This is a genomic window from Isoptericola sp. NPDC057559 (assembly GCF_042801555.1).
Taxonomy (GTDB): domain Bacteria; phylum Actinomycetota; class Actinomycetes; order Actinomycetales; family Cellulomonadaceae; genus Isoptericola.
This window is the reverse complement of sequence record NZ_JBHVFQ010000025.1, coordinates 1-56,217: the sequence shown is the minus strand read 5'-3', so window position 1 is coordinate 56,217 and position 56,217 is coordinate 1. Positions and strand designations below refer to the sequence as shown.

Here is a 56,217-nt window from a genome sequence, read left to right as displayed (position 1 = left end):
CGCGGTGACGAAGCGGTCGTGCGCGTCCGCCCACTCGACGAACTCGACGTTCAGCCTCGCCCCGCCGGTCTCCTCGGTGAAGGCCTTCCCGACCTCGTCGAAGAACGTGTCGGCGCTGGGGTTGGTGCCCTGCATGATCCACACGTCGAGGGTCTTGCCCTCGCCGTCGACGGCGCCGTCCCCGCCGTCGTCGGAGCCGCTGCCGCAGGCGGCGGCGCCGAGCGCCACCAGTGCCGCGGTCGCGACCCCCACGGTTGTCCGGGTCCACTTCTCTCGCCGCATCGCTGTCCTCCCCTGACGGCCCCCTGGGCCGTTCCCTCGTGCGCGGCCCCCGTGGGCGCCGTTCGCGCGGTCATGTCGTCGCGACGTCCTCGTCGTCCGGCGCGACGTCCTCGTCTCGCTGTCTGCTGATCGCTGTCGTGCAGCACGCGGTCGTCGCGTGCGACGACCCCCGGGTTGAAAGGAAGTTCCCGGCGGCCGGTCTGGGAGGAAGATTACTGACCAACCGAGGGCGTGCAAAGTCGCCGCACCATTCCGTGACAGGACGGTGACCTCCGCGGGGGGCCCGACCCCGTACGGGCCGACGGGCGGCCCGGGAGGGCGCGCGGGTCAGGGCACGCGGGTCAGGGCACGCGGTTGATCCAGGTCGGGTTGCCGAACTTGGTGCGCACCAGTTCCTCCGCCCGCGCGAGCTCGTCCTCGCGCAGCGTGGAGTCCTTGGTGCGGTAGTGCGCCCTGAAGTGCGCCTCGAAGGCGTCGACGATCTCGTCGCGCGCCATGCCGGTCTGCGACCGCAGCGGGTCCACCCGCTTGTTCGCGCTGGTCGTGCCCTTGTCGGACAGCTTCTCGCGGCCGATGCGCAGCACCTCGAGCATCTTCGCGTTGTCGATGTCGTAGGCCATCGTCATGTGGTGCAGCACGGCGCCGCCCGCCAGGCGCTTCTGCGCCGACCCGGCGAGCTTGCCGGCCGGCGACGAGACGTCGTTCATGCCCGAGAAGTACGCCTCGACCCCGACGTCCTCCAGCGCGCCCAGCACCCAGGAGTCCAGGAAGGCGTACGACTGCTCGAAGGACAGCCCGTCCACGAGCGAGGCGGGCACCACGAGGGAGAACGTCACGCAGTTCCCCGCCTCCATGAACATGGCGCCGCCGCCGGAGATGCGCCGCACCACGGTGACGTCGTGCTTGCGCACCCCCTCGGGGTCCACCTCGTTGCGCAGCGACTGGAAGGACCCGATGAACACCGCGCGCTCGGTCCAGTCCCAGAACCGCAGCGTGGGCCCGCGCCGGCCCTCGGCCAGCTCCTCGGTGAGCACCTGGTCCAGGGCGGCGAGGGTGGCCGGGGCCAGCGGGCCCGGGCGCAGCACCTCGAAGGTGTGGTCGTCCCACGTGGTGGCCAGGCCCAGGGCGCGGCGCACCGCGACGGCGACCGACCAGGCGTCGAAGCCGACCATGGCCACCTCGCCCGCCACGCGCCCGTCCTGCTCGGCGCGGCGCAGGCCGTCGTCGACGGCCCGGGCGATCTCGCTCGTGGACGTCTCGCGCGGCAGCCCGGCCAGGGTGTCGTCGATGACCTCGAGCGCGTCGTCCGGCTCGAGGAAGAAGTCGCCGCTGAGCCTGACGTCGGCGAGCAGCCCGTCGCGCACGTCGAGGTCGACCGTCACGAGCTTGCCACCGGGAACCTTGTACTCACCATGCACGTCACCACGGTAGCCGTGCTGCGCCCGGACGGGACGCGGCGTCGGTCACACCCGGCCCCGAGCGGGCGAGATTCGTTTCGTTAGCCCCCCTTCGCGAGAAAATGACTGCCACACTGTTCCCCGTGACCGGCACGGACGCCCCGCCCCCCGCCCTCGAGCGCGTCGTCGCCGTCGATGTCGGCGGCAGCGGCGCGCGCCTGCTCGCCGTGCCCGCGCTCCCGGCCCCCGGCTCGCCGACCGGCGCCGACGACGGCCCGATCACCCTCACCGGCCGGCCCGTGCGCATCACGGCCGCCGGCAGCGACGCCGCCGACGTCGTGGCCGAGCTCGTCGCGGCCCTCGGGCGCCGCCTCCCCGGCGTGCGGATCGCGTCCGCCGCGCTGTCGGTCACCGGCCTCCCGTCCCTGGTGCCCGACCCGGGCGCCCTGCACGACGTGCTGCACGACGCCGGCGCCACCGCCACGGCGGTCGCCGCGGACGCGCTCGCCGCGCACCTCGGCGCGCTGGGCGGGCGCCCCGGCGCCGTGGCCGCCGTCGGCACGGGGGCGATCGTGCTGGCCACCGACCTGCGCCGCCGCTGGCACCGGGCCGACGGCTGGGGCCACCTGCTCGGCGACCTCGGCTCCGGGTCGTGGATCGGCGCGCACGGCCTGCGGGCCGCGGTCGCCACGCACGACGCCAGCCCCGGCCCGGCCTCCCCCACGCTGCTCGCCGCGGCGATGGAACGCTTCGGCCCCGTCGAGGGCTGGCCCGCCGCGCTCTACGGGCGCGCCGACCGCGCCCACGTGCTCGCGTCGTTCACCCCCGCGGTCGCCGGCGCCGCCCGGGCCGGCGACCTCGTGGCCCAGCGGATCCTGCACGACGCCGGCACCCATCTCGCGGAGACCCTCGTCGCCGCGCTGCGGCCGGGCATCCCGCCGCTGGCCGCGCTGACGGGCGGCGTCCTGCAGATCGGCGACGCCGTCACCACCCCGCTGCGGGCGCGCCTGTCCGCCCTGCGCCCCGACGTGCGGCTCGTGCCCGCGGACGGCAGCCCGCTCGACGGCGCCCTGCGCCTCGCCCGCTCGCTGGCCGACGACCGCGGCGGCTCGCTCGTCGAGCCCACCGACCCCTGGCTCACCGTGCGGGGCACCCTGTCGCCCGCACCACCCGCCACCCACCCGACGCCGGCGCCCGCCGGGAAGGAGAACCCCGCGCATGAACGGTGACGTCCTCGTCCGGCTCCGCCAGACCCTGCCCACGCTGCGGCCCGCCGAGGCGCGCATCGCCTCGGTCGTGCTCGACGACCCGCCCGGCGTCGTCGGCGCCACCATCACCGAGCTCGCGTCGCGCGCCGGCACGTCCCAGGCGACGGTCGTGCGGTTCTGCCGTGCCGTGGGCTACGCCGGCTACCCGGAGTTCCGGATCGACCTCGCGCAGGCCACGAGCCGCCGCGCCGTGGAGCTCGAACGGTCCGGCATCGCGGAGGGCGAGATCAACCGGACCGACACCGCCACCGACGTCGTGTCCAAGATCGCGTTCCACGAGGCCCGGACCATCGAGGAGACGGCGCGCATGCTCGACCTGGACGCGCTCGAGCGCGCCGTCGACGCCATGGCCGCCGCGCCGCGCGTCGACGTCTACGGCGCCGGCTCCAGCGGCCTCACCGCGCAGGACCTGTCCCAGAAGCTCTCGCGCATCGGCATCGTCTGCTTCGCCCCCGTGGACCTGCACGGCCAGCTCCAGTCCGCCGCGCTGCTCGGCCAGGGCTGCGTCGCCGTCGCCGTGTCGCACACGGGCACCACGGTCGAGACGATCCAGGCCCTCACCCTCGCCAAGGACGCCGGCGCCACGACCGTCGCCGTCACCAACTTCCCGTCGTCCCCGCTCGCCGAGCTCGCCGACGTCGTGCTCTCCACGACCGCGCGCGAGACGCAGTTCCGCTCCGGGGCGATGTCGAGCCGCATCGCGCAGCTCGCCATCGTCGACTTCCTGTTCGTGCGCGTCGCGCAGCGTCGCTACGACCAGACCACCGCCGCGCTCAAGGCCACCTACGAGGCCGTCCAGCCCCACCGCCTGCAGGCCCGCGCGCCGAAGTAGCGCCCGGGCCCGGCGGTCAGTGCGCCTCGACGCCGGCGTGCAGCAGCCCGTAGACGTACGCGTCGATGAGCGACTCCCACGCCGCCTCGATGACGTTGGGCCCGACGCCCACCGTGGACCACGAGTGCTGCCCGTCGGTCGTCTCGACGAGCACGCGGGTGGTGGCGTCGGTGCCCTGCTGGGCGTCGAGGATGCGCACCTTGAAGTCGATGAGCTCGAACTTCCCGATCTGCGGGTAGACGCGCGTGAGCGCGCTGCGCAGCGCCTGGTCGAGGGCGTTCACGGGGCCGTTGCCCTCGCCCGTGGCGACGACGCGCTCGCCGCCCGCGTGCAGCTTCACGGTCGCCTCGGCGACCGCGTCCGCGTCCCGGCTCGCGGCGTCGTGACCCGCGTTGCCGACGACCGTCTCGACGATCGTGCGCCAGCTCTCGACCCGGAAGTACGACTGCCGGGTGCCCGTGAGCTCCTCGCGCAGCAGCAGCTCGAACGACGCGTCGGCGGCGTCGAACGTGTAGCCCTGCGCCTCGGCGTCCTTGACCCGGGTCGTGACCCGGGTGAGCAGCTCGCCCTGGCCGCTGAGGTCGTACCCCAGCTCGCGCCCCTTGAGCTCGATCGAGGCCCGCCCGGCCATGTCGGACACGAGCATGCGCATGTCGTTGCCGACGGCGGTGGGGTCGATGTGCTGGTAGAGGTCCGGGTCCACCTTGATGGCGCTGGCGTGCAGGCCCGCCTTGTGGGCGAACGCGCTGGCGCCGACGTACGGCTGGCGCGCGTACGGGGAGATGTTGGTGATCTCCGCGACGGCGTGGGCGATGCGGGTCGCCTCCTCCAGCCCCCCGCCGGCGAGCGTGCGCAGGCCGTGCTTGAGCTCGAGGTTCGCGACGACGGTCACGAGGTCCACGTTCCCCGTGCGCTCGCCGTACCCGTTGACGGTGCCCTGGACGTGCCAGGCGCCCGCGGCCACGGCGGCCAGCGTGTTCGCGACGGCGCACCCGGAGTCGTTGTGCGCGTGCATCCCCAGCAAGGGGTCGCCCGGCGCGGCGTCGCGCCCGTGCGGCACGCCGAGCGACTCGCGCACCCCGGTCACGACGTCCGTCACCCAGTGGGGCAGCATGCCGCCGTTGGTGTCGCACAGCGTGACGACCTCGGCGCCCGCCGCGAACGCCGCCTCGGCCGCGGCCCGCGCGTACGCGGCGTCGAAGCGGTAGCCGTCGAAGAAGTGCTCGGCGTCGACCACCACCCGGCGCCCCTCGCCCACGAGGAACGCCACCGTGTCGGTGATCATCGCCAGGCCCTCGTCGGGGGTGGTGCGCAGCGCGCGCTCCACGTGCCGCACGTCGAACTTCGACACGAGGGTGACCACGGGCGCCTCGGAGTCGAGCAGGGCGCGCACCTGGGGGTCGTCCCAGGCCCGGGTGCCCGCCTTGCGGGTGGATCCGAACGCGGCCAGCAGGGCGTTCTCCAGGCGCAGCTCCTTGGCCGCGCGGCGGAAGAACTCCGTGTCCTTGGGGATCGCCCCGGGCCAGCCGCCCTCGATGAAGCCGACGCCCAGCTCGTCCAGCAGCGGCGCGATGGCCAGCTTGTCCGCCACGGAGAGGTTCATGCCCTCCTGCTGCGCGCCGTCGCGCAGGGTGGTGTCGTACACGTGGAACGGGGTGGCGGTCATGCGGGACTCCCCAACGTCGTGGAGCTCTGGGCGATCAGGTCAACAAAAAAGACCCTCCGGGGTACGGAAGGTCTGCGCGTCCGGCGGGTGTGCCGGACGCGCTACGCAATGATGAGCGAGCGACGCTGGTACGCGAGGCGTGTCATGGGCCACATGGTGCCACACCCGCGCGGCGCCCCGACAGCACGTCCACGCCGCGGGCGCTCGGCTCAGGCGGGCAGCGACCATGCGACGGACCTCTCCGCGGCGTCGGGCTCGAGGTAGGCGAGCAGCGCCGCCGCCTCCGCCTCGGCCTCCTCGCGCGCCGCCGGGGCGACCTGCTCCAGCTCGACCACGCGCAACGTGGCCCGCTCGCCGTCGCGCTCGGTGGACCACGTGCCGGCCACCCGCCCGTCGACGAGCAGCGTGGGCAGCACGTCCGCGTTGCGCCGGTAGACCTGCGGGACGGCCGCCGGGGTGACGAGGCGGTCGCGCACGTCGTGCGCCACGAGCAGCTGGTCCCACCGGGCCAGGAACCGCGGCGGGGCGGCGGCGTCCCCCGGGGCGAGGTCCGCGCCGTCGAGGTCGAGCAGCTCCCGCCCGTCCGGCGCCTCGTAGGCGCGCAGCTCCAGCAGCGCGAGGGCCCGCTTCAGCGCCCCGACGCCCCGGATCCCCACCCCGCGCGCGACGTCGCGGGCCGACGCCGGCCCGAAGGCGGCCAGGTAGCGCCCGACGACGCGGGCCCGGGCCTCGTCGGGCGGGACCTCGGGCAGCGGGTGCGGCAGCCGGTCGGCCAGCCAGCGGGTGCCGTCCTGGTACCGCACCGCCACGTGGGAGCCCCACAGCCCGCTCGGGGGCACGTGCACGAGGCCGCCGCCCGCGCTCGCGAGGCGCCACCACGCGCGGCTGACGCCGCCGGGGATCGCCGCGACGGCGTCGACGCCGGGGTACTGCTCGGCGGCGAAGGACTCCACCTCGTCGAGGGTGCGCGGCTCGGCGCAGTACGCGCGCACGGCGGCGTTGAGGCCGGCGAGGTCGACGCCCGCCCGCCGGGCGCTCGCGCGCCAGGCCGCGAGCCGCTGCTCCGCCGAGACGGCGTCGAGCAGGGGCCACACGTCGGCGGGCACGAGGTGCAGGGTGGACCGCATCACGGTCGCCTTGACCACCACGCCGTCGGTCAGGGCCTCCTCGAGCGCCGCGATCGTCTGCCCCGAGCGCCGCGACCAGAGCGCGACGTACGGCATGTCGGCGTGCTGCGCCTGCAGGCCGCCCACCCGCCCGACGACGGCGGGGACGTCGTCGTCGGACCGGGTGAGCAGCTGCTGGCGCGCGAGGGTGGTGCGGTTGAGCGCGTCCGCCGTGATCGGGGTTGCCATGCGGTGTCGGGCCTCCGTCCGTGGTCGTGACCGACCCCGCCCGACCGTCCCGCGGCAGACCCGCGCGGCGCCGCGTCAGGCGAGCCGGCGCATCCAGCCGTGCCGGTCCGCGGCCCGACCGTACTGGATGTCGGTGAGCTCGGCACGGATCGCCATGGTGAGCTCGCCGGGCTCGCCGCCCGAGACCTGGTGGTCGAACGAGTCGCCGGCGAGCCGGCCGACCGGGGTGATGACCGCCGCGGTGCCGCACGCGAAGATCTCGCGCACGCTGCCGTCGGCGAGCCCCGCCGCGACCTCGGCGAGCGGGATCCGGCGCTCCACGACGTCGCGGCCGTGGTCGGCGGCGAGACGCAGGATCGACGAGCGCGTCACGCCCTCGAGGATCGAGCCGGTGAGCTCGGGCGTGTGCACGGCCCCGTCCGCCATGACGACGAACACGTTCATGCCCCCGAGCTCCTCGAGGTACGTGTCCGACGTGGCGTCGAGGAAGCACACCTGGTCGAAGCCCTGCTCCTGCGCGATCATCTGCGGCAGGAGGCTGGCGGCGTAGTTGCCGCCGCACTTGGCGTCGCCGGTGCCGCCCGGCCCGGACCGGTGGTAGTCCTCGGCCACCCAGATCGACACGGGCTTCACGCCGCCCGCGAAGTACGGGCCCACCGGCGACGCGATGACCAGGTACTCCACCTCGGCCGCGGGCCGCACCCCGAGGAACGACTCGGACGCGAACATGAAGGGCCGCAGGTACAGGCTGGAGTCCTCGCCGGACGGCACCCAGGCGAGGTCCGTGCGCACGAGCGCCGCGATGGACCCGATGAAGTCGTCCACCGACAGCCCCGGCAGCGCCAGCCGGTGCGCCGAGCGGGCGAACCGCGCCGCGTTGGCGTCGGGGCGGAAGGTCCAGACCGTGCCGTCGTCGTGACGGTAGGCCTTCATGCCCTCGAAGATCTCCTGCGCGTAGTGCAGGACGGCGGTCGCGGGGTCGAGCTGCAGGGGCCCGTACTTCTCGATGCGGCGGTCGAGCCAGCCGTCGCCCTGGCGCCAGCTGATGCGGGCCATGTGGTCGGAGAAGACGGTGCCGAACTTCGGCGCCTGCAGCGCGGCCTCGCGCTCGGCGTCGGGCGTCGGGCTGTCCGTCTCGCGCACGTCGAAGAGGGCGACGAGGTCCTCGAGCTCGGCCGGGAGGATGCCCGGTCGGTCGGTGCTCGCGGCGGAGGCGGTGGTGCTGGATGTGGTCATGATGCGGGGCCCTTTCACCGGGTGACCCCTGTAGTTTTCCACGACCGCGCATCCCGTGGGCACCGGCGTCGCTCCGACCACAGCGGCCACCCGGACACGAAGAAGACGGCTCGGAGGAGACGCCGGGTGATCGATGGGGATGACGGCCGGGGCGGGCGGTGGCTCGGACGACTCGTCCGACGGCGCGGCGCGGGTGGCGCCGCGCCGTCCGGTGACGACGGTGGGGCTGTCGTCAGCCGTTGACGCGAGCGGCGAGGTCGCGCCCGACCTCGGCCGTCGTGCGTACTCGGTCGCCGCGCTCCACGAGGTCGGCGGCGACGGCCGCCTCCACGCGGGCGGCCTCCTCGGCGAGGCCGAGGTGGTCGAGCAGGAGGGACACCGACAGCACGGTGGCGGTCGGGTCGGCCTTGCCCTGCCCGGCGATGTCCGGGGCGGAGCCGTGCACCGGCTCGAACATCGACGGCGCGGTGCGGTCCGGGTTGATGTTCGCCGACGCGGCGAGGCCGATGCCGCCGGTGATCGCGGCGGCCTGGTCCGTGAGGATGTCGCCGAACAGGTTGTCGGTGACGATCACGTCGAACCGCGACGGGTTGGTCGTGAGGAAGATCGTGGCGGCGTCGACGTGCAGGTAGTCCGTCGTGACGTCGGGGAACTCGGCGTTGACGGCCTCGACCGTGCGGCGCCACAGGTGCCCGGCGTGCACCAGCACGTTGTGCTTGTGCACCAGCGTGAGGTGCTTGCGGGGGCGGGCCTGCGCACGGGCGAAGGCGTCGCGCACGACGCGCTCGACGCCGAACGCGGTGTTGACGGAGACCTCGGTCGCGATCTCGTGCGGGGTGCCGACGCGCAGCGCGCCGCCGTTGCCCACGTAGGGGCCCTCGGTGCCCTCGCGCACGACGACGAAGTCCACCTCGCCGGGGTTCGCCAGCGGGCTCGTCACGCCGGGGTACAGCTTGCCCGGGCGGAGGTTGACGTAGTGGTCCAGGGAGAAGCGGAGCTTGAGCAGCAGGCCGCGCTCGAGGACGCCGGACGGCACGCTGGGGTCGCCGATGGCGCCCAGCAGGATCGCGTCGTGGCCCTTGATGGCCTCGAGGTCGGTGTCGGTCAGCGTCTCGCCGGTCGCGTGCCACCGGCGCGCGCCCAGGTCGAACTCGGTGGTGGAGACCTTGACGTCGGCCCCGGAGACCGCCGCCTCGAGGACCGCGAGGCCCTGCTCCACGACTTCGGTCCCGATGCCGTCGCCGGCCACCACTGCCAGGTCGATGCTCCGCGTCATGAGGGCGAGCCTAAGCCCGCGGGGTCATGATGCGGACAGAAATCTCATTCCTCGGACAGGCGGCGTCGTGACCTCGCAGGTCACGGGCGGCCACCCGACAATTCCCTTGGCCCGCGCGCCCCGCTCGCCCACGATCGCCCCATGACCTCGGACGACGACCTCCGGCCCTACTTCGACGCGGCCGCCGCGAACCTGACCTTCAACTCCCCGCTCGGCGCCGCGCGGGTGGCGGACCTCCTCGAGCGCCTCGCTCCCCCGGCCCCCGACGCCCGCGTCCTCGACCTGGGCTGCGGCTCGGGCGAGCTCCTGCTGCGGCTGTGCGCGCGGCACGGCCTCGCCGGCGACGGCGTCGACAAGCACCCGGGCGACCTCGAGCGCGCGCGGCGTGGCGCGGCGGAGCGCGGCCTCGGCGACCGGGTGGCCTTCCACGAGGCGGACGCGTCGGCATGGGACGGGACGGCGCCCGTGGTGCTGAACGTGGGTGCCGGGTACATCTGGGGCGACGCCCCGGACGCGTTCGCGGCCCTGCACCGGCACACCGCGCCCGGCGGCCTGCTGCTGTTCGGCGACGGGGTGTACGAGGCCGAGCCGGACGCGGACGTGCGCCGGGACTTCGGCGACCTGCCCGACCTCGCGGGCCTGGCCCGTGCCGCCACGGACGCCGGCTTGCGCGTGCTGCACGCCGCCACCTCCACGCAGGCCGAGTGGGACGACTTCGAGTCCGACTGGCGCGCCGGCATCGAGCGCGTCGGGACGCCCGGGGCGCGCGCCTTCGCCGACCGGCGACGCGACGAGTACCTGGGCGGCTACCGCGGCGTGGTCGGCTTCGCCTGGCTGGTCCTCACCCCGGCGTGACGCCGTCCTCGACGGACCGCCGCGACTCAGGCGCGGAACAGCACCTTGAACCGCTCGCAGACGACGGGCATCGTCGGGTCGAACTCGCGCCCGATCTGCTCGAGCGTGCGCCGCCAGTAGCGCTCGTGCCCCGCGCGCCAGTCGGCGAGGGAGCGGTCGCCCTCGCCCTCGGCGGCGGCGTGCTCCGCGGTCACGTCGTCGAACGGCACGGTGTCGACCCGGGTGGTCTTGATGAGGAGGCGCGGCGCGCCGGTGCCGTCGAGCACGATCGACAGGTCGCCCTTGCGCGGCAGGGGCTCCTCCGCCGCCTCGTACTCCCACACGGCGGCCGCGGTGCCGGTCTTCACGCCGTCGAGCACCAGCTGGAGCAGCTCGTCGGCCAGCTCGGGCGAGTCGCCGAACGACCACGCCGGCGGCGGCACGACGTTCTCGGACCGCTCGCCCACCGCGCCGCCGTGGCTGGTGCGGCCGGCGCTCGGCCGGGCGACGTCCCAGAACTGCGTGATGCGGTCGGCCTGCTCGGCGTCGGTCAGCCCAGCGTTCGCGTCGTCGGTCATGCCGACCATCCTGCCAGGCCACGGCGCCGCAGGCCGGTGCGGCATGGCACGATGCCGGGATGTTCACGCGCGTCGCCGCCTACGCCCTCGTCGTCGAGGACGACCGCATCCTGCTCCCCCACTGGTCCGGCGGCACCGGGTCGGGCTGGACGATGCCCGGGGGCGGCATCGACCCCGGCGAGCACCCCGAGGACGCGGTCGTGCGCGAGCTCCGCGAGGAGACCGGCTACGACGTCGTCGTCGACGGCCTGCTCGGCGTGGACAGCATCGTCGTCCCCACGGAGCAGCGGTTCGACATCGGCCTCGGCGCCCCGACCGAGCCGATGCACGGCATCCGCATCGTCTACCGCGCCCACGTCGTGGGCGGGGAGCTCTCGGTCGAGGCCGACGGCACCACCGACGGCGTCGCCTGGCACCACCTGTCCGACGTCGACGCCCTCGACCGCGTGGGCCTGGTCGACGTCGTCCGCGGCTGGGCGGGCCTGCTGAGCTGACGGGAGAACGCGCCCGGCCGCCGTCAGGCCGGGAAGAGCACCGTGAACCGCTCGCACACCACGAGCATCGACGGGTCGAGCTCGCGCCCGAGGGACGCGAGCGCGTCGCGCCAGGCCCGCTCGTGCTCCGTGCGCCACGACTCCAGCGTGCGGTCGCCCTCGCCCTCGAGGTGGGCGTGCTCGGCCGTGACCTCCGCGAACGGCACGATCTCGACCCGCACGGTCCGGATCAGTGCGCGCGGCTCGCCCCGGCCGTCCAGCACGATCGACAGGTCCCCCGGGGCGGGCACCGGGTCGCCGACGTCCTCGAACTCGACGACGAGCGACGCCGCGGCCGTCTTGCGCCCCTGGAGCACCAGGGCGAGGAGCTCGTCGGCGAGCCCGGGCGAGTCGCCGAACGACCATGCGGGCGGCGGGACGGCGTCCGCCGACCGCTCCCCCGACGCCCCGGCGGGGCCGGCGCGCCCGGCGCTCGGGCGGGCGTCGTCCCAGAACTCCGCGATGCGTGCTGCCGGCGGGTCGCCCGTCGGAGGACGGCTCGTGTGGTCGCTCATCCCGGATATCCTTCCTGGCCGACCTGTGTCCGCCCCCCGGAGGGCCCCGGCACCTCCGGACGCACGTGCGGCCGCCGGCCGGGGGTCTCCCGGGCGGCGGCCGCGCGCGTCGCTGCTGACGGTGTGGGTCAGCGAGCGGCGCTGCCCTCCGTGTAGTCGGAGTCAGCGGGCTTGATCCACGAGAACATCTTCCGGAGCTCGCGCCCGGTGGTCTCGATCGGGTGCGCCTCGCCCTTCTGGCGCAGCGCGGTGAACTCGGGGGCGCCGGCGTCCTGGTCGGCGATGAAGCGCTCGGCGAAGGCGCCGTTCTGGATGTCCGCGAGGACGGCCTTCATGTTCTCCTTGACGTGCGGGTCGATGACGCGCGGGCCGGAGACGTAGTCGCCGTACTCGGCCGTGTCGGAGACGGACCACCGCTGCTTGGCGATGCCGCCCTCGACCATGAGGTCGACGATGAGCTTCAGCTCGTGCAGCACCTCGAAGTACGCGACCTCGGGCTGGTAGCCCGCCTCGGTCAGCGTCTCGAAGCCGTACTGGACCAGCTGCGAGGCGCCGCCGCACAGCACGGCCTGCTCGCCGAAGAGGTCGGTCTCGGTCTCCTCGGTGAACGTGGTCTTGATGCCGCCGGCGCGCAGGCCGCCGATGCCCTTCGCGTAGGACAGGGCGAGCTCCCAGGCGGAGCCGGACGCGTCCTGCTCGACGGCGACGATCACGGGCACGCCGCGGCCGTCGACGTACTCGCGGCGCACGAGGTGGCCCGGGCCCTTGGGGGCGACCATGAGGACGTCGTGGCCGGCCTCGGGCTTGATGTAGCCGAAGCGGATGTTGAAGCCGTGCCCGAAGACGAGCGCCGCGCCCTCGGCGAGGTTCGGGGCGATCTCGTCGCGGTAGACGTGCCGCTGGACCTGGTCCGGCGCGAGGATGACGACGACGTCCGCCTCCTTGACGGCGTCGGCGACGGTGAGCACGCGCAGGCCCTCGTCCTCGGCCTTCTTCGCGGACGCGGAGCCCTCGCGCAGGCCGACGCGGACGTCGACGCCCGAGTCGCGCAGGTTCAGCGCGTGGGCGTGCCCCTGGCTGCCGTAGCCGATGACGGCGACCTTGCGCTGCTGGATGATGGACAGGTCGGCGTCGTCGTCGTAGAACAGCTCAGCCACGGTGATGCTCCTCGGTCTCGATACTTCGATTCGGTACTGCTGGTCGGTTTCTCGGTGGTCACCGGCAGGGGTGACGGTACGCGAACGGCGTCAGGCCGTGCGTACCCGCTCCAGCGCTCGGTCGGTGATGGACCGCGAGCCGCGGCCCACCGCGAGCGTGCCGGACTTGACGATCTCGCGGACGCCGTACGGCTCGAGCGCGCTGAGCAGCGCGGACAGCTTCGCGTCGGTGCCCGTCGCCTCGACGACGACGGTGTCGGGCACCACGTCCACGACGTGGGCGCGGAAGAGGTCGACGACCTCCAGCACCCCGGCGCGGGTGGCGGCGTCGGCCCGCACCTTGACGAGCAGGAGCTCGCGCTGCACGGACGACTCCGGGTCGAGCTCGACGATCTTGATGACGTTGACCAGCTTGTTGAGCTGCTTGGTCACGTGCTCGAGCGGGTGCTCCTCGACGTCGACCACCACGGTGATGCGCGAGATCTCCTCGTGCTCGGTGGGGCCGACGGCCAGGGAGTGGATGTTGAACGCGCGCCGCGCGAACAGCGCGGTGACGCGGGTGAGGACGCCCGGCTTGTTCTCGACCAGCACGGACAGGGTGTGACGCGACATGGTGGCTCTCCGTCTCTGCTCGCGCCGGTCAGTCTTCGCGGTCCCACGCGGGCGAGATGCCGCGCGCGTACTGGATGTCGTCGTTCGGCACGCCGGCGGCGACCATCGGCCACACCATGGCGTCGCGCGAGACCTGGAAGTCGATGACCACGGGGCGGTCGTCGATCTCCTGGGCCCGCTTGATCGCGGCGTCGACCTCGTCCTCGCGCTCCACGCGGATGCCCTCGCAGCCGTACGCGTCGGCGAGCTTCACGAAGTCGGGGATGCGCTTGGTGCCGTGCCCGGTGTGCAGGTCGGTGTTGGAGTAGCGCTCGTCGTAGAAGAGCGTCTGCCACTGCCGCACCATGCCGAGGGAGCTGTTGTTGATCAGCGCCACCTTGATCGGGATGTCGTTGATCGCGCAGGTGGCCAGCTCCTGGTTGGTCATCTGGAAGCAGCCGTCGCCGTCGATGGCCCACACCTCGCGGTCGGGCTCGCCGACCTTGGCGCCCATCGCGGCGGGGACCGCGAAGCCCATCGTGCCGAGGCCCGCGGAGTTCAGCCAGGTGCGCGGCCGCTCGTAGCGGATGAACTGCGCCGCCCACATCTGGTGCTGCCCCACGCCCGCGGCGTAGATCGCGTCCGGGCCGGCGAGCTCGCCGAGGCGGGAGATCACGTGCTGCGGCGACAGGTGCCCGTCGGCGGTGGGCGTGTAGCCCAGGGGGTAGGTCTCGCGCCAGGTGTCGAGCTGGTGCCACCACGCCGCCAGGTCCGGCTTGCCCACCTTGGCGTGCTCGGCCTCGAGCGCCGGCACCAGGTCGGCGATCACCTCGCGCAGGTCGCCCACGATCGGCACGTCCACGGGGCGGTTCTTGCCGATCTCCGCGGGGTCGATGTCGGCGTGCACGACGGCGGCGCTCGGGGCGAAGCTCGACAGCCGGCCCGTGACACGGTCGTCGAAGCGGGCGCCGAGGGCGACGACCAGGTCGGCCTTCTGCAGCGCGGCCACGGCGGGCACCGTGCCGTGCATGCCCGGCATGCCGAGGTGCTGCGGGTGGCTGTCGGGGACGGCGCCCCGTGCGGTGAGGGTCGTGACGACGGCGGCGCCCGAGACGTCGACGAGCCGGCGCAGCGCCTCCGACGCGCCCGCGCGGATGACGCCGCCGCCCACGTACAGCACCGGGCGGCGGGCGGTGGCGAGCAGCTTGGCGGCCTCGCGGATCTGCTTGGCGTGCGGCTTCGTCACGGGGTGGTAGCCGGGCAGCGCCAGCTCCTGCGGCCAGGAGAACGTGGTGCGCGACGTCATCGCGGACTTGGCGATGTCCACCAGCACGGGGCCCGGCCGGCCGGTCGAGGCGATGTGGAACGCCTCGGCGATCGTGCGCGGGATCTCGTCGGGGTCCGTGACCAGGTAGGAGTGCTTGGTGATCGGCATCGTGATGCCGACGATGTCCGCCTCCTGGAACCCGTCCGTGCCGATGAGCGACTGCGCCACCTGACCGGTGATCGCCACCAGCGGCACCGAGTCCATGTGCGCGTCGGCGATCGGGGTCACGAGGTTCGTCGCGCCCGGGCCCGACGTCGCCATCGTGACGCCGACCCTGCCGGTCGCGTGGGCGTAGCCCTGGGCCGCGTGCCCGCCGCCCTGCTCGTGCCGCACCAGCACGTGGCGGATCTGCTTGGAGTCCATGAGCGGGTCGTAGAGCGGAAGGATCGCGCCGCCCGGGATGCCGAAGACGTTCTCGACGCCGACCGACTCGAGCGAGCGGACGATCGACTCGGCGCCGGTGACCTCCTCACCGGACACGGCTCGGTCGGCGGGGCGCGCGGTGCGCGCGGCCACCTGGGCGGGGGTCGGGTTCGGCTGGACCATCGGTCTCTCCTGCCGGTCGGTCTGGGCGAAGGGTCTGGCGAAAGGTGTCCGTGCAATAAAAAAGCCCCCGGTCCCGGGACGACGGGACTGACGAGGGTGAGCGCGCTGACGAAGCCTGGTGCGTGGGCCTAGTCGGCGCGCCCGGGAAGAAGTACTACGAGGATCGTCTGCACGGATCGAACGTTACGCCCGCCACCTCGCGATGTCACGTCGTGAGCCCGGTGTCCCACGATGCGGGACGCCGGGCTCACGACCAGGGGGTGACGCGAACGGTCAGCTCACGTCGCGGCGCCGGAAGACGACGATGGCGACCAGCGTGACCACCGCCGCGAGGCCGAGCAGCGTCAGCCCGCCCTGGGCCGTCGTGACGACGTGGTCCACCGGCGCGCACTCGTAGGTGCCGTCGGCGGCCGGGGCGCAGTTCTGGATCGTGAACACCGATCCGCCCTGCAGCCACGCCGTCAGGGCCGTGGTCGGCAGCCAGCGCTGCAGCTCGCCGGACGCGTAGCCGAACGCGAGGCAGACCCACGCCACGACGCCGACGACGCCGACGGCGGCCGCCGCGTGCTTGAGGAGCACGCCCAGCGCCACGCCCACCGCGGCCAGGACGGCACCGGCGACGACGAGCCGGCCGGTGAACGCCGCGACCTCGGCCCAGGTCGCGCCGGTGACGTCGCCCAGGGTGCCGAACGAGGCGTAGGCCGCGTAGGCACCCCCGACGAGCACCGCGAACCCGACGAGCACCAGCGGGACGGTGCCGATCGCGGCCGCGGCGGCCTTCGACCAGTACACGCGCCGGCGGCGCGGCTCGAACGTGAGCCACATCCCCAGCGACCCGCTGTTGATCTCCGCGGTGACGAAGCTGACGCCGACCACCAGGGCGAGGACGACCAGGAGCATCGCCAGGTCGTCGAGGGAGCCCAGGCCGCCCCACTGGTTCCACACCGAGGCACGGATCTCCTCGATCGCCGCCGCGCCGGCGTCGGCATCCGGTACGCCCTCCCCGGTCCCGAGCATCATCTCGCTCTGCTCGGCGTCGGGGACGAACGTCTGGGTCGGCGGCAGGTAGTTCTCGAGGCTGGGCGCCATCTGGTCGCAGCCCCACTCCTGGGGCGTCATGTCCTGGGCCTCGGCGTCGGCCTCGCAGTCGGCGACCCACTGCTCGCCCTCCTCCTCCCACATGGCCTGCTCGGAGGCGAACGCCGCCTGGGCGTCGGCGACCTCCCGCGCGCTCGGCGGCCTGGCCGTGCTGTACGCGACGAGGGTGCTCAGGGCCACCAGGACGAGCACGGCCGCGCAGGCCCATCGGGTGACCTTGCGGGCCCACAGCCTCCGCAGCTCCACGCGCAGCAGGCGGCTCATGCGTCCACCTCCGTCGTCGCGGCGTTCCCGGCGGCGTGCGCGGGCTCCGGCGGCGGGCCGCCCCGCTTGGTGCGGCCGCCCTTGTGGGTGTGGCCGCCCGGCGTCTCGTGCGCGGTCAGGCCGAGGAACACCGACTCCAGGTCGGCCTGCAGCGGCGCGAGCTCGTGCACCCAGACGCCGCGCTCGCCGAGCGCGCGGTTGACCTCCGCGGGGTCGGCGGCGCCGTCCACCACGAGCGCGTCGTGCTCGCGGCGCACCAGCAGACCGCCGGTCTCCAGCACGCTCGTCGCGATGGTGAGGTCCTGCGGCGACACGCGCAGCCGGACGGACCGCGTGGCGGTGCCGGCGCCGATGAGGTCGGCCACCCGGCCCGACGCGACGAGGCGACCGCGGGCGACGATCGAGACCGTGTCCGCGATCTGCTCCACCTCGGCGAGGATGTGGCTGGAGACCAGCACCGTCTTGCCCTGGTCGGCGAGGCCGCGCATCGTCTGGCGGATCTCCCGGATGCCGGCCGGGTCGAGCCCGTTGGTGGGCTCGTCGAAGATCAGCAGGTCGGGGTCCTTGAGGAGCGTCGCGGCGATGGCGAGGCGCTGCTTCATCCCGAGCGAGTAGGTGCGGTACTTGTCCCGCGCGCGCCCGGTGAGCCCGACCTCGTCGATGACGGCGTCCACGCGGCCCGCGGGCGCGCCGATCGCGTCGGCGAGCAGGCGGAGGTTGCGGCGGGCGCTGAACGCCGGGAAGAACTTGGGGCTCTCGACGATGGCGCCCACGCGGCCCACGACCTCGGGCAGCCGCCTCGGCACCTCGTGACCGAAGATCGTCGCGGTCCCCCGGTCGGGCCGGACCAGCCCGAGGAGCATGCGGATCGTCGTCGTCTTCCCGGAGCCGTTGGGGCCGAGGAAGCCGTGCACCCCGCCCACCGGCACCCGCAGGTCGAGGCCCTCGACCCCGACCGACCTCCCCCGCACGCTCCGGTACGTCTTGCGCAGGCCTCGCGTCTCGATCGCGAGCTCTGCGCCGACTGTCTCGGACACCGCCACCTCCTCGTGGCCGCGGAGTCACCGGGGCCCACTTCGTCGCCCCGGGCGCTCCGGCGCGCGCCCCGGAGCATAGCGGCGAGCCGGGGTCGGTGGTGGAGACGCACCGGCCCCGGTCAGCGGCTTCTCAGACTTTCACCCGGTCAGTCGGCGCCCCACGCCTCCGTGCGGCCCGGGACCACGGCGATGTCCACCTCGTTGCCCTCGGGGTCGGCCACGGTGCGCCAGAACGGTGACTCGGCGTCGCGCACCACGCGCCCGCCGGCGGCCACGGCCGCGGCGACCCGCGCGTCGGCGACGTCGGCCGGCACCATGACGTCCACGTGGATCCGGTTGCGCTGCTCGCGCGGCGCGTCCAGCTGCTGCAGGAACACCGACGGCCCGCGCAGCAGCGGGTCGTACAGGTCCGTCTCGCCCCGCTCCCGGTAGCCGAGCGCCGCGGCCCAGAACGCCTGCACGGCCGCGAGGTCCAGCGCGTCGAACGTGAGCTGCACGTCGCGCAGCTGGGCGGGCTGGGCGCGCAGGCCCAGGTCGCGGGCGGCGGCCTGCGCCTGCTGCGCCAGCCGCAGCCGGGCGTCGTCGATCCACCCGTCCTCCGGCGGCCCGACCCGAAGCGTCACCCCCGCGTAGCGGACGTCGGCGAACAGGGGCACGCCCGCCTCCTCCGCGGCGCGGGCCGCCCGCGCGACGAGCTCCACGCCCGCGTCGAAGCCGCCCGTCACGTAGTGCGCGCTGGCGCCCTGGAGCACCCGCCAGTCGTCCACGCCGCCCGCCGCGCGGAACTCCTGCGGGGTGAGCAGCCCCTCGGCCAGGTCCTCGTCGAAGCCCTCCCAGGCGACGACGTCGGCCTCGTTGCCCTCGGCGTCGGCGAGGGTCCACCAGTGCGGCACGAACTCCTCGGTCGTGACCCGCCCGCCGGCCGCGAGCGCCGCGTCGACGCGCGCCTGCCGCACGTCGTGCGGGACGAAGACGTCCAGGTGCAGCCGGTTGCGCAGCGGCCGGGGCTCGGACATCTCCTGGAACCAGATGCCGGGCCACCGGCCGTGCGGGTCCGCGAGGTCCTCGTTCGTGCGACGGTGCCCGAGGACGGCGCCCCAGAACGGCATGACCTGCTCGCGGTCGGCGGCGTCGATCGTCAGCTCGACCTCCTGCAGCGCGGCCGGGTCGGCGGCGAGCCCGAGGTCGGCGGCGGTCGCCGACACCTCGCGGGCCAGGGCGACGTCCCGCTCGCTCAGCCCGTCGACGTCGTGCGACACGACGCGCACGACGACGCCGTCCGGCCGCAGGTCCACGTCGGGGTGGTGGTTCGCGCCGTCCGCGAGCACCCGCACGCGCTCGAGGAGGACGGCGCCCTCCCCCGGCGTCCGGGTGCGGAAGAGGGCGCTCGCGCCCGTGCCGAGGGCCCGCCAGTCGGCGGTGCCCGCCGCGGCCTCGAACCCCGCCGGGGTGATCTCGTCGGGCATCGGCGCCTCCGTCCGTCGCGTGCCCGGGCCCGTCGCCCGGACCGCACCGGTCCACCCTGCCCCGGGGCCGCAGGCCTCGCGCGGCGAGGCCCGGCGTCAGCGGCGGCGGGCGGGCGACCAGCAGCGCGCGGTCGCGCCGATGCCGTTCCAGGCGACCACGGTGACCACGAGGGCGAGCACCGCCGCGGCGGCCTCCTCGCCCACCTCGGCCACCAGGCCGTCGACGACCGCGGCCGGCACCTCCGCCACGGACAGCCGCACCACCGCCTCGGCCAGCTCGAGCGCGGCACGCTCGGCCGCGGTGAAGAAGCTCGACTCGCGCCACACCGGCAGGGCCAGCAGGCGCTGCGCGTCCACGCCGGCGTCGAGGGCCGCCTGCGAGTGCAGGTCGACGCAGTAGGAGCAGCCGTTCAGCTGCGAGGCCCGCAGCCGCACGAGCTCGCGGACCGCGGGGGCGACGCCCGCGCGCTCGGCGTCGGCCGTGGCCGCGGCGTCCAGCGCGCCCATCGCCTCGGAGAAGGACGGCGCGAGGTGGTCGACGTCCAGGCGGCGCGGGACGCGGACGAAGGGGGCGCGAGGAGCGGTGTCGGTGGTCATGTCCTCGACGCTACGCGCGGGTGGACCATCGCTACAGTGCATTCTGATGACGGATTCCTGGGCCAATTCCTCGGGCCTCGACCTGCACCTGGCGCTCGGGGCCGCGCGGCCCGGCCGGGACCTCGAGGCCGCGCTGCGCGAGGCCGTGACGGGCGGCCGGATCGCGCCCGGCACCCGCCTGCCCTCGTCCCGGGCGCTCGCGGCGGACCTCGGCGTGGCGCGCAACACCGTCTCCGCGGTGTACGCGCAGCTCGCCGCCGAGGGCTGGCTCGCGTCGCGGGTCGGCGCCGGCACCTGGGTCACCCGGCCCACGACCACGGCGTCCGCTCCCCCGGCGCCGCCGGAGCCCGTCCGGGACCTGCTCGACCTGCGCGGCGGCATCCCCGACGCCTCCGCGTTCCCGCGCGCCACCTGGGCCGCGAGCGCCCGCCGGGCCGCCGCCGACGCCCCCGCCGCGCACCTCGGGTACGGCGACCCGCTCGGCGACGCCGTCCTGCGCCGGAGCCTCGCCGCCTACCTGGCCCGCGTGCGCGGGGTCCGGTCCGAGCCCGGGTCGCTGGTCGTGACGCACGGCTTCGGCGAGCTGCTCGCACTGGTGTGCCGGGTGCTCGCCGCACGCGGGGCCCGGGGCGTCGCCGTCGAGCGGTACGGCCACGCCGCGCACCGCGAGGTGATCGAGGCGGCCGGGCTGCGGGTCGTGCCGGTGGCGGTGGACGACGAGGGTCTGGACGTCGGCCGGCTTGCCGCCCTGCCCGGCGTCGACGCCGTCCTGGTGACGGCCGCGCACCAGTTCCCGACGGGGGCCGCGCTCGCCCCGGCGCGGCGGCGGGAGCTCGTCGCGTGGGCGGCGGGCACCGGGGCCCTGGTCGTCGAGGACGACTACGACGGCGAGTTCCGGTACGACCGGCGCGCGGTCGGGGCCCTGCAGGCCCTGGCCCCGGACCGGGTCGTGTACGCGGGCACGGCGAGCAAGGCGCTCGCCCCGGGGATCGGGCTGGCATGGGGCGCCGTCCCGCCCGCGCTCGTCGACGACCTCGCCCGCGAGCGCCGGCGGAGCGGGGTGCGGCCCGACCGGCTGGGGCAGCTCACCCTCGCCCGGTTCGTCGACGACCACGAGTACGACCGGACCGTGCGGCGCCGGCGCGCGGACTACCGCGACCGGCGGCGCCGGCTGCAGGAGGTCGTGGACGCGCGGCTGCCCGGGTGCCGGCTGGTCGGCATGGACGCCGGGCTGCACGGCCTCCTCGCCCTGCCGGTCGGCGTCCCGGAGCGGGCCGTCACCGGGGCGGCCGCCGCGCGCGGCCTGCGCCTGGCCGGCCTGGGCGACTTCGACGCCGCGGGACCCGGCGCGCCGGGCGCGGCCCCGCCGCACGTCGTCGTCGGTTACGGCGCCCCGCCCGGGCACCGCTTCGAGGCGGCGCTGGCGGCGCTCGTCGACGCGGTCAGTGCCGCAGGTGGTGGTGGTGCGGCTCGACCGGGACCTCCAGCTCGCGGGCGGCCTCGCTGATCCGGCGGGCCAGGTCGACGTCGCGCGAGGTCAGGCCGCCGGAGTCGTGCGAGGACGTGCGCACCGTCAGCGTCGCGTAGCGCAGGTCCACGTCGGGGTGGTGGTTCACGGCGTCCGCGATCTCGGCGATCGCGTCCACGAAGCGCGCCCCGGCCGCGAACGACCCGGTCTGGAAGACCGCCCAGGCGGAGCCGTCGTCCGCCTGCCAGTCCGCGACCCCGTCGGAGTGGTGGAACTGTCGGGGCGTGATCGAGTCGCTCATACGTCCAGCATCGCCTGCCGCCCCGGTGCTCGCTAGCCTTCCGCCTGACCTGCGGGGACGGGGTCGTCGTCGAACGCCGGCAGGCCGTCGATGCTGGTGCGGTTCTTCTGCCTCCGGTAGTCGGCCTGCCCCTCGGCGCCCTTGCGGTCCATGAACGGCGGCAGCAGGTCGCGCTCCCCCGCGTAGTCGAGCAGCGGCACCCCGTAGCCGCAGGAGTCCGACACCCGGTAGACGTCGACCACGATCACCGCGCGGGCGCCCCGCCTCTCGGGGAACCGCGGCGCCCACGCGGCGTACTCGTCGTCGTACAGCGTCACGACCCGGCCGCGGCCGTGCAGCCGGACGATGTTCGGCGGGCCGTCGAAGGCGCAGAACATCAGGGTGATGCGCCCGTTCTCGCGCAGGTGCGCGACGGTCTCCGCCCCCGACGCGGTGATGTCGAGGTAGGCGACGGTGTGCTCGTCGACCACCGAGAAGGAGCCGTCGATCCCCTTCGGCGAGACGTTGACGTGCCCGTCGCCCGCCAGCGGGGCGGTGGCGACGAAGAAGACGTGCTGGGACTCGATGAAGCTCCGCAGCCGGCCGTCGATGCGCTCGTGCACCTTTCCCATGCGGCAATCCTGCCCCCCCCCCCGCGCGCCTCCCGGTCGACGGGCGACCGCCAGGTGGTCGCTCAGCCCAGGACGGCCCCGCGCGAGGCCGACTGCACCAGCTTCGTGTACTTGGCCAGGACACCCCGCGTGTACCCGTGCGCCAGCGGCGCCCAGCCGTCCCGGCGGGACTCCAGCTCCGCGTCGTCGACGAGGAGGTCGAGCGTCTTGCGCGCGACGTCGAGGCGGATGCGGTCGCCGTCGCGCACGAACGCGATCGGCCCGGCGTCGACCGCCTCGGGCGCGATGTGCCCCACGCACAGCCCGGTGGTGCCGCCGGAGAACCGCCCGTCGGTCACGAGCAGCACGTCCTTGCCGAGCCCCGCGCCCTTGATCGCCCCCGTGATCGCGAGCATCTCGCGCATCCCCGGCCCGCCCTTGGGGCCCTCGTAGCGGATCACGACGACGTCGCCGGCGGTGATCGTGCCGTCCTCGAGGGCGTCGAGCGCGGCGCGCTCCCGCTCGAAGACGCGGGCCGTGCCCTCGAAGACGTCGGAGTCGAAGCCCGCCGACTTCACCACCGCGCCCTCGGGGGCGAGCGACCCGTGCAGGATCGTGATGCCGCCCGTCGGGTGGATCGGCCGGTCCAGCGCCCGCAGGATCTTGCCGTCCGGGTCGGGCGGGTCGATGTCCGCGAGGTTCTCCGCGACCGTGCGGCCGGTGACGGTGAGGCAGTCGCCGTGCAGCAGACCCGCGTCGAGCAGCGCCTTCATCACCACGGGCACCCCGCCGATGCGGTCCACGTCGTTCATGACGTAGCGGCCGAACGGCTTGAGGTCGCCGAGGTGCGGCACGCGGTCCGCGACCCGGGAGAAGTCGTCGAGGGTGAGCTCCACCTCCGCCTCGTGCGCGATGGCGAGCAGGTGCAGCACGGCGTTCGTGGACCCGCCGAACGCCATCACCACGGCGATCGCGTTCTCGAAGGCCTCCTTGGTGAGGATCTGCCGGGCGGTGATGCCGCGCCGCAGCAGCTCGACGACGGCCTCGCCGGAGGCCTGGGCGAAGGCGTCGCGACGGCGGTCCGCGGACGGCGGTGCGGCCGAGCCGGGCAGCGACATCCCGAGCGCCTCGGCGGCGGACGCCATCGTGTTGGCGGTGTACATCCCGCCGCACGCGCCCTCGCCGGGGCAGATGGCGCGCTCGATCCGGCCGACGTCCTCCTCGCTCATCAGCCCGCGGGCGCAGGCCCCCACGGCCTCGAACGCGTCGATGATCGTGACGTCCTTCTCCGTGCCGTCGGAGAGCTTCACCCAGCCGGGCATGATCGAGCCGGCGTAGAGGAACACGCTCGCGAGGTCGAGCCGCGCGGCCGCCATGAGCATGCCCGGCAGCGACTTGTCGCAGCCGGCGAGGAGCACCGAGCCGTCGAGGCGCTCGGCCTGCATCACCGTCTCCACGGAGTCCGCGATGACGTCGCGGGACACGAGCGAGAAGTGCATCCCCTCGTGCCCCATCGAGATGCCGTCGGAGACCGAGATGGTGCCGAACTCCAGCGGGTAGCCGCCGCCCGCGTGCACGCCGTGCTTCACCGCCTGCGACAGCCGGTCCAGCGAGAGGTTGCAGGGCGTGATCTCGTTCCACGAGCTCGCGACGCCGATCTGCGGTTTCGCGAAGTCGTCGTCCCCGAGCCCGACGGCGCGCAGCATGCCGCGGGCGGCCGTCGCCTCCAGACCGTCGGTGACCTGGCGGGAACGGGGCTTGAGGTCCGGGGTGGCTGCGGCGTCGGCGCTCATGGACCGAGCGTAGGGACCACGGCCCGCACGTGCGCGGCGGCGCGCGCGGCCAGCGCGGCGCGCAGCGCGGCGAACCGCGCGACGCCCGCCGTCCCCGGCCAGTCGTCCGGCAGCACGCCCGGCGGCAGCCCGGGGTCGCGGTACGGCAGGGGCCGCCAGTCGTCGACGGCACGCACCCAGCGCGCGAACGCCGCGGCCGGGTCGAGCGCCTCCCCGGCGGCCGGGTCGGGGTGGGCCGCCAGGAACGCCCGGTGCGCCCCCGCGAGGAGCGGCAGGTCCCACCAGCGGGCGACGGCGTCCGCGAGCGCCCCGGCGACGCGGGGCGTGCCGGTGAGGAACACCGTGGCCGCGTCGCGCAGGCCGAGCCCGTCGAGGATGCCCTCGACCTCGTCGGCCAGGTGGCCGGGGCAGATCCACAGCCCGTCCGCGACCGTGCCGCACCCGATGCCGGCCAGGCTGCGGCGCAGCCGGTGGCGCGCGTCGCGCCGCGCCTCGGGGATCGAGAACGACACCAGGCACCACGGGTCGCGGTCGCCCTGCGGACGGTAGGCGAAGATCCGCCGGTCGCCGCGCTCGAGCATCTCCTCCGCGCCCGGCGCGAGGCGGTACCCCGCCCGCCCGCCGGACTCCTCGGCCTCGAGCAGGCCCCGCGACTTCGCCCGCGAGACGGCCGACCGCGCCGCGCCGGGCGCGACGCCTGCCGCGCCGAGCAGCGCGACGAGGTCCGCCGCGGCCAGGTGCCCGCCCAGGTCGCGGGCGTACAGGCCCACGACCGTGCGCAGCAGCGACGTCGCGCTGCCGGGGCGGGCGTCCAGGTCGTCCAGGATCACGCGGTGCCCTCGACCCGCGCGGCGCCGGCCCCCGCGACCCCGACCAGCGCGTCCCGCACCGCCTCGACGCCGACGCGCACCTCGTCGAACGAGGTGGACAGCGGCGAGAGGCCGAGGCGCAGCCCGTTCGGGCGGCGGAAGTCGGGGATCACGCCGCGCTCCCACAGCAGCGGCAGGGTGTCGGCGAACGCGTCGTGGTCGACGGTCACGTGGCTGCCCCGGCGCTCGTCGTCCCGCGGCGACGCGACCCGCACGCCCAGGGGCACGAGCAGGTCGTCGACGAGCTCCAGCGCGAACCGGGTGAGCGCCACCGACTTGGCGCGGACGGCGTCCAGGCCGGCGTCGGCGACCAGGTCGAGCATGTCCTGCATCGCCAGCATCCCGACGATCGCCGGCGTGCCGGACAGGAAGCGCCGCACGCCGGCGTGCGGCGCGTAGGCGGGGCCCATCTCGAACGGCTCGGCGCTGCCCATCCAGCCCTGGATCGGCTGCACCAGCTCGTCCTGCAGGTCCGCGCGCACGTAGCCGAACGCGGGCGACCCCGGGCCGCCGTTGAGGTACTTGTAGGTGCAGCCGGCGGCGAGGTCGGCGCCCCAGCCGTCGAGCGCGACGGGCACCGCGCCGGCGGAGTGGCACAGGTCCCACAGCACCAGCGCGCCGGCGTCGTGCGCGCGCCGCGTGATCTCCGCGGCGTCGCTCACGTACCCCGAGCGGTACGCGACGTGGCTCAGCACGACCAGCGCCGTCCGCTCGCCCAGCACCGCGGAGACCTGGTCGGGCGTCACGCCGCCGTCGTGGTCCGGCGCGATCCAGCGCAGCGTGGCGCCGTGCTCGCGGGCGACGCCCTCCAGCACGAAGCGGTCGGTCGGGAAGTTGCCGGAGTCCAGGACGATCTCGTCGCGCCCGGCCGCCCGCGGCGCGGACAGCGCCGCGCGCACCAGCTTGTAGAGGACGACCGTCGTCGAGTCGGCGACGAACGTCTGGCCCGGTGCCGCGCCGAGGGCCACCGCGCCGATGCGGTCGCCGACGCGCAGGGGCAGGTCGTACCACTCCTCGTCCCAGCCGCGGATGAGGCGCGCGCCCCACACCTCGGGCGCGAAGCGGGCGAGCCGCTCGGCCGACGCCTTCGTCGGGCGGCCGAGCGAGTTCCCGTCGAGGTAGGCGGTCACCTCCGCGGAGTCGACGAACGCGGCCCTGAACCGGGCCAGCGGGTCGGCGGCGTCGAGCGCGGCGGCGCGGTCGCGACGGGTGGCGGCGTCGGTGGTCATGCGGCTCCTCCAGGTTCGGCGGGCTGGTCGGCGGGCTGGTCGGCGGGCTGGTCGGCGGGCTGGTCGGCGGGCTGGTCGGTGGCGGTGGGCGGGACGAAGGCGGGGTCCCGCAGGTCGGCGAGGTCGAGCACGACGGCGCGCGCGAGCCAGGCCGCGTGGACCGCGCCGACGTCCGCCCGCGCGGGCGCCGGGCCCGGCACGAACGACACGAGGCCGGCAGGCGGTTCGTCGCCGACCAGCGCCTGGAGCAGCGACCGCCGGCCGAGGCCGGCCGCCGCGAGGGCGGCGAGCTCGCGGGCGTTCAGCCCCACGGGCAGCGGTCCGTTGCCGAGGTCGGTGCCGTAGCGGACGCGTCCGCCCGCCACGGCGAAGCGGCGGACGTTGTCGAGCGCCACCTCGTGCTCGGGCGTGGGAGAGCCCCAGCCGTGGATGTCGAGCGTGCTGAGCCAGGTCAGGGGGCCCGGCGCCCTGGAGCCCCCCGTCGTCCCGCGGGTGGCCATGGCCACGAGCAGCTCGTCGGGCAGGCGCTCGCTGAACGGGGCGTGGGCCAGCCGGTCGACGCCCGCCGCGAACGCCCGCGCCGCCTGGCCCGGCCCCTCGGCGTGCGCGACGACGTCCCGCCCGTGCGCGTGCGCCCGGTCGACGACGGCGGCCAGGGTGGCGTCGTCGGGGGTCGGCCCGGCGTCGGCGTGCAGCGCGACCTTGACGAACGACGCCCCCGCGGCGACCTGCCGGTCCACGGCCGCGACGGCGTCCGCCGGGCCCGCGACCTCCTCGACCCAGCCGGCCGGGGCCCACGCCCGGTCGCTCGGGTACCCGCCCGGCGCGGTGAGGAACGCCCCCGCGTACGCGACGCGCGGGAGCGCCGGGTCGCCGGCCAGGGCCGCGACGTCGGCCGGGGTCCCACCCAGGTCGTGCACGGCGGCGACGCCGCGCGACCGCAGCGGCGCCGGGTCCACCAGCCCCAGGTGCACGTGCGCGTCCGTGAACGGCGGCAGCAGGGTGCCGGAGCCGGCCAGGCGGCTCCGCACCTCCGGCGGGACGTCTGCGGGGAGGACCACCGGGGCGAGGCCCGGGGGCACGAGGAGCGGGCCGGTCACGACCGCGCGCCCGGGCCGGCGGTCGCCCCGATCTCGGTGCGCACGGCGAACAGCTCGGGGAAGAACGTGAGGTCGAGCGCCCGCTGCAGGAACCCGACGCCGCTGGAGCCCCCGGTGCCGCGCTTGGTGCCGATGATGCGCAGCACGGTCTTCATGTGGCGGAAGCGCCAGAGCTGGAAGTTGTCCTCGAGGTCGACGAGCTCCTCGCAGGTCTCGTACGCCGACCAGTCCGACTCGGGGTCGGCGTAGATGCGGCGGAACACCTCGACGAGGTCGTCGTCGAGCGTGTGCGCGATGGTGACGTCGCGGTCGAGCACCCGCTGCGGCACGTCGTGGCCGTGCCGGGCGAGGTAGCGCAGGAACTCGTCGTACACGCTCGGCTCGGCCAGCAGCCGGGCGAGCTCGGCGCGCGCCTCGGGCTCGGCGTCGAACACCGCGAGCATGCGGGCGTTCTTGTTGCCGAGCAGGAACTCGACCGCCCGGTACTGCCAGGACTGGAAGCCGGAGGCGTTGCCGAGGAACCCGCGGAACTGGGCGTACTCGCTCGGCGTGAGGGTCGCGAGGACGGACCACTGCTCGGTGAGCGTGCGCTGCACGTGCTTGACGCGGGCGATGCGCTTGAGCGCCGCCCCGAGCTCGTCCGCCGCGAGGAGGTCGCGGGCGGAGACGAGCTCGTGCAGCACCAGCTTGAGCCACAGCTCCGTGGTCTGGTGCTGCACGATGAACAGCATCTCGTCGTGGTGCGCCGGCGTGCTGATCGGCTCCTGGGCGGCCAGCAGGCGGTCCAGGTGCAGGTACGAGCCGTAGGTCATGCGCTCGCGCAGGTCGGTGACGATCTCCGGCTCGAGCTCCCGCTCGTTGGGCGCGGCGGACGTCGGGGCAGGCTGCGGCGGCTGGTCGACCATGCGGCGAGCCTATGCCACGAACGTGACGCCCGACCAGATCGTGCAACACCGGGCGCCGGGGCGACCCGGCGCCCGGCGGCGTCAGCGGCGCGCGATGAGCGACACGTCCCGCACGGCGCCGCGGTCCGCGGACGTCGCCATCGCGGCGTACGCCTGCAGGGCCGGGGACACGTAGCGGTCGCGGTTCTCCGGCTGCCACGGGTTCTCCCGGGCCTCCATCTTGGCGCGGCGCTCGGCGAGCACCTCGTCCGGCACGTTGAGGCGGATCAGCCGGGTGTCGACGTCGATCTCGATCTCGTCGCCGTCCTCGACCAGCCCGATGACGCCGCCCGCGGCCGCCTCCGGCGACACGTGGCCCACGGAGATGCCGCTCGACCCGCCCGAGAACCGGCCGTCGGTGATCAGCGCGCAGACCTTGCCCAGGCCGCGGCCCTTGATGAACGACGTCGGGTAGAGCATCTCCTGCATGCCCGGGCCGCCGGACGGGCCCTCGTAGCGCACCACCACGACGTGGCCCGGCTGGACCTGCTTGGTGAGGATCTTCTCGACCGCGTCCTCCTGCGACTCGCAGACCAGCGCGGTGCCGACGAAGTGGAAGACGTCCGGGTCGACGCCCGCCGTCTTGAACACGGCGCCGTCCTCGGCCAGGTTGCCGCGCAGCACGGCCAGCCCGCCCTCCACGGTGTACGCGTGCTCGAGGTCGCGGATGCAGCCCCCGGCCGCGTCCGTGTCGAGGCTCTCCCAGACGTTCGACGTCGAGAAGGCCTGCGTGGTGCGCACCCCGCCGGGCGCGGCGTGGAACAGCTCGACCGCGCGGTCGGTGGCCTTGCCGCCGCGCACGTCCCAGTCGTCGAGCCATCCGCGCAGCGTGGGCGAGTGCACGGACGTCACGTCGTGGTCGAGCAGGCCGGCGCGGTCCAGCTCGCCCAGCAGGGCGGGGATGCCGCCGGCGCGGTGCACGTCCTCCATGTGGTAGTCCGGGTGGTTCGGCGCCACCTTGCTCAGGCACGGCACGCGGCGGCTGATCTGCTCGATGTCGGAGAGGTCGAAGTCGATCTCGCCCTCCTGCGCCGCGGCCAGGATGTGCAGCACCGTGTTGGTGGAGCCGCCCATCGCCACGTCGAGGGCCATCGCGTTGGAGAACGCCGCCTTGGTGGCGATCGACCGGGGCGCGGCCGAGTCGTCCTCGTCGTCGTAGTACCGCTTGGCCAGGTCGACGATGGTGCGCCCGGCCTCGAGGAAGAGCTCCTTGCGCGCGGCGTGCGTGGCCAGCGTCGAGCCGTTGCCCGGCAGCGACAGGCCCAGCGCCTCGGTGAGGCAGTTCATCGAGTTCGCGGTGAACATGCCCGAGCACGAGCCGCAGGTGGGGCAGGCGTTCTCCTCGACCTGGGCGAGCGCCTCGTCGGACACGTTGTCGTCGGCCGAGTAGTTGATCGCGTTGATGAGGTTGAGCGGGGTCTTCGCGACGCCGTCGGCGACGATCGCCTTGCCGGCCTCCATCGGCCCGCCGGACACGAAGATCACCGGGATGTTGAGGCGCAGGGCCGCGTTGAGCATACCCGGCGTGATCTTGTCGCAGTTCGAGATGCACACGAGGGCGTCGGCGCAGTGCGCGTTGACCATGTACTCGACGGAGTCGGCGATGAGGTCGCGGCTCGGCAGCGAGTAGAGCATGCCGCCGTGGCCCATCGCGATGCCGTCGTCCACGGCGATGGTGTTGAACTCCTTCGCCACGCCGCCGGCCTCCTGGATGGCGGAGGCCACGAGGTCGCCCATGTCCTTGAGGTGGACGTGCCCGGGGACGAACTGCGTGTAGGAGTTCGCGATCGCGATGATCGGTTTGCCGAAGTCGCCCGCGCCCATGCCGGTGGCGCGCCACAGCGCGCGGGCACCGGCCATGTTGCGACCGTGGGTGGACGTCCGAGAGCGCAGGGGACGGCTCATGTCAGCTCCTTCGACGAGTGGTGCCACGCCGTCACGGACGGCGCGCACGTGCACGCTACGCCCGCCGTCCCGCATCGCGGGCAATCGTCCGAACTATGGTCGTTTTGCCTGCTGAAACGCCACGAAGATCACGAAACGGTTGCGACGCCCAGGCAACCTTGGCATGTTGGGGACGGTTCGTCAGTGATCCATCCAAATCCGACGAAGACGTCGTCCGGCGGACCACGCCCTCGCGCGACCGGCCCGACGGGGGGCCGGCCGCACCGGGTCACCCGACCCCAGCACCACGCAGCGCACCACGATCAGGGAGCTCACTCATGACCGCGACCGCCGCAGGCAGCAGCACGACCCGCACCACGACCTCCGCCCGCACCCGCGCCGAGGAGGACGCCGCCACGCACGTCGTCACCCGCCCGGCCGCGCGCCGCGCCCTGGCGCTGTGTCGCATCCTCCTGGCAGGCGTCTTCCTGTGGCCCGTCCTCGACAAGACGTTCGGCCTCGGCTACGCCACCCCCGCCGAGCGGGCGTGGCTGTCCGGCTCCTCCCCCACGGCCGGCTACCTCGGCTCCATCGAGAGCCCGCTCGCCGCCGGCTTCGCGGCGATGTCCGGCCCCGTCGTCGACTGGCTCTTCATGCTCGGCATGCTCGGCACGGGCCTGGCCCTGCTGCTCGGCGTCGGGCTGCGCGTCGCCGCCGTGGCCGGCGGCCTGCTCATGCTCTCCCTCTGGGCCTCCGTCTGGCCGTTCGCCGCGGGCTCGCAGAACCCCGTCGTCGACCAGCACCTGCTGTACGCGACGCTGCTCGTCACGCTGGCGCTCACCCGCGCCGGCGACACCTGGGGCCTCGGTCGCGCCTGGGCCGCCTCGCCGGTGCCGGGCAGCGCCACCTGGCTGCGCTGACCGCACGCCGGCACCCCACGGCGCCGGCGCGTCACGCGCCGGCGCTGTGGGTGCGCTCCATCTCGTCGGCGTGGCGGATGTGCCGCGTGACCCACGGCGCGAGCAGCAGCAGGATGCCCGCGAACGCGAGCGCCACGACCCCGATCCCGCCGAAGTACGCCGTGTCCGACACCCCCTCCGTCGCCTCGATCGTCTGCGCGGTGATCGCCTGGCCGGCGGCGGACGAGAGGAACCACAGCGCCATCGCCTGACCCCGGAAGGCCCGGGGCGCCAGCAGCGTCGTGGCCGCGATGCCGACCGGCGACAGGCACAGCTCGCCGAGCGTCTGGATGACGTACACACCGCCGAGCACCCACGGCGGTGCCAGCTCGCCCGCGAACACCTCGGACATCCAGGCGAGGAACAGGAACGACAGCGCCGCGAGCGTGAGCCCCATGACGAACTTGTAGGCCGTGGGCGGCCGGTCGCCCGTCCTCGTCCAGAGCCACGCGAACACGGGCGCCAGGATGATGATCGACGCCGGGTTGATCGACTGGAAGAACGCCGGCGACAGCTCGATGCCGAACAGCGTCAGGTCGGTGCGGTCCGCGGCGAACTGCGTCAGCGTCGTCGCCGCCTGCTCGAAGATCATCCAGAAGAGCATCGCCGCGATGAACAGCGGCACGTAGGCGACCACCCGGGGGCGCTCGGCGTCCGTCACCCGCTTCGACCGGTACATGACGGTCAGCAGCACGACCGGCGTCGCCAGCGCGAGGTAGGACACCGCGTCGATGAAGGTGCCGGTGCCCCACCCGCCGGCCATCAGCACGGCCAGGAGGGTCGCGACCACGATGGCGCCCACCACGATCAGGCCGAGGCGGACCACCGCGGGCCGGTCCGCCGGCGTGATCCGGTTCGGCACGTCCGTGCCGGCCTTGCCGAGGTACTTGTAGCCGGCGACGAAGAAGACCAGCGCGATGCCCATGCCGATCGCGGCGACGGAGAAGCCCGCGTGGTAGCCCCACTGGCGCTGCACGAAGCCGACGATGAACGGCGAGAAGAACGACCCCAGGTTGATCCCCATGTAGAAGATCGAGAAGGCCGGGTCACGACGCGGGTCGTCGCGGGAGTACAGCTCGCCGACCATCGAGGACACGTTCGGCTTGAGCAGCCCGGTGCCGAAGGCGACCAGGCCGATGCCGAGCATCGAGAAGGCGTAGGTCGGCACGGTGAGGGACACGTGCCCTGCGGCGATGATGATGCCGCCGTAGAGGACGGACCGGCGCGCCCCGATCACGCGGTCGGCCAGCCAGCCGCCGACCACGGACAGCAGGTAGACGGACGTGCCGTAGATGGAGACGAACGCGGCGCCGGTCGTCGCGTCCATCCCGAGGCCGCCGTTGGCCACGGTGTCCGTGAGGTAGAGCAGCAGGATGGCGCGCATCCCGTAGTAGCTGAACCGCTCCCACGCCTCCGTGGTGGCGAGCGTCATCAGCCCGCGCGGGTGGCCGAAGAAGGCGCGGTCCCCCTCGTGCTCCGGGTGCGGCGCCGCCGTCGGCGCCTGATCGGTCATGGAGTCGACTCTGACACCGGGACCGGCGACCTGCGACCGGTGACCGGGCTTCCACCCGCACCTCCGCCGCGGTCGGGACCCGGTCGGGGTCGGGTGGGGGTCGGGTGGGGATCCGGTCGGGAGCCGGGCGGGCACGTACGGTGGGCGGATGCCGACGACGAGCGTGCTCTGGTTCCGCCGCGACCTGCGCCTCGCCGACAACCCCGCTCTCGTGGCCGCCGTCGAGGCGGCCCGCGCCGGCGGCGGCGAGGTCGTGGGGCTCTACGTCCTGGACGACGCGCTGTGGGCGGCGGCGGGGTCGAACCGCCTGGCGTACCTGGTCGCCTCCCTCCGCGCCCTCGACGCCACCTGCGACGGCCGGCTGGTGCTCCGCCGCGGCGACCCCCGCGACGTCGTGCCGGGCGTCGCCGGGAGCGTGGGCGCCGCCGAGGTGCACGTGGCCGCGAGCCACGAGCCGTACGGCCGGCGCCGGGACGAGGCCGTGGAGGCCGCGCTGGCCGGGGCCGGCGCCCGCCTGGTCCGCACGGGTTCCGCGTACGCGGTCTCGCCGGGCCGGCTGCGCACCGGCGCGGGCACGCCCTACCAGGTGTTCACCCCGTTCCGCGGCGCGTGGCTGGAGCACGGCTGGCGGGCGCCGGCGCCGCGACCGCGCGAGATCCCCTGGGCGTCGCTGCGCACGGACGACCTGCCCGACGCCGCACCGACCGCCGAGCACCTGCCCCGCGCCGGCGAGGACGCCGCCCGGCGCCGGTGGCACACGTTCCTGCGCGACGGCCTCGCGACCTACGGGACGGACCGGGACCGGCCGGACCGCGCGGGCACGTCCGCGATGTCCGTGCACCTGCGCTGGGGGGAGGTCCACCCGCGGACGCTGCTGGCCGACCTCGGCGAGGCGCAGGCCGGCGGGGCGCCCGCGGACGACGTCGCGACGTTCCGCTCCGAGCTGGCGTGGCGCGAGTTCCACGCGGACGTGCTGCACCACCGTCCGGACGCGCGCGCCCGCCCGCTGCGCGCCGTCGTGCCGGACGACTCCTGGGCGACGGGCGCCGGCGGCGACAGCGCCTTCGAGGCCTGGGCCGCGGGGCGCACCGGGTACCCGCTCGTGGACGCCGGGATGCGCGAGCTCCTCGCGACCGGGTGGATGCACAACCGGGTGCGGATGGTGGTCGCGTCGTTCCTCGTCAAGGACCTGCACGTGCGCTGGCAGCGCGGGGCGGCACACTTCATGGCCCACCTGGTGGACGGCGACGTGTCGCAGAACCAGCTCAACTGGCAGTGGGTGGCGGGCACCGGGCACGACGCGGCCCCGTACTTCCGCGTCTTCAACCCGGTGACCCAGGGGAAGAAGTTCGACCCGGACGGCGACTACGTGCGCCGCTGGGTGCCCGAGCTGCGAGACGTCCCCGGCCGCGGCGTGCACGAGCCGTGGAAGCTGCCCGCGCCGCCGGAGGCCTATCCGGCCCCGGTCGTCGACCACGCGCACGAGCGGCGCGTCGCGCTCGACGACTTCGAGCGCGCGCGCCGCCGGTGACGTGTCGTCGGCCCGACCCCGACGGTCAGCGCCGGTCCAGCCGCACCTGCCGGTTCACGTCCTTGTAGAGCAGGTAGCGGAAGGGCTTGGGGCCGCCGGCGTAGCAGGCCTGCGGGCAGAAGGCGCGCAGCCACATGAAGTCGCCCTCCTGCACCTCGACCCAGTCGCCGTTGAGGCGGTAGACCGCCTTGCCCTCGAGCACGTACAGGCCGTGCTCCATGATGTGGGTCTCCGCGAACGGGATGGAGCCGCCGGGCTGGAACGTCACGATGTTGACGTGCATGTCGTGCGCGAGGTCGTCGGGGTCGACGAACCGGGTCGTGGCCCAGGCGCCGTCGGTGTCGGGCATGGGGCGGGGCTCGACGTCCTGCTCGCGGGTGACGAAGGTCTTGGCCTCGTAGCCGTCGACACGCTCGTAGACCTTGCGGACCCACTGGAACGCGGCCTTGGCGTCCGAGCGGTTGTGCAGCGCCCAGGCGTCGCCGGCCGCGAGGTAGGCGTAGCCGCCGGGCTCGAGGACGTGCTCGGCGCCGCCGACGGTGAGCACCAGGGTGCCCTCGGTGACGAAGACGACCGACTGCACGGTCTCCTCGACCTCGCCGCGGTCGGTGCCGCCGCCCGGGGAGACCTCGACGACGTACTGCGCGAACGTGGTCGCGAAGCCCTCGACGGGGCGAGCGAGCACCCACAGCCGCGTCCTGTCCCAGCCCGGCAGGTTGGAGGTGACGATGTCGCGGAGCACGCCGCGCGGGATGACGGTGTACGCCTCGGTGACGATCGCCCGGTCGGTCAGCAGCTCCTCCTGCCCGGGCAGCCCGCCCTGCGGGGTGTAGTAGCGGGTGGTCTGCGGCCCTGGCTGTGTCATCGTCACGCTCTCCTCGCTCGTGGTCCTGGCGACTGAACCCCGGTTCTTTCGTTCAGTGGAATTCAGATTCTGCTCTGTGAGATTAGTGCGAGCGCGTCCCGGCGGTCAAGCGACCTCCCCATCCTCGCCGCGCCGACGGCGACAGACGACCGCGACCGCCCCGGACACGACGACGCCGGCACCCGCGGGGTCGCGGGTGCCGGCGTCGTCGTGCGTGGGGCGGGGCGCTCAGTCCGTGCCGGCCCCCGCGCGGAACTCGTCCTCGAGGATGCCCATGACGATGGCGTCCGCCCAGCCCTGCCCGTCGCGGAAGGCGTCGCGCAGGCGACCCTCCTCGCGGAAGCCGAGCGAGTCGTACAGGGCGCGCGCCCGGGGGTTGATGCTCGTCACGGCGAGGCTCACCCGGTGCAGGCCCAGCCCGGCGCCCGCGCGGTCGAACGCGAACCGCAGCACCTCGCCGATGGCCTCGCGCCCGTACCCGCGGCCGCGGTAGTCGGGCATCATCCGCAGGCGCAGGTTGGCCGACATCAGCTGCAGGTCCACCTGGTCGAGCGAGATCTCGCCCAGGAGGTCGTCGCTGACGAGCTCCCCGTCCCGCACGGCCGCCGACGTGACCGCCCAGTCGTACCGCCCGGGCAGGTCCGCCGCGTCCGCCGCCCACGAGCCCACCTCGGCGCGGGACGAGGCACCGCTGGTGCCCATCCCCGAGAGCCGGCCGTTGTCGGGGTCGCGCAGCGACGCCCACAGGCGGTCGGCGTCCCCGGCCTCGAGCGCGCGCAGGCGCACGAGCTCCCCGTGCAGGACGGGCGAGCGCATCAGCCGATCCTCTCCAGCACCAGCTCGCGCACGCGCTTGGCGTCCGCCTGCCCCTTGGTGGCCTTCATGACGGACCCGATGATGGCGCCGACCGGGCCCTGGTTGCCGCCGCGGACCTTCTCCACGATGTCCGGCTGGGCCGCGAGCGCCGCGTCGATCGCCTCGAGGAGCGGGCCGTCGTCGGAGACGACCTCCAGGCCGCGGGCCACGACGACCGCCTCCGGGTCGCCCTCGCCGGCGAGCACGCCGTCGAGCACCTGCCGGGCGATCTTGTCGTTGATCCGGCCGGAGTCGACGAGCTGCTGGAGCTCGCCGATCTGCGCGGGCGTGATCGCGAGCTCGGCGAGCTCGACCTCGTCCTGCTTGGCGCGGCGGGCCAGCTCGCCCATCCACCACTTGCGCGCGGCGGCCGGGCTCGCGCCCGCGGCCACCGTGGCCTCGACGAGGTCGAGCGCGCCCGCGTTCACGACGTCGCGCATCTCCGCGTCCGCGAAGCCCCACTCATCGTGCAGGCGGCGGCGCCGGGCCTGCGGCAGCTCGGGCAGGGTGGCGCGGATCTCCTCGACCCACTCGCGCGAGGGGGCGACCGGCACGAGGTCCGGCTCCGGGAAGTACCGGTAGTCCTCGGCGTCGGACTTCACGCGGCCGGGCGACGTCGAGCCGTCCTCCTCGTGGAAGTGGCGCGTCTCCTGGATCACGGTCTGCCCCGCGTCGAGGAGCGCGGCCTGCCGCGAGACCTCGTAGCGCACCGCCCGCTCGACCGACCGGAACGAGTTGACGTTCTTCGTCTCGGTGCGCGTGCCGAGCGGGGACTCGGGCGTCGGGCGCAGCGAGAGGTTGACGTCGGCGCGGACGTTGCCACGCTCCATGCGGGCCTCGGAGACGCCCAGCACGCGGAAGATGTCGCGCAGCGCCTGCACGTAGGCGCGGGCCACCTCGGGCGCCCGCTCCCCCGCGCCGGTGATCGGCTTGGTGACGATCTCCACCAGCGGGACGCCGGCGCGGTTGTAGTCGACCAGCGAGTACTCGGCGCCGTGGATGCGGCCCGCGGAGCCGCCGACGTGGGTGTTCTTGCCGGCGTCCTCCTCCATGTGCGCGCGCTCGATCTCGACGCGGTGCACCGTGCCGTCCTCGAGCTCCACGTCGAGCCACCCCTCGAAGGCGATCGGCTCGTCGTACTGCGACGTCTGGAAGTTCTTCGGCACGTCCGGGTAGAAGTAGTTCTTCCGGGCGAAGCGGCAGGTCTCCGCGATCTGGCAGTTGAGCGCCAGGCCGATGCGGATCGCGTACTCGACGGCGGTCCCGTTGACGACGGGCAGAGCGCCCGGCAGGCCGAGCGAGACCGGCGTGGTCTGCGTGTTCGGCTCCGCGCCGAACGACTGCTCCGCCGCGCAGAACATCTTGGTGCGGGTGCCGAGCTCGACGTGCACCTCGATGCCGAGCACCGGGTCGTACCGGCGCACGGCGTCGTCGTAGGCGACGAGAGCAGGGGTCGTGGTGGTCACAGCGATGATCTCCGTTCGTCAGCCCAGCTGGGGTGCGCGCGACAGCAGCGGGGCGCCCCAGGTGGACTCGAGGGCCGACTCGAGCGCGGCGCCGACACGGTAGAGGCGGTCGTCCGCCTTAGCCGGCGCGAGGATCTGGAACCCGACGGGCAGGCCGTCGTCGGACAGGCCGTTGGGCACCGAGATGCCCGGCACGCCCGCGAGGTTGGCCGGGATGGTCGCGACGTCGTTGAGGTACATCGCGAGCGGGTCGTCCAGCTTCTCCCCCAGCGGGAACGCCGTGGTGGGCGCCGTGGGCGAGACCAGCACGTCGGCCTGCGCGAACGCCGCGGCGAAGTCGCGCTGGATGAGGGTGCGGACCTTCTGCGCGCTGCCGTAGTAGGCGTCGTAGTAGCCGGCCGACAGGGCGTAGGTGCCGAGCACGACGCGGCGCTTGACCTCGTCGCCGAAGCCGGCGCCGCGGGTGGCCGCCATGACGCGCTCGGCGGTGATCGGCCCGTCGGTCGGCTCGACGCGCAGGCCGAAGCGCATGCCGTCGAACTTCGCGAGGTTGCTCGACGCCTCCGCCGGCATGATCAGGTAGTACGCGGCGAGCGCGTAGTCGAAGCTCGGGCAGGAGACCTCGACGACCTCGGCACCGGCCTGGGTCAGCAGCTCGAGCGACTCGTGGAACCGGGCCAGCACGCCCGGCTGGTAGCCCTCGCCCTGCAGCTGCGTCACGACGCCCACGCGCAGCCCGGACAGGTCGCCCAGCGCGCCGGCGCGGGCGGCCTCGACCAGCGGCGGCAGCGCCTCGGGGATGGACGTGGAGTCGCGGGGGTCGTGCCCGCCGATGAGCTCGTGCAGCAGCGCGGAGTCCAGGACCGTGCGGGTCACGGGCCCGGCCTGGTCCAGCGACGACGCCATCGCGATGAGGCCGTAGCGGGAGACCCCGCCGTAGGTCGGCTTGACGCCGACGGTGCCCGTGACGGCGCCCGGCTGGCGGATCGAGCCGCCCGTGTCGGTGCCGATCGCGAGCGGCGCCTCGAAGGCGGCCACGGCGGCCGCCGAGCCGCCGCCCGAGCCGCCCGGGATGCGGTCGAGGTCCCACGGGTTGTGGGTGTTGCCGAACGCGGAGTGCTCCGTGGAGGAGCCCATCGCGAACTCGTCCATGTTCGTCTTGCCGAGGATCGGCAGGCCCGCGGCCCGGATCTTCTCGACGAGCGTCGCGTCGTAGGGCGGGATCCAGCCCTCGAGGATCTTGGAGCCGGCGGTCGAGGGCATGCCCTTCGTCACGACGACGTCCTTGACGGCGATCGGCACGCCGGCCAGCGGGTGCAGCTCCTCGCCGGCGGCGCGGCGGGCGTCGACGTCGGCGGCCGTGGCCAGCGCGTCCTCGTCGCTCACGTGCAGGAACGCGTGCACGTCGCCGTCGACCGCCGCGATGCGGTCCAGGTGCGCGCGCGTGACCTCGACGCTCGAGGCCTCCTTGCGGGCCAGGGCGTCGGCGAGCTCCGCCGCGCTGAGGCGGGTCAGGTCCGTCATCTCACTCCTCCCCGAGGATCTGCGGCACGGCGAAGCGCCCGTCCTGGGCGTCCGGCGCGGCGGCCAGCACGTCCGCCACGGGCAGCGCGGGCTGCGGCACGTCCTCGCGGAACACGTTGGTCATGGGCAGCGGGTGGCTCGTCGCGGGCACGTCGGGGGTGGCGACCTCGTTCACGCGGGCGATCGAGTCGACGATGACGTCGAGCTCGCCGGCGAGCCGGTCGACCTCGTCGTCGCGCAGGTCGATCCGGGCCAGGGCGGCGACGCGCGCGACCTCGTCTCGGGAGATGGTGGACATGGCCGCCAGTCTAGTGGTCGGCACGTGTCCGGGACGTTGTCCCCGCATGACGAAACGGCCGGGACCATGTCACACGGACCATGGTCCCGGCCGTCACGCACCGGCGGTGCTCGGCGCCCCCGTCGCAGCCGAGCGTGCCGGGTTCCTCAGTCCATCCGCTCGTAGGCGGCCGTCGTGAGGAAGTCGATGTACTCGTCGGCGACGGCGACCTCCATGAAGGTGGTCCGCGCCTCGTCGTAGTCGGCGGCGTCGCCCGGGAGCTTCGCCACCTCCTCCTCGACGACGCGGTCGACCAGCTCGCGGGTCACCTTCTCGCCCGAGTCGGCGAGGACGACCCCGTTGTGCAGCCACTGCCACACCTGCGACCGGGAGATCTCCGCGGTCGCGGCGTCCTCCATGAGGCCGAAGATGGCGACGGCCCCGAGGCCGCCGAGCCAGGCGCGCAGGTACTGGATGCCCACGGACACGTTGTTACGCAGGCCCGCCTCGGTGACCGTGCCCGGCGTCCTGTCCACGGACAGCAGGTCCGCGGCGGTCACGTGCACGTCGTCGCGGGTGCGGTCGATCTGGTTCGGCCGCTCCCCCAGCACCTCGGTGAAGACCTCCTTGCACGTGGCGACCATGCCCGGGTGCGCCACCCAGGAGCCGTCGAAGCCGTCGCCGGCCTCGCGGGCCTTGTCCGCGCGGACCTTCGCGTACGCCTGCGCGTTGGCCTCGGCGTCCTTGCTCGGGATGAACGCGGCCATGCCGCCGATCGCGTGCGCGCCGCGCTTGTGACAGGTCGCCACGAGCAGCTCGGTGTACGCCCGCATGAACGGCACCGTCATCGTGATCTGGTTGCGGTCCGGCAGCAGGAACTCCTCGCCGCGGGTCCGGAAGTTCTTCACCACCGAGAACAGGTAGTCCCAGCGGCCCGCGTTGAGGCCGGCCGAGTGGTCGCGCAGCTCGTAGAGGATCTCCTCCATCTCGAACGCGGCCGGGATGGTCTCGATGAGCACCGTGGCGCGGATCGTGCCGCGCGGGATGCCGAGGGCGTCCTGCGCGATGACGAACGCCTCGTTCCACAGGCGTGCCTCGAGGTGCGACTCCATCTTCGGCAGGTAGAAGTACGGCCCGAGGCCCTTCTCGATCTGCCGCAGGCCCGCCGTCGCGACGTAGAGCGCGAAGTCCACGAGCCCGCCGGACGTCTGCTCGCCGTCGACGAGGACGTGCTTCTCGTTCATGTGCCACCCGCGGGGGCGCACGATGATGGTCGCGAGCTCCTCGTCGGGCGCCAGGGCGTAGGACTTGCCCGCCTCGTTGGTGAAGTCGATCCGGCGCTCGATCGCGTCGAGCAGGTTGAGCTGGCCGCCCACCACGCTGCGCCACTGCGGCGTGTTGGCGTCCTCCTGGTCCGCGAGCCACGTCTTCGCGCCCGAGTTGAGCGCGTTGACCGTCATCTTGCGGTCGGTCGGGCCGGTGATCTCGACGCGGCGGTCGACCAGGCCGGGGGCCGGGGCCGCGACCTTCCAGGAGTCGTCGGCACGGATGTGCGCCGTCTGGGGCAGGAAGTCGAGCGTGCCCCCGTCGGCGAGCGACCTGCGGCGGCGGGCCCGCGCGTCGAGCAGCTCGAGGCGGCGGGCGCCGAGCTGCCGGTGCAGGGTCGCGATGAGGTCGAGCGCGGCCGGGGTGAGCACCTCGTTGTCGCGCTCACCGATCTCGGCGGTGATGGTCAGGCCGTCGGGGAGCTCCACGACAGTCCCTCCTTGTTCTGCGGAACGTTGCATGGTGAAAGTCTGATTACGCCTAGCGGAATCGCCTGAGGTGAACCCTAGCGGGTCCAGCCTGGCTCAGGCACCCACGAGCCGCGCGCGCAGCGCGGCCACGTGGCCCGTCGCCTCGACGTCGTACTCCGCGCTGCGGAGCGTGCCGTCCGGGTCGACGACGAACGTGCAGCGGTGCACCCCGTCGAACGTCCGGCCGCCGATCGTCTTCGGCCCCCACGTGCCGTAGGCGTCGGCCACCGCGTGGTCCGCGTCGCTCAGCAGGGGGAACGTCAGGCGCTCCGACTCCACGAAGGCGCGGATGTCCTCGACGGGGTCCGCGGAGACCCCGACGACGGCGTACCCGGCCCCGGCGAGCGACGCGAGGTTGTCGCGGAAGTCGCAGGCCTCGGTGGTGCACCCGGGGGTGCCCGCCTTCGGGTAGAAGTACACGACCACGCCCTTGTCCGCCCCGGCGCGCACGTCCGCGAGGGACACGGCGGCGCCGGCGGCGTCGGTCAGGGTGAAGTCGGGGGCGGTGTCGCCCGGCTGGAGTCGCGTCATCGCGGGGTGTCCTGTTCGTTCTCGGTGTGACGGGGGAACCGTGGCGGGCCGTGACCCGGGGGTCAGGCCTCGCCGCGGCGCAGCAGGGTGCCGGCGGGCTCGTCGCCCACGTCGCGCCCCCGCAGCAGGGTGCGCCGCACCACGCCCGTGAGGTCGCGGCCGGCGTACGGCGTGACCGGGTTCTTGTGGTGCAGGCGGGTCGGGTCGACGACGAACGTCGCGTCGGGGGCGAAGACCGCGAGGTCCGCGTCCTTGCCGACGGCGATGCCGCCCTTGCGCTCCAGGCCGACCAGCGCGGCCGGTCCGGCGGACATCCACCCGACGACCTGGGCGAGCGGGACGCCGCGGCGGCGCGCCTCGGTCCACACGACGGCGAGACCGAGCTGGAGCGACGCCACGCCGCCCCACGCCTCGGCGAAGTCGCCGGAGGCCGGCTGCTTGAGCTCGGCCGTGGCCGGCGAGTGGTCCGTGACGACGATGTCGATCAGGCCGTCGCGCAGGCCCTGCCAGAGGCGGTCCTGGTTGTCCTGCTCGCGGATCGGCGGGCAGCACTTGTACGCCGTCGCGCCGTCCGGCACGTGGTCGGCGTCCAGCGACAGGTAGTGCGGGCAGGTCTCGACCGTCAGCCGGACGCCCTCGGCGCGCGCGGCGGCGATCATCGGCAGGGAGTCGGCGTCCGACAGGTGCAGCACGTGCGCGCGGCCGCCCGTGGTGCGCGCCGCGTCGATGAGCGCGGCGATGGCCGTCGACTCCGCCTTCGCGGGGCGCGACGCGAGGAAGTCCTTGTAGGCCCGGCCGGGCTCCTGCGGGGCGTCCTCGAGCGTGCCCGGGTCCTCCGCGTGCACGATCAGCAGTCCGCCGAATTCGGTCAGCTCGGCCAGGTCGGCGCGCAGCTCGTCGGTCTCGAGGTGCCCGAACTCGGGCACCCCCGAGTCCGCGAGGAAGCACTTGAAGCCGAACACGCCCGCGTCGTGCAGGGGCCGCAGGTCGGCCGTGTTGCCGGGCACCGCGCCGCCCCAGAAGCCGACGTCGACGAACGCCTGGTCCACCGCGCGCTGCTTCTTGACCTCCAGGTTCGCGACCGAGGTCGTGGGCGGCAGCGAGTTGAGCGGCATGTCGACGATGGTCGTGACGCCGCCGGCGGCCGCGGCGCGGGTGGCGGTGGCGAAGCCCTCCCACTCGGTGCGACCGGGCTCGTTGACGTGCACGTGCGAGTCCACCAGGCCGGGCAGCAGCACCTCGTCCTCGGCGAGCTCGAGCACCTCGGCGCCGGCGAGCCCGGTGCCCAGCGGGACGACCGCCGCGATCCGGCCGTCGGTGACGCCGACCTCGACGGCACGTTCGCCGTCGGGGGTCAGCGCGCGGGCGGCGCGGACGACGAGGTCGTGGGTGGCGGTGCTCATGCGTTCTCCATCGGGGTCGTCACGGTGTCCGTCGCGGCAGGCACCGGGAGGTGGTCGGCGAACCGCGCGGCGAGGGTCTCGAGCAGCGGGCCCGCCTCGGCGATGCAGCGGGCGACGTCCGGCTCGACGTCGGTGAGGGCGTGCACGGCGCGGAGACCGGCGGCGGCGGCGCTCTCGGGGCTCAGGGTGGTGCGACCGCACACGGCGACCGTGGGGACGCCGGCCGCGGCGGCCGCGGCGGCGACGCCCACCGGCGTCTTGCCGTGCAGGGACTGCCCGTCGAGGCTGCCCTCGCCGGTGACGACGAGGTCCACCCCGGCGAGGCGGTCGGCGAAGCCCGTGAGGGCGAGCACCTCGTCGACGCCGGGGCGCCGCTCGGCGCCGAGCAGCAGGCAGGCGAAGCCGACGCCGCCGGCCGCACCCGCGCCGGGTGCCGCGGCGTACCCGCGGGCGCCGGTGACGCCGACGGTCGCCAGGACGTCCACCCAGGTGGCCAGCCCCAGCTCCAGCTCGGCGAGCGTGCCCTGGTCGGCCCCCTTCTGCGGCCCGTACACGGCGGCCGCGCCGTGGTCGCCCAGGAGCGGGTTGTCCACGTCGCTCGCCAGCACGATCTCCGTGTCCGCGAGGGCGGGGTGCAGACCCGAGAGGTCGACGTCGACCAGCCCGTGCAGGTGGCCGCCGCCGTCCGCGAGGTCGCCTGCCGGGCCCGACAGCCGCGCGCCGAGCGCGGCGAGCATGCCGGACCCGCCGTCCGTGCTGGCGGAGCCTCCGACGCCGATGACGATCTCGCGCGCCCCGGCGTCGAGGGCGTGCGCGATCACCTCGCCGAGGCCGCGGGACGTGGCGGCCAGCGCCGTCGCCGCCGTCGGGCGCACCATCGCGAGCCCGGTGACCGCGGCCATCTCGATCACCGCCGTGCCGCCGCGGCGGGCATACCGGGTCGCCACCGGCTCCCCGAGGGGGCCGGTCGCGACCACGTCCACCGCGGTGTGGCCGGCGGCGAGGGCGGCCTCGAGGGTGCCCTCGCCGCCGTCGGCCACGGGGAGCTCGTCGACGACGACGCCGGGCACCGCCCGGCGCAGGCCGGCCGCCAGGTGGGCGGCGACCTCGCCCGCGGACAGCGAGCCCTTGAACTTGTCGGGGGCGAGGAGCACGCGCGGCGCGCCCCCCGGCGCGGTCCGCGCCGCCGGGGCCGTGGTCGTCGTCACCGTCGCTCCCCCTCCCCCTCCGTCGCTGCCCGTCGTCGTCATCGTCTCTCCCGTCGCCGTCGTCGGGGTACTGCTCAGTCCAGCAGCGCGATGGCCGTGGGCGAGTCCTCGGCCGAGATGGCCAGGTCCTCGAACTCGTTCACGCCGTTGAGCTCGGCGCCCATCGCGATGTTGGTGACGCGCTCGAGGATGACCTCGACCACCACGGGCACCTGGAACTCGGCCGTCATGGCCTGCGCCTTGGCGAACGCCGCGGCCAGGTCCTCCGGGTCCTTGACCCGGATCGCCTTGCAGCCCAGGGCCTCGGCGACCTTGACGTGGTCCACGCCGTAGCCCTCGGTCTCCGCCGAGTTGATGTTGTCGAACGCGAGGGAGACGTGGAAGTCCATGTCGAACGCGCGCTGCGACTGCCGGATCAGGCCGAGGTAGGCGTTGTTCACGACCACGTGCACGTAGGGCAGGTGGTGCTGCGCGCCCACGGCGAGCTCCTCCAGCATGAACTGGAAGTCGTAGTCGCCGGAGAGCGCCACGACGTTGCCCTCGGGCAGCGCGCGGGACACGCCGAGCGCGGCCGGGCCGGTCCAGCCCAGCGGGCCCGCCTGGCCGGCGTTGATCCAGTGCCGCGGGTTGTAGGTGTGCAGCAGCTGGGCGCCGGCGATCTGCGACAGGCCGATCGTGGTGACGTAGACCGTGTCGCGACCGAAGGCCTTGTTCATCTCCTCGTACACGCGCTGCGGCTTGATCGGCACCTCGGTGAAGTGCGTCTTGCGCTGCAGCGTCCCCTTGCGCTCCTGCGCGGACGCGGCCCAGGCGGAGTAGTCCTTGACCTGTCCGGCGGCCTTGCGCTCCGCGGCCACCTCGAGCGCGGTGCGCAGGAAGGCGCCCGCGTCCGAGACCACGCCGTAGTCGGGCGCGAACACGCGGCCGATCTGCGTGGGCTCGATGTCGACGTGCACGAAGGTGCGCCCCTCGGTGTAGGTCTTCAGGCCGCCGGTGTGGCGGTTGGCCCACCGGTTGCCGACGCCGATCACGAAGTCCGACTCCAGGAACGTCGCGTTGCCGTAGCGGTGCGACGTCTGGATGCCGACCATGCCCGCGGTCAGCGGGTGGTCGTCGGGGATCGCGCCCCAGCCCATGAGGGTCGGCACGACCGGCACGCCGAGGGTCTCGGCGAGCTCGACCAGCTCGGCCTCCGCGCCCGCGTTGATGATGCCGCCGCCGGCGACGATCAGCGGGCGCTCGGCGGCGAGCAGCATGTCCAGGGCCTTGGCGACCTGCGCGCGCGTGGCCTCGGGCCGCTCCACGGGCAGCGGTTCGTAGGTCTCCGGGTCGAACTCGATCTCCGTCATCTGCACGTCGATCGGGAGGTCGATGAGCACCGGGCCGGGGCGGCCGGAGCGCATGAGCTGGAACGCCCGCTGGAAGACGCCCGGCACCTGCGACGCCTCGAGGACCGTCTTCGCCAGCTTGGTGACCGGCGCGGCGATCGACGCGATGTCGACGGCCTGGAAGTCCTCCTTGTCGAGCTTGGCCACCGGGGCCTGGCCCGTGATGCACAGCATCGGCATCGAGTCGGCCCACGCGGCGTAGAGGCCGGTGATCATGTCGGTGCCCGCGGGGCCCGACGTGCCGATGCAGATGCCGATGTTGCCGCGCTCGGCGCGCGAGTAGCCGTCGGCCATGTGCGACGCGCCCTCGACGTGCCGGGCGAGCACGTGGTGGATGCCGCCGTGCTGCCGCATGGCGTCGTAGAACGGGTTGATGGCGGCGCCGGGGAGGCCGAAGGCCTCGGTGGCACCCTCCTTCGCCAGGATGGCGACCGCGGCGTCGGCCGCGCGCATGCGGGGCATGGTGCTCTCCTTCGAGTCTTCTGGGATGTCGGGGACGGGCGCGACGGTCAGTCGCGACCCGAGAGGCGCGCGATCGCGTTGAACAGGCCGGAGTGGTCCAGCGACCCGTCGCCCTCGGCGCGGGCCGCGGCCATGAGCTGCGCGACGACGGCACCGACGGGGGCGACGACGCCCTGCTCGCGCGCGGCGGTCGTGAAGATGCCCAGGTCCTTGTGGTGCAGGTCGATGCGGAAGCCGGGGGCGAACTCGCGACCCAGCATCTTCTGCGCCTTCTGGTTCAGCACGGCCGACCCGGCGAGGCCGCCGCCGAGGACCTTGACGGCCGCCTCGGTGTCGACGCCGAACGCCTCGAGGAAGACCACGGCCTCGGCGAGCAGCGCGATGTTCCCGGCGACGATGAGCTGGTTCGCGGCCTTGACCGTCTGGCCCGAGCCCGACGGGCCCACGTGCACGACCGTCTTGCCGACGGCGTCGAACACCTCGGACGCGGCGGCGAAGTCCTCGGCGGAGCCGCCGACCATGATCGACAGCGCGGCGTTCACGGCGCCCGCCTCGCCGCCGGAGACCGGCGCGTCGAGGTAGCGGAAGCCGGCGGCCTTCGCCTGGTCGGCGAGCGCGATCGTCACGTCGGGGCGGATCGACGAGAAGTCGATGATCAGCGTGCCCGGCTGCGCGTTCGCGAGGACGCCGTCGTCGCCGGTGAGCACGCCCTCGACGTCCGGGGAGTCCGGCACCATGACCGCGACGACGTCCGCCGCCTTGACGGCCTCGGCCACCGACGAGGCGGCGGTGCCGCCGGCCTCGACGAGGGGCTGCGCCTTGGCGGCGGTGCGGTTGTAGCCGACGACGGAGTGCCCGGCGTCCTGGAGGTGGACGGCCATCGGGCTGCCCATGATGCCGAGGCCGATGAAGGCGATGGTGCTCATGTTCGGTGTCTCTCTTTCGGGTGCGGGGTGGCTGCAGCGGTCGGGGGCGCCGTCAGGCGGCGGTGCCCTGGCCGCGCTCCTCGCGCGGGAGCCAGGCGAACGGGTCGGCGTCGGCCGTCTTGTACTCGAGGCCGACGGGCCCGGCGTAGCCGGCGGAGCGCAGGTCGCCGATCCAGCGCCGGATCGGCAGGTCCCCGCTGCCCGGGGCGCCGCGGCCGGGGGCGTCGGCGACCTGGACGTGGGCGATGCGGTCGCCGTAGGTCTTGAGGTCGAGGTCGACGTCCGAGCCGTTGACCGACAGGTGGTAGACGTCGAAGAGCAGCCCGAGGTTGGTGGCACCGTGCTCGTCGCGGACGCGGTCCAGGACGGCGACGACGTCGGCCGACGACGTCAGCGGGTAGGCGGGGGCGCCGGAGACCGGCTCCAGCAGCACCGTGCCGCCGATGCGCTCGACGGCCTTCGCCGCCAGCGCGAGGTTCTCGGCGCCGAGCTCGTCCTGGGCCGCGGGGTCCGCGCCGTCGACGCGGTTGCCGTAGAGCGCGTTGAACGCGCGGCAGCCGGTGCGCTCGCCGATGGCGGCGACGACGTCGAGGTTGGCACGCAGGTCGGCCGAGCGCTCCGGCCAGGAGACCAGGCCGCGGTCGCCGCCGGGCATGTTGCCGGCGTCGAAGTTGAGGCCCGTCAGCTGCACGCCGGCGTCCGCCAGCGCGCCGACGAACGCGTCGATCTCGTCCGCCGCGGGCGTCGGGGTGGCGAAGGGCCACCAGAACTCGACGCCGTCGAAGCCGGCCGCCCTGGCGGCCGCCGGACGCTCCAGGAACGGCAGGTCCGTCAGGAGGATCGAGCAGTTCACGGTGTAGGGGATCTGGTCCGTCATCACTGACTCGCTTTCGCCAGATGGAAGAATGGTTCCTTGTTGTGAAAACGCTACGCCGCGCCGGCAGGAAAGGTCAACCCCCGCCGGGGCCCGTCCCGCCCTCCGGTCGTGATCCGGCCCACAGCCGGCGCCACCAGCAGCGCCGACGGTCCGGGACAGCACGACGGCCCGGGAGGACCGAGGTCCCACCGGGCCGTCGCGGCCGGGCCGTGGCGCCGGGGCGCGGGTCAGGCCCCGACCGGGCGGGTCACCATCGCCGTGAGCTCCGCCGGCTGCAGGCCGGTGCGCCCGACGATCTCGTCGGCGCCGAGCGCCCCGCAGTCGAGGCCGCGCTTGAGGTACCACGCGAGCGCCTTCGCGGTGGCGGGCTCGTCGAGCACCGCCCCCTCCACCTCGTTCACGTAGTTCGACAGCCGCTCCGCCGCGGGCCGGAAGCCCTCGCGGTAGAACGCGTACGTCGCGGCGAACCGGCTCGGGAGCTGGGCCGGGTGCAGGTCCCAGCCCTGGTAGAACCCCCGCTCCAGCGAGCGCCGCACGAGGCGCCCGTGGTTCGCCCACGCGGCGCGCACCTGCGCGTCGTCCCCGACCGGCAGCACGTTCGTCGACCCGTCGGACAGGCGCACGCCGGTCCCCGCGGCCGCGAGCTGCATGACCTCCTTGGCGAGGTCCGCCGCCGGGTGCTCCATCGACTGGTACGCCGCGGAGATGCCGAGCGACGCCGAGTAGTCGTAGGTGCCGTAGTGCAGGCCGCTCACCCGCCCGCCGCCCGCGTGGATCATCCGCGCGACAGTGGCCGTGCCGGCGGAGTCGAGGATCGACTGCGGCGTCTCCACCTGCACCTCGAACCGCAGCCGGCCCGCGGGGAGCCCGTTCGCCTCCTCGAGGCGCTCGCACACCGCGACCATCGCCTCGACCTGTGCGACGGCGGTCACCTTCGGCAGGGTCAGGACGAGCCCCTCCGGCAGGTCGCCCGACGACGCCAGGGTGCTGACGAAGACGTCCAGGGTGCGCAGCCCGCGCGCCCGCGTCGGCCGCTCGAAGCACTTGAAGCGGATGCCCACGAACGGCGTCGCGCCCCCGGCGTCCAGCTCGGCCCGCAGGGCCGCGGCGGCCGCCGCGGTCACCTCGTCCTCGGCCGCGTCCGGGTGCGTCCCGTACCCGTCCTCGAGGTCGATGCGCAGGTCCTCGATCGGCTCGGTGGCGAGCTTGCGCTCCACCTGCGCCGCGACCGCGTCGCGGAGGTCGGCGCGCACGCCGACGGCGTCGAGGAGCGCGTCGGTCCCCTGCGCCTCCACGGCGGCCCACGCCTGCGCGCCCCACTCCGTCGCGAGCCCCGCCGTGTACCGGTGCGCCGGCACGTAGACGGTGTGCACCGGCTGACGCGTGCCGTCGTCGCCCGGGTAGGCACGGTCGAGGTGGGCGTCGTGCGCGGCGAGGCGGCGCTCGACGTCGCCGAGCGCGGCCTGGTCGAGGGAGACCTTCATCGGACCACCGCCGCCTCCGGCTGGAGCGCCCGGCCCAGGTGCTGGGCGAGGCGCTCGGCGTCCTCGGCGCGGTGCTCCGCCACCGGGACCTCCTTGTGCCCCTCGGCCCGGACGGCGTCGGCGACCGCCTCGGCCACGCGGCTGTCGAAGACGCCCGGGATGATGAACGCGGAGTTGAGCTCGTCCTCGCTCACCACCGAGGAGATCGCGACGGCCGCGACGCGCAGCATCTCGTCGGTGATCTGCGTGGCACCCGCGTCGAGCAGCCCGCGGAACAGGCCCGGGAACGCCAGCACGTTGTTGATCTGGTTCGGGTAGTCGCTGCGGCCCGTGGCGACGACGGCGGCCGTCTCGCCGGCGGCGATCGGGTCGACCTCGGGCGTCGGGTTCGCGAGGGCGAACACGATCGCGTCGTCGCTCATCCGCGCGACGTCCGCGCCCGTGAGGATGTTGCCGGCCGACACCCCCACGAAGACGTCGGCGCCCACCAGGCCCTCCTTGAGCGTGCCCGTGAAGCCGGACGGGTTGGTGTTCTCCACGATCCACGCGCGGTTCTCGTCGCCGTGCGCGGACTCGGTGGTGAGCGCGCCGTGACGGTCGAAGCCGATGATGTCGCGGGCGCCCTGGGCGAGCAGCAGCCGGATGATGGCGGAGCCGGCGGCGCCGACGCCGGAGACGGCGATGCGGACGTCCTCGATCTTCTTGCCCACCACCTTGAGCGCGTTGATGAGCGCCGCCAGCACCACGATGGCGGTGCCGTGCTGGTCGTCGTGGAAGACGGGGATGTCCAGCTCCTCGCGCAGGCGCTTCTCGATCTCGAAGCAGCGCGGGGCGGAGATGTCCTCGAGGTTCACGCCGCCGAAGCCGGGCGCGATCGCCTTGACGGTCCGGATGATCTCCTCGGTGTCCGTCGTGTCGAGGGCGATGGGCCACGCATCGACGTCGGCGAACTGCTTGAACAGTGCCGCCTTGCCCTCCATGACCGGCATGGCGGCCTCCGGGCCGATGTCGCCGAGCCCCAGGACGGCGGTGCCGTCGGTGACCACGGCGACGGTGTTGCGCTTGATGGTGAGGCGGCGCGCGTCCTCCGGGCGGGCGGCGATCGCGAGGCACACGCGGGCGACGCCGGGGGTGTACGCGCGCGACAGGTCGCGGCGGGTCTTGAGCGGCACCTTCGGCGCGATCGAGATCTTGCCGCCGAGGTGCATGAGGAACGTCGAGTCCGACATCTTCAGCACGCGCACGCCCTCGAGCGCGTCCAGGGCCTGGACGATCCGCTCGCCGTGCTCGGCGTCCACGGTGTCGCAGGTGACGTCGACGACGATCGTGTCGGTGTGCGACTGCGCGATGTCGACGCCCATCACCGAACCGCCCGCCGTGGCGATCTCGTGGACGATCTCGCTCGTCGCGCGCTGGGAGGCCGGCGCCTCGACGCGGAGGGTGATCGTGTAGCTGGGGCTGGGCATCGCCATGGCCTGGGTGTCCTTTCGGGGAGCTGATGACATGAAGTTTCGAGATGTGGAAGGATGGTTTCTAGAACCGGGAACGGTTCACGAGACTTTGCGAAGGGGGACCTGACCATGGCGAACGGCACCGGAGTCCAGTCGGTGGACCGGGCGATCGACCTGCTCGAGATCATGACCGACCTGGGCGGGGACGCCGCGCTGAGCGAGCTGGCGGCCGCGGCCGGCCTCCCGCTCCCGACGATCCACCGGCTGATGCGGACGCTCGTCGGCCGGGGCTACGCCCGCCAGCTCCCGTCCCGCCGCTACACCCTCGGGCCGCGGCTGATCCGGCTGGGCGAGAGCGCGGGACGCCAGCTCGGCGCCAGCGCCCGCCCCCACCTGGAGCGCCTGGCCCGCGAGCTCGGCGAGAGCGCCAACCTCGCGATGATCGACCGCGACATGGTGGTGTACGTCGCCCAGGCCTCGTCGTCGTACTCGATGCGGATGTTCACCGAGGTGGGACGGCGCGTCTACACGCACTGCACCGGTGTCGGCAAGATGGTGCTCGCCGAGCTGCCGGACCAGACCATCCGCGACATCGTGGGCCGCGTCGGGATGCCGCCGGCCACCGACCTGTCGATCACGGACCCGGACGACCTCCTCAAGGAGATCGGCACGATCCGCGAGCAGGGGTACGCCGTCGACGACGGCGAGCAGGAGATCGGCGTGCGGTGCTTCGCCGTTCCCGTCAAGGGCGCCCCCACGCCCACCGCCCTCTCGGTGTCGGGGCCGGCGGCCCGGGTCACCTACGAGTTCGGCGAGGCCGCGCTCCCCCTGCTGCACGAGGTGGCCGAGACCATCTCCAAGGAGCTGCTCTCCGCGGCCTGAGCGCAGGCGCGGGCCCGACGGGGGGCGCGAGGCGGCGGTCCCGCCTCGCGCCCTCCGTCGTGCGGGGGCGCGCACCGCGCTCACCGGTCCCCCGGTTCGGCCGCGCCCGCGTGCACCAGCAGTCGCGAGTCCGCGCCGGGGCGGCGCTCCGCGACCGTGGCGCGCGCCCCCTCCCGGATCTGCAGCACGTCGGGCACGCCGTCGGCGTCGAGGTCGATCGCCGAGACGCAGCCCGAGCGGCGGCCGTGCCCGTGGCGCACCCGCGCCCGCACGTCCGCGTTGAGTCGGGCGCGGCGGGCGGCCTGGTGCTCGGCGTCGAGCCGCGCGAAGTACTCCGCCCGGCGCTGCTCCTGCTCCTCGGTGACGACCAGCCGCGCCGAGGACCCCGCGGTGAACACCGACGGGTCCGTGCTTCGCCGACCCCATCGGATCTCGTTGAACACGAGGTTCAGCACCACCGACACGACCGCGGCGGCCGCGATGCCGGAGTGGAAGATCATGCCCACCCAGGTGGGGAACCGGTCGTAGAAGTCGGGGACGGCGATCGGGATGATCCCGAAGCCGAGCGCCACCGCCACGAGCGTCAGGTTGAGGTTGCCCTCGTACTCGACGCGCGACAGCGTGCGGATGCCGGACACGGCCACGGACCCGAACAGGACGATGCCGGCCCCGCCCAGCACGGGCGCGGGGATCGCCGCGACCACGCGGCCCAGCACCGGGAACAGCCCCAGCACGAACAGCACGGCGCCGCCGGCCGCGACGGCGAACCGCGAGCGGATGCCGGTGATCGCCACCAGGCCCACGTTCTGCGCGAACGCCGACGCCGGGAACGAGTTGAGCAGCGGTGCCACCAGGGTGGCCGCCATGTCGGCCCGCAGGCCGTCGCCGACCCGCTTGGAGTCGACCTCGGTGTCCAGCACCTCGCCGATGGCGATGAGGTCGGCGGTGGTCTCCGTCATGATGACGAGGATCACGATGGTCATCGAGATGATGGCGCCGACCTCGAAGACGGGCATGCCGAAGGCGAACGGCGTCGGGAGCTCGAACACGGCACCCTGCCCCACGCCCGAGAAGTCCGCGAGCCCCAGCGGCACGGCCACGACCGTGCCGATGACCAGCCCGAAGAGGATGGACAGCCGGGAGATCGTGCCCTGCAGGAACCTGCTGAGCACGAGCACCACGGCCAGCGTGCCGAGCGCGAGCGAGATGTTCGGGACGGAGCCCCAGTCGGCCGCCTCCGCGTCGCCGCCCATCATCCAGCCGGCCGCGGTCGGCAGCAGCGAGACCCCGATGATCGTGATGATGGTGCCCGTGACGACCGGCGGGAAGAACCGCACGACCTGGGCGAAGAACGGGGTGATCGCCAGGCCGATCGCGGCCGCCACGATGATGGCGCCGAAGACGGCGGGCAGGCCGCCGTCCCCGCTCGCCACCGCGACCATCGTGGACACGGTGGCGAACGAGATCCCCTGGACGAGCGGGAGCTGCGACCCGAAGAAGCGGATGCCCAGCGTCTGGAGCGCGGTGGCCAGGCCGCTGACGAGCAGCGCCGCCGAGACCAGCAGACCGATCTGCGCGCCGTCGAGGCCCGCCGCCTGCCCGACGATGATCGGCGGCGCGATCACGCCGCCGTACATCGTCATGATGTGCTGCAGGCCGTAGAGGAAGGTCTTGCCGAGCGGGTACCGCTCGTCCTCCGGCCGGCCGCCTGCGGCCGGCGCGACCGACGTCGCGTCGTCGATCGTCGTCGTCGTGCTCATCTCGATGCTCCTTCGAACCGCCTGCACGGTGCCTCGCTGATCAGCCGGACCGCGATCAGCAGAACCCCGTGACGGTGGCCCACGCGCGCGGCTCCTGATCGGCGCCCTCCCGCTTCACCTCCGCCTCGATCTTCCCGTACGGGCGGTCGGCGACGTAGAAGACCTCGTTCGGGTTCTCCAGGCCGAAGGGCTCGAAGTCGACGACGAAGTGGTGCAGGTTCGGCATCGAGAACTTGATCTCGCCGATCTCCGGGTGCGCCTCGAGCACCTTCTTGCCCATCTGGAACAGCGTCTGCTGCAGGGCGAGGGAGTGGACGTCCGCGAACGTCTCCAGCAGGATGCGGCGGACGTCGTCGTAGACGGCGTTGAAGTCGATGTCGAGCGTCGTGTAGCGCCAGCGGGCGGTCACCGAGGTCGCGAGGATGCGGTCGGTGGTCTCCTGCAGCGTGGTGTAGCGGTCCTTCGGGAAGCCGTGGAACTCCGACCCCGTGGACTTGAGGACCTTGAGGTCCTCCAGGCCCGAGACGACGAAGACGTCGTCCCCGTCGCGCTGCACCACCGTGGTGCGGGTCTCGGTGCCGCCCTTGACGAAGGCGTGGTCGTGCTCGCCGTCGGTGACGTGGTTCGCGAGGGAGGAGGGGATGTGCTCCCAGGTGTACTCCTTGGCCTCCCACCGGCCGCCCTCGATCCAGTCGAAGCTCGAGGTGAAGTGCTCGCCCAGCCGGAGCGCGAACTCCTCGGGCGAGGCGATGCCGTCCTTGGCGAGCGCGAACACGGTGTTCTTCTGCGTGTCCGTCGGGACCACGAGACCCTGGTCGCCCTCGATGTGGGCGGCGGAGAAGTCGCCGCGCAGCTGCGAGGTCACGGAGAGCTCGGTGATGCGGTGGCGCGCCTGGTCCCGGTCGACCTTCATGACGCGGACCTCGGCCTTGCCGTACTGGTTGTCGCCCAGCACGATCGTGCCGGTCGTGGCCTGTGCGTCGGTGGCGGTGGCGGTCATCTTGCTGACTCCTTCATCTGTTGTTGCGTTGTCCCGTGCCGGCCCCCGAAGGGCCGGCGGGCACGTCTCCTATGACGATGACGCAGGTCGCGGCGCCTCTGCCGCGGCCGGTGATGCGGGCCGGAGGGCCCGTCAGCTCCCGCGGTACGTGGAGTACGCGAACGGGCTGAGCAGGCAGGGCACGTGGTAGTGGTCACGGCCGGCCTCGACGGTGAAGTCGATGGTGATCGACGGGTAGAACGTGGGGGTCCCCTGCGCGGCGAAGTACTCGCCGGTCGCGAAGGTCACGCGGTAGGTGCCGGGCTCGAGCGCCCCGGGGCCGAGGTCCTTCACGCGGCCGTCGGCGTCCGTGGTCGCGTCCGCGAGCCGCTCGGCCGTGTCCGCGCCGACGCGCCAGAGGGACACGGCGACGCCCGCCGCGGGCAGTCCCGAGACGGCGTCGAGCACGTGGGTGGTGATGTGCGAGGTCATGAGAGCTCTCCTTCCAGCCGCAGCACGGCGATCTCCCGCAGCTGCTGGCCGGCGATCCGTCGCTCGGTGGCGGCGTCGTTCCCGAGGCGCTCCTCGAGCGAGCCGAGGATCTCCTCGGCGCTCCGGCCCGCCGCGCGGATGAGGAACACGTGGCCGAACCGCGCCTCGTAGGCGCGATTCCCTTCGCGCAGGCGCTCCTCCACCGAACCGGCGAGGTCACCGAGCCCGGCCTGCTCCCGCCGGGAGTGCGCGGCGTCGGCGTCCTCCCCCGACGCCCGCTCGCCGATCCGCGGGTGGCGCGCGAGGGCGGAGTCGATCTCCTCCTCGGTCCAGGGGTCGGCCACCGCGCGCGCCGCCGCGAGGGCGGCCGCGGTGTCGGCGTAGGGACGGCCGGCGACGACCGCCTCGGCCCACCGGGACACGGCCGCGCAGGAGAGGACCTGCACGAGGGCAGCGTCCACGTCTGCCGCGTTGAATGCCTCGAGACCCGCACTCGTCATCGAGCGATCCTCCTTCGAACGATTCCACCCACCGAAAATGGGTTTCCGTTCCGTGAAGTCTCGCTCTCGCACGGGCGACGTGTCAAGTGAGTCGATGCTCACTGCGGCCGCCCGCGACACCCTCGCGGCGAGGCCCGGCCGTGTCCCCCGCATGTCCCATGGTCAGCCCCGGAGAACCCGCGCGCTACCAGCCGCGTGAAGGGCATGCGGAGGTGGGTCGCCGATCCCGCGGCCCCGCCCGGCGCAGGCCGCGCCGCCGTGCGCCGCCGTACCGGAGGGCGCCAGGCCGGGGGCCGGCGCCCGGAGCGCGCCGGGCCGAGGCCGGCGCCGCATCCACCGGGTGCGGGCCGAGGGACGTGCGGAGGCATCGGGATGCGCCGTCGGTGACGACGCGCCGGGCGCCGACGGGGGGCGCCCCTACCTTGGGGCACGGACGGCGGGCATGCACAGCACGACGGGGCGTGGGGGCACCGGATCCGGGTTCCCGGCACCGCGAGGACCCGTCCCGGAGAACAAGGAGCACCACGCGCCCAGGACGGGCGCCCGGGACGTCGAGCGCTCTGGTCGTCGAGGCTCTGACCGTCGAGGCTCTGACCGTCGAGGCTCTGACCGTCGAGGCTCTGACCGTCGAGGCTCTGACCGTCGAGGCTCTGACCGTCGAGGCTCTGGCCGCCGAGGGTGGACGTCGAGGCCTCTGAGCGCCGCGTGAGTGCGTACGCGGTTCCGCACCACGGCGAGCCATGGGAGCGGATGAGGCGCGATCCCCCTCAGCCGCCCGGCCTGCGACCGGAGCGGCTGCCACCGACGACCCTGTCGGCTCGGCCCGCTCGCGGTCGTGGGCAGCCGTTGAGCTGCGATGCAGGCTCTGCCGTGCTCACGTGGTCGTCACGCAGCGTGGCGGATCGCCGCGGCCGCGGGTGGTGGTGAGGGGATCCGGGTATGCGAAAGGCCCACCCCCTGGGGGGGTGGGCCTTTCGTGAATGGGTGTCCGGCGGCGTCCTACTCTCCCACCCCCTCTCGAGGGCAGTACCATCGGCGCTGAAGGGCTAAGCTTC

General features: G+C 74.0%; 50 protein-coding genes (1 of these 50 only partly in view). 8 read left to right on the top strand and 42 right to left on the bottom strand.

What is annotated here, in order from left to right; all coding sequences use genetic code 11:
- Together ACFU5J_RS18225 and ACFU5J_RS18220 are read right to left on the bottom strand one after the other, a co-directional pair.
- Nucleotides 1–282: the 5' portion of a sugar ABC transporter substrate-binding protein gene (locus ACFU5J_RS18225; RefSeq protein WP_430579669.1), read on the bottom strand. Its footprint begins 1,029 nt before the window's first position; the window shows 282 of its 1,311 coding nt (coding positions 1–282); its start codon is at nt 280–282; its stop codon lies off the left edge, out of view.
- A gap of 341 nt (nt 283–623) precedes the next feature.
- A complete protein-coding gene (locus tag ACFU5J_RS18220; RefSeq protein WP_430579668.1) occupies nt 624–1,700 on the bottom strand; it encodes a lipoate--protein ligase family protein in 1,077 nt (358 codons plus the stop codon).
- Between the two features lie 122 nt (nt 1,701–1,822).
- Between ACFU5J_RS18220 and ACFU5J_RS18215 the strand changes: the two genes are divergently transcribed.
- Together ACFU5J_RS18215 and ACFU5J_RS18210 are read left to right on the top strand one after the other, a co-directional pair.
- Nucleotides 1,823–2,908, top strand: a complete 1,086-nt coding sequence (locus tag ACFU5J_RS18215) for an N-acetylglucosamine kinase (RefSeq protein ID WP_430579667.1) — start codon at nt 1,823–1,825, stop codon at nt 2,906–2,908.
- Complete coding sequence (locus tag ACFU5J_RS18210) at nt 2,898–3,779, top strand: MurR/RpiR family transcriptional regulator (protein WP_430579666.1); 882 nt, start codon at nt 2,898–2,900, stop codon at nt 3,777–3,779. Before ACFU5J_RS18215 ends, ACFU5J_RS18210 begins: the two co-directional genes overlap by 11 nt.
- A gap of 16 nt (nt 3,780–3,795) precedes the next feature.
- Here the strand turns inward: ACFU5J_RS18210 and cimA are convergent, their stop codons facing one another.
- The 4 genes from cimA to ACFU5J_RS18190 form a co-directional block, all read right to left on the bottom strand.
- Nucleotides 3,796–5,445, bottom strand: coding sequence for a citramalate synthase (gene cimA / locus ACFU5J_RS18205; protein ID WP_430579665.1), 1,650 nt, complete (start codon nt 5,443–5,445; stop codon nt 3,796–3,798).
- A 209-nt stretch (nt 5,446–5,654) separates the two neighbouring features.
- Nucleotides 5,655–6,800, bottom strand: coding sequence for a winged helix DNA-binding domain-containing protein (locus ACFU5J_RS18200; protein WP_430576411.1), 1,146 nt, complete (start codon nt 6,798–6,800; stop codon nt 5,655–5,657).
- Nucleotides 6,801–6,875: 75 nt separating this feature from the next.
- On the bottom strand, nt 6,876–8,036 hold the full coding sequence (locus ACFU5J_RS18195; RefSeq protein WP_430576412.1) for a branched-chain amino acid aminotransferase: 1,161 nt from the start codon (nt 8,034–8,036) through the stop codon (nt 6,876–6,878).
- Between the two features lie 232 nt (nt 8,037–8,268).
- Nucleotides 8,269–9,312, bottom strand: coding sequence for a 3-isopropylmalate dehydrogenase (locus ACFU5J_RS18190; protein WP_430576413.1), 1,044 nt, complete (start codon nt 9,310–9,312; stop codon nt 8,269–8,271).
- Between the two features lie 141 nt (nt 9,313–9,453).
- Between ACFU5J_RS18190 and ACFU5J_RS18185 the strand changes: the two genes are divergently transcribed.
- The gene (locus ACFU5J_RS18185) at nt 9,454–10,167 is read left to right on the top strand and encodes a methyltransferase domain-containing protein (RefSeq protein ID WP_430576414.1); all 714 of its coding nucleotides are present in this window, start codon (nt 9,454–9,456) and stop codon (nt 10,165–10,167) included.
- Nucleotides 10,168–10,193: 26 nt separating this feature from the next.
- On the opposite strand, the gene ACFU5J_RS18180 is transcribed toward ACFU5J_RS18185, so the two are convergent.
- Nucleotides 10,194–10,724, bottom strand: coding sequence for an ASCH domain-containing protein (locus ACFU5J_RS18180; protein WP_430576416.1), 531 nt, complete (start codon nt 10,722–10,724; stop codon nt 10,194–10,196).
- A gap of 59 nt (nt 10,725–10,783) precedes the next feature.
- Here ACFU5J_RS18180 and ACFU5J_RS18175 point away from each other — a divergent pair, with 59 nt between their 5' ends.
- Nucleotides 10,784–11,218, top strand: a complete 435-nt coding sequence (locus tag ACFU5J_RS18175) for an NUDIX hydrolase (RefSeq protein WP_430579664.1) — start codon at nt 10,784–10,786, stop codon at nt 11,216–11,218.
- A 23-nt stretch (nt 11,219–11,241) separates the two neighbouring features.
- Here the strand turns inward: ACFU5J_RS18175 and ACFU5J_RS18170 are convergent, their stop codons facing one another.
- The 8 genes from ACFU5J_RS18170 to ACFU5J_RS18135 all read right to left on the bottom strand — a co-directional run bounded on the left by ACFU5J_RS18170 (nt 11,242) and on the right by ACFU5J_RS18135 (nt 19,855).
- Entirely contained in the window at nt 11,242–11,772 is a 531-nt protein-coding gene (locus ACFU5J_RS18170) for an ASCH domain-containing protein (RefSeq protein ID WP_430579663.1), read from the bottom strand.
- Nucleotides 11,773–11,900: 128 nt separating this feature from the next.
- Nucleotides 11,901–12,929, bottom strand: a complete 1,029-nt coding sequence (gene ilvC / locus ACFU5J_RS18165) for a ketol-acid reductoisomerase (protein ID WP_430579662.1) — start codon at nt 12,927–12,929, stop codon at nt 11,901–11,903.
- Between the two features lie 90 nt (nt 12,930–13,019).
- Nucleotides 13,020–13,541 (bottom strand): acetolactate synthase small subunit, encoded by a 522-nt coding sequence (ilvN, locus tag ACFU5J_RS18160; RefSeq protein WP_430576420.1) that lies wholly within the window; start codon nt 13,539–13,541, stop codon nt 13,020–13,022.
- A 28-nt stretch (nt 13,542–13,569) separates the two neighbouring features.
- The gene (locus ACFU5J_RS18155; RefSeq protein WP_430576421.1) at nt 13,570–15,393 is read right to left on the bottom strand and encodes an acetolactate synthase large subunit; all 1,824 of its coding nucleotides are present in this window, start codon (nt 15,391–15,393) and stop codon (nt 13,570–13,572) included.
- Nucleotides 15,394–15,666: 273 nt separating this feature from the next.
- On the bottom strand, nt 15,667–16,755 hold the full coding sequence (locus ACFU5J_RS18150) for an ABC transporter permease subunit (protein ID WP_430579661.1): 1,089 nt from the start codon (nt 16,753–16,755) through the stop codon (nt 15,667–15,669).
- Nucleotides 16,752–17,798, bottom strand: a complete 1,047-nt coding sequence (locus ACFU5J_RS18145) for an ABC transporter ATP-binding protein (RefSeq protein ID WP_430576423.1) — start codon at nt 17,796–17,798, stop codon at nt 16,752–16,754. The genes ACFU5J_RS18150 and ACFU5J_RS18145 overlap by 4 nt, the downstream gene beginning before the upstream one ends.
- Nucleotides 17,799–17,938: 140 nt before the next feature.
- Nucleotides 17,939–19,258: a VOC family protein gene (locus tag ACFU5J_RS18140; RefSeq protein ID WP_430579660.1), complete on the bottom strand. Its 1,320-nt coding sequence runs from the start codon at nt 19,256–19,258 to the stop codon at nt 17,939–17,941.
- A 96-nt stretch (nt 19,259–19,354) separates the two neighbouring features.
- On the bottom strand, nt 19,355–19,855 hold the full coding sequence (locus ACFU5J_RS18135) for a carboxymuconolactone decarboxylase family protein (protein WP_430579659.1): 501 nt from the start codon (nt 19,853–19,855) through the stop codon (nt 19,355–19,357).
- A 46-nt stretch (nt 19,856–19,901) separates the two neighbouring features.
- Here ACFU5J_RS18135 and ACFU5J_RS18130 point away from each other — a divergent pair, with 46 nt between their 5' ends.
- Complete coding sequence (locus ACFU5J_RS18130) at nt 19,902–21,362, top strand: PLP-dependent aminotransferase family protein (RefSeq protein WP_430579658.1); 1,461 nt, start codon at nt 19,902–19,904, stop codon at nt 21,360–21,362.
- On the opposite strand, the gene ACFU5J_RS18125 is transcribed toward ACFU5J_RS18130, so the two are convergent.
- From ACFU5J_RS18125 to ilvD (ACFU5J_RS18090), 8 genes are all read right to left on the bottom strand, one after another.
- Nucleotides 21,298–21,624, bottom strand: a complete 327-nt coding sequence (locus ACFU5J_RS18125) for a 4a-hydroxytetrahydrobiopterin dehydratase (RefSeq protein WP_430576427.1) — start codon at nt 21,622–21,624, stop codon at nt 21,298–21,300. The two genes, ACFU5J_RS18130 and ACFU5J_RS18125, sit on opposite strands and share 65 nt — an antisense overlap.
- 32 nt (nt 21,625–21,656) lie before the next feature.
- Nucleotides 21,657–22,235 carry a pyridoxamine 5'-phosphate oxidase family protein gene (locus ACFU5J_RS18120; RefSeq protein WP_430579657.1) on the bottom strand — a complete coding sequence of 193 codons (579 nt, stop codon included), beginning with the start codon at nt 22,233–22,235 and terminating at the stop codon, nt 21,657–21,659.
- Between the two features lie 62 nt (nt 22,236–22,297).
- A complete protein-coding gene (gene ilvD, locus ACFU5J_RS18115; protein WP_430579656.1) occupies nt 22,298–24,007 on the bottom strand; it encodes a dihydroxy-acid dehydratase in 1,710 nt (569 codons plus the stop codon).
- Nucleotides 24,004–24,837, bottom strand: coding sequence for a PaaX family transcriptional regulator C-terminal domain-containing protein (locus ACFU5J_RS18110; protein WP_430579655.1), 834 nt, complete (start codon nt 24,835–24,837; stop codon nt 24,004–24,006). Before ACFU5J_RS18110 ends, ilvD (ACFU5J_RS18115) begins: the two co-directional genes overlap by 4 nt.
- On the bottom strand, nt 24,834–26,105 hold the full coding sequence (locus ACFU5J_RS18105) for a kynureninase (protein ID WP_430579654.1): 1,272 nt from the start codon (nt 26,103–26,105) through the stop codon (nt 24,834–24,836). The genes ACFU5J_RS18110 and ACFU5J_RS18105 overlap by 4 nt, the downstream gene beginning before the upstream one ends.
- Entirely contained in the window at nt 26,102–27,166 is a 1,065-nt protein-coding gene (locus ACFU5J_RS18100) for an amidohydrolase (protein WP_430579653.1), read from the bottom strand. The genes ACFU5J_RS18105 and ACFU5J_RS18100 overlap by 4 nt, the downstream gene beginning before the upstream one ends.
- 35 nt (nt 27,167–27,201) lie before the next feature.
- Nucleotides 27,202–28,110 carry a tryptophan 2,3-dioxygenase gene (locus ACFU5J_RS18095; protein ID WP_430579652.1) on the bottom strand — a complete coding sequence of 303 codons (909 nt, stop codon included), beginning with the start codon at nt 28,108–28,110 and terminating at the stop codon, nt 27,202–27,204.
- An 81-nt stretch (nt 28,111–28,191) separates the two neighbouring features.
- Nucleotides 28,192–30,054 (bottom strand): dihydroxy-acid dehydratase, encoded by a 1,863-nt coding sequence (ilvD, locus tag ACFU5J_RS18090; RefSeq protein ID WP_430576434.1) that lies wholly within the window; start codon nt 30,052–30,054, stop codon nt 28,192–28,194.
- A 317-nt stretch (nt 30,055–30,371) separates the two neighbouring features.
- Between ilvD (ACFU5J_RS18090) and ACFU5J_RS18085 the strand changes: the two genes are divergently transcribed.
- Nucleotides 30,372–30,953 carry a DoxX family protein gene (locus ACFU5J_RS18085; RefSeq protein ID WP_430579651.1) on the top strand — a complete coding sequence of 194 codons (582 nt, stop codon included), beginning with the start codon at nt 30,372–30,374 and terminating at the stop codon, nt 30,951–30,953.
- A 31-nt stretch (nt 30,954–30,984) separates the two neighbouring features.
- Here ACFU5J_RS18085 and ACFU5J_RS18080 read toward each other — a convergent pair whose 3' ends face one another.
- Nucleotides 30,985–32,505, bottom strand: coding sequence for a peptide MFS transporter (locus ACFU5J_RS18080; protein ID WP_430579650.1), 1,521 nt, complete (start codon nt 32,503–32,505; stop codon nt 30,985–30,987).
- 148 nt (nt 32,506–32,653) lie between these two features.
- Here ACFU5J_RS18080 and ACFU5J_RS18075 point away from each other — a divergent pair, with 148 nt between their 5' ends.
- On the top strand, nt 32,654–34,036 hold the full coding sequence (locus ACFU5J_RS18075) for a cryptochrome/photolyase family protein (RefSeq protein ID WP_430579649.1): 1,383 nt from the start codon (nt 32,654–32,656) through the stop codon (nt 34,034–34,036).
- Nucleotides 34,037–34,061: 25 nt separating this feature from the next.
- Here the strand turns inward: ACFU5J_RS18075 and ACFU5J_RS18070 are convergent, their stop codons facing one another.
- The 14 genes from ACFU5J_RS18070 to ACFU5J_RS18005 form a co-directional block, all read right to left on the bottom strand.
- A complete protein-coding gene (locus ACFU5J_RS18070) occupies nt 34,062–34,901 on the bottom strand; it encodes a bifunctional allantoicase/(S)-ureidoglycine aminohydrolase (RefSeq protein ID WP_430579673.1) in 840 nt (279 codons plus the stop codon).
- Nucleotides 34,902–35,129: 228 nt separating this feature from the next.
- Nucleotides 35,130–35,717, bottom strand: coding sequence for a GNAT family N-acetyltransferase (locus tag ACFU5J_RS18065; protein WP_430576438.1), 588 nt, complete (start codon nt 35,715–35,717; stop codon nt 35,130–35,132).
- Nucleotides 35,717–37,222, bottom strand: a complete 1,506-nt coding sequence (gene gatB, locus ACFU5J_RS18060) for an Asp-tRNA(Asn)/Glu-tRNA(Gln) amidotransferase subunit GatB (RefSeq protein ID WP_430576439.1) — start codon at nt 37,220–37,222, stop codon at nt 35,717–35,719. The genes ACFU5J_RS18065 and gatB overlap by 1 nt, the downstream gene beginning before the upstream one ends.
- Before the next feature lie 18 nt (nt 37,223–37,240).
- On the bottom strand, nt 37,241–38,746 hold the full coding sequence (gene gatA / locus ACFU5J_RS18055) for an Asp-tRNA(Asn)/Glu-tRNA(Gln) amidotransferase subunit GatA (RefSeq protein WP_430576440.1): 1,506 nt from the start codon (nt 38,744–38,746) through the stop codon (nt 37,241–37,243).
- A gap of 1 nt (nt 38,747) precedes the next feature.
- Complete coding sequence (gatC, locus tag ACFU5J_RS18050) at nt 38,748–39,044, bottom strand: Asp-tRNA(Asn)/Glu-tRNA(Gln) amidotransferase subunit GatC (RefSeq protein WP_380323985.1); 297 nt, start codon at nt 39,042–39,044, stop codon at nt 38,748–38,750.
- 146 nt (nt 39,045–39,190) lie between these two features.
- A complete protein-coding gene (aceB, locus tag ACFU5J_RS18045; RefSeq protein WP_430576441.1) occupies nt 39,191–40,810 on the bottom strand; it encodes a malate synthase A in 1,620 nt (539 codons plus the stop codon).
- 63 nt (nt 40,811–40,873) lie between these two features.
- A complete protein-coding gene (gene bcp / locus ACFU5J_RS18040) occupies nt 40,874–41,350 on the bottom strand; it encodes a thioredoxin-dependent thiol peroxidase (RefSeq protein ID WP_430576442.1) in 477 nt (158 codons plus the stop codon).
- A gap of 62 nt (nt 41,351–41,412) precedes the next feature.
- Nucleotides 41,413–42,753: an allantoinase AllB gene (allB, locus tag ACFU5J_RS18035; RefSeq protein ID WP_430579648.1), complete on the bottom strand. Its 1,341-nt coding sequence runs from the start codon at nt 42,751–42,753 to the stop codon at nt 41,413–41,415.
- Nucleotides 42,750–43,961 carry a glycerate kinase gene (locus ACFU5J_RS18030; protein ID WP_430576444.1) on the bottom strand — a complete coding sequence of 404 codons (1,212 nt, stop codon included), beginning with the start codon at nt 43,959–43,961 and terminating at the stop codon, nt 42,750–42,752. Before ACFU5J_RS18030 ends, allB begins: the two co-directional genes overlap by 4 nt.
- Before the next feature lie 74 nt (nt 43,962–44,035).
- Nucleotides 44,036–45,811 carry a glyoxylate carboligase gene (gene gcl, locus ACFU5J_RS18025; protein ID WP_430579647.1) on the bottom strand — a complete coding sequence of 592 codons (1,776 nt, stop codon included), beginning with the start codon at nt 45,809–45,811 and terminating at the stop codon, nt 44,036–44,038.
- Nucleotides 45,812–45,858: 47 nt separating this feature from the next.
- Nucleotides 45,859–46,737 carry a 2-hydroxy-3-oxopropionate reductase gene (locus tag ACFU5J_RS18020; RefSeq protein WP_430576446.1) on the bottom strand — a complete coding sequence of 293 codons (879 nt, stop codon included), beginning with the start codon at nt 46,735–46,737 and terminating at the stop codon, nt 45,859–45,861.
- Nucleotides 46,738–46,789: 52 nt separating this feature from the next.
- Entirely contained in the window at nt 46,790–47,602 is an 813-nt protein-coding gene (locus tag ACFU5J_RS18015; RefSeq protein WP_430579672.1) for a hydroxypyruvate isomerase family protein, read from the bottom strand.
- 239 nt (nt 47,603–47,841) lie between these two features.
- On the bottom strand, nt 47,842–49,098 hold the full coding sequence (locus ACFU5J_RS18010; RefSeq protein ID WP_430579646.1) for a DUF6986 family protein: 1,257 nt from the start codon (nt 49,096–49,098) through the stop codon (nt 47,842–47,844).
- Nucleotides 49,095–50,570 carry an NAD-dependent malic enzyme gene (locus tag ACFU5J_RS18005; RefSeq protein ID WP_430576448.1) on the bottom strand — a complete coding sequence of 492 codons (1,476 nt, stop codon included), beginning with the start codon at nt 50,568–50,570 and terminating at the stop codon, nt 49,095–49,097. The genes ACFU5J_RS18010 and ACFU5J_RS18005 overlap by 4 nt, the downstream gene beginning before the upstream one ends.
- Nucleotides 50,571–50,678: 108 nt before the next feature.
- On the opposite strand from ACFU5J_RS18005, the gene ACFU5J_RS18000 reads away from it, so the two are divergent.
- Nucleotides 50,679–51,431, top strand: coding sequence for an IclR family transcriptional regulator (locus ACFU5J_RS18000; protein ID WP_430576449.1), 753 nt, complete (start codon nt 50,679–50,681; stop codon nt 51,429–51,431).
- Nucleotides 51,432–51,511: 80 nt separating this feature from the next.
- On the opposite strand, the gene ACFU5J_RS17995 is transcribed toward ACFU5J_RS18000, so the two are convergent.
- From ACFU5J_RS17995 to uraD, 4 genes are all read right to left on the bottom strand, one after another.
- Entirely contained in the window at nt 51,512–53,191 is a 1,680-nt protein-coding gene (locus ACFU5J_RS17995; protein WP_430579645.1) for a nucleobase:cation symporter-2 family protein, read from the bottom strand.
- Nucleotides 53,192–53,246: 55 nt separating this feature from the next.
- A complete protein-coding gene (gene pucL / locus ACFU5J_RS17990) occupies nt 53,247–54,191 on the bottom strand; it encodes a factor-independent urate hydroxylase (protein WP_430576451.1) in 945 nt (314 codons plus the stop codon).
- A 132-nt stretch (nt 54,192–54,323) separates the two neighbouring features.
- Nucleotides 54,324–54,662, bottom strand: a complete 339-nt coding sequence (uraH, locus tag ACFU5J_RS17985; RefSeq protein WP_430579644.1) for a hydroxyisourate hydrolase — start codon at nt 54,660–54,662, stop codon at nt 54,324–54,326.
- Nucleotides 54,659–55,162, bottom strand: coding sequence for a 2-oxo-4-hydroxy-4-carboxy-5-ureidoimidazoline decarboxylase (gene uraD / locus ACFU5J_RS17980; protein ID WP_430579643.1), 504 nt, complete (start codon nt 55,160–55,162; stop codon nt 54,659–54,661). Before uraD ends, uraH begins: the two co-directional genes overlap by 4 nt.
- Between the last annotated feature and the right edge of the window lie 1,055 nt (nt 55,163–56,217).

Coding starts and splice junctions, on each gene's coding strand:
- ACFU5J_RS18210 (WP_430579666.1), top strand. CDS start 2,898: ATGAACGGTGACGTCCTCGTCCGGCTCCGCCAGACCCTGCCCACGCTG.
- cimA (WP_430579665.1), bottom strand. CDS start 5,445: ATGACCGCCACCCCGTTCCACGTGTACGACACCACCCTGCGCGACGGC.
- ACFU5J_RS18200 (WP_430576411.1), bottom strand. CDS start 6,800: ATGGCAACCCCGATCACGGCGGACGCGCTCAACCGCACCACCCTCGCG.
- ACFU5J_RS18195 (WP_430576412.1), bottom strand. CDS start 8,036: ATGACCACATCCAGCACCACCGCCTCCGCCGCGAGCACCGACCGACCG.
- ACFU5J_RS18190 (WP_430576413.1), bottom strand. CDS start 9,312: ATGACGCGGAGCATCGACCTGGCAGTGGTGGCCGGCGACGGCATCGGG.
- ACFU5J_RS18185 (WP_430576414.1), top strand. CDS start 9,454: ATGACCTCGGACGACGACCTCCGGCCCTACTTCGACGCGGCCGCCGCG.
- ACFU5J_RS18180 (WP_430576416.1), bottom strand. CDS start 10,724: ATGACCGACGACGCGAACGCTGGGCTGACCGACGCCGAGCAGGCCGAC.
- ACFU5J_RS18175 (WP_430579664.1), top strand. CDS start 10,784: ATGTTCACGCGCGTCGCCGCCTACGCCCTCGTCGTCGAGGACGACCGC.
- ACFU5J_RS18170 (WP_430579663.1), bottom strand. CDS start 11,772: ATGAGCGACCACACGAGCCGTCCTCCGACGGGCGACCCGCCGGCAGCA.
- ilvN (WP_430576420.1), bottom strand. CDS start 13,541: ATGTCGCGTCACACCCTGTCCGTGCTGGTCGAGAACAAGCCGGGCGTC.
- ACFU5J_RS18155 (WP_430576421.1), bottom strand. CDS start 15,393: ATGGTCCAGCCGAACCCGACCCCCGCCCAGGTGGCCGCGCGCACCGCG.
- ACFU5J_RS18150 (WP_430579661.1), bottom strand. CDS start 16,755: ATGAGCCGCCTGCTGCGCGTGGAGCTGCGGAGGCTGTGGGCCCGCAAG.
- ACFU5J_RS18140 (WP_430579660.1), bottom strand. CDS start 19,258: ATGCCCGACGAGATCACCCCGGCGGGGTTCGAGGCCGCGGCGGGCACC.
- ACFU5J_RS18135 (WP_430579659.1), bottom strand. CDS start 19,855: ATGACCACCGACACCGCTCCTCGCGCCCCCTTCGTCCGCGTCCCGCGC.
- ACFU5J_RS18130 (WP_430579658.1), top strand. CDS start 19,902: ATGACGGATTCCTGGGCCAATTCCTCGGGCCTCGACCTGCACCTGGCG.
- ACFU5J_RS18125 (WP_430576427.1), bottom strand. CDS start 21,624: ATGAGCGACTCGATCACGCCCCGACAGTTCCACCACTCCGACGGGGTC.
- ACFU5J_RS18120 (WP_430579657.1), bottom strand. CDS start 22,235: ATGGGAAAGGTGCACGAGCGCATCGACGGCCGGCTGCGGAGCTTCATC.
- ilvD (WP_430579656.1), bottom strand. CDS start 24,007: ATGAGCGCCGACGCCGCAGCCACCCCGGACCTCAAGCCCCGTTCCCGC.
- ACFU5J_RS18105 (WP_430579654.1), bottom strand. CDS start 26,105: ATGACCACCGACGCCGCCACCCGTCGCGACCGCGCCGCCGCGCTCGAC.
- ACFU5J_RS18095 (WP_430579652.1), bottom strand. CDS start 28,110: ATGGTCGACCAGCCGCCGCAGCCTGCCCCGACGTCCGCCGCGCCCAAC.
- ilvD (WP_430576434.1), bottom strand. CDS start 30,054: ATGAGCCGTCCCCTGCGCTCTCGGACGTCCACCCACGGTCGCAACATG.
- ACFU5J_RS18085 (WP_430579651.1), top strand. CDS start 30,372: ATGACCGCGACCGCCGCAGGCAGCAGCACGACCCGCACCACGACCTCC.
- ACFU5J_RS18080 (WP_430579650.1), bottom strand. CDS start 32,505: ATGACCGATCAGGCGCCGACGGCGGCGCCGCACCCGGAGCACGAGGGG.
- ACFU5J_RS18075 (WP_430579649.1), top strand. CDS start 32,654: ATGCCGACGACGAGCGTGCTCTGGTTCCGCCGCGACCTGCGCCTCGCC.
- ACFU5J_RS18070 (WP_430579673.1), bottom strand. CDS start 34,901: ATGACACAGCCAGGGCCGCAGACCACCCGCTACTACACCCCGCAGGGC.
- ACFU5J_RS18065 (WP_430576438.1), bottom strand. CDS start 35,717: ATGCGCTCGCCCGTCCTGCACGGGGAGCTCGTGCGCCTGCGCGCGCTC.
- gatA (WP_430576440.1), bottom strand. CDS start 38,746: ATGACGGACCTGACCCGCCTCAGCGCGGCGGAGCTCGCCGACGCCCTG.
- gatC (WP_380323985.1), bottom strand. CDS start 39,044: ATGTCCACCATCTCCCGAGACGAGGTCGCGCGCGTCGCCGCCCTGGCC.
- aceB (WP_430576441.1), bottom strand. CDS start 40,810: ATGCAACGTTCCGCAGAACAAGGAGGGACTGTCGTGGAGCTCCCCGAC.
- bcp (WP_430576442.1), bottom strand. CDS start 41,350: ATGACGCGACTCCAGCCGGGCGACACCGCCCCCGACTTCACCCTGACC.
- allB (WP_430579648.1), bottom strand. CDS start 42,753: ATGAGCACCGCCACCCACGACCTCGTCGTCCGCGCCGCCCGCGCGCTG.
- gcl (WP_430579647.1), bottom strand. CDS start 45,811: ATGCCCCGCATGCGCGCGGCCGACGCCGCGGTCGCCATCCTGGCGAAG.
- ACFU5J_RS18020 (WP_430576446.1), bottom strand. CDS start 46,737: ATGAGCACCATCGCCTTCATCGGCCTCGGCATCATGGGCAGCCCGATG.
- ACFU5J_RS18010 (WP_430579646.1), bottom strand. CDS start 49,098: ATGAAGGTCTCCCTCGACCAGGCCGCGCTCGGCGACGTCGAGCGCCGC.
- ACFU5J_RS18005 (WP_430576448.1), bottom strand. CDS start 50,570: ATGGCGATGCCCAGCCCCAGCTACACGATCACCCTCCGCGTCGAGGCG.
- ACFU5J_RS18000 (WP_430576449.1), top strand. CDS start 50,679: ATGGCGAACGGCACCGGAGTCCAGTCGGTGGACCGGGCGATCGACCTG.
- ACFU5J_RS17995 (WP_430579645.1), bottom strand. CDS start 53,191: ATGAGCACGACGACGACGATCGACGACGCGACGTCGGTCGCGCCGGCC.
- pucL (WP_430576451.1), bottom strand. CDS start 54,191: ATGACCGCCACCGCCACCGACGCACAGGCCACGACCGGCACGATCGTG.
- uraH (WP_430579644.1), bottom strand. CDS start 54,662: ATGACCTCGCACATCACCACCCACGTGCTCGACGCCGTCTCGGGACTG.
- uraD (WP_430579643.1), bottom strand. CDS start 55,162: ATGACGAGTGCGGGTCTCGAGGCATTCAACGCGGCAGACGTGGACGCT.